This window comes from Brucella intermedia LMG 3301 (genome assembly GCF_000182645.1).
GTDB lineage: Bacteria > Pseudomonadota > Alphaproteobacteria > Rhizobiales > Rhizobiaceae > Brucella > Brucella intermedia.
Genome location: NZ_ACQA01000001.1, coordinates 1318810 through 1376480 on the forward strand (window position 1 = coordinate 1318810; position 57671 = coordinate 1376480).

The following is a 57671-nucleotide window of genomic DNA, read 5'->3' on the forward strand; positions in this document are numbered from 1 at the left end:
GCCCACGGCTCGGTTACCAGAATTGCAAGCCGTTCCCTCATCAGCTTGAGCACCAATGCAATAACATTGATATCAATATAACTTCATTGGGTCAAATACCTGATATCCAGATCAAATAGAGCCAAAACGAAAAAAGGCGGACCGAAGCCCGCCCTTTCTATGATTCGTTGCGAAAAATTAGAGGAATTTCAGGGCACTGCGACCAGCATAACGGGCCTGCTTGCCAAGCTCTTCCTCAATGCGAATGAGTTGGTTGTACTTTGCAGTACGGTCCGAACGAGCCAAAGAACCGGTCTTGATCTGTCCGCAGTTGGTGGCAACCGCGAGATCGGCAATGGTTGAGTCCTCGGTTTCACCTGAACGGTGCGACATGACAGCAGTGTAGCCGGCCTTATGAGCGGTTTCGACAGCATCAAGCGTTTCGGACAGCGAGCCGATCTGGTTGACCTTCACGAGAATCGAGTTGGCAACGCCCATGCGGATACCGTCGCGCAGGCGAGCCGAATTGGTGACGAACAGATCATCGCCAACGAGCTGGCACTTGTTGCCGATCAGATCGGTAAGATATTTCCAGCCTTCCCAGTCATCTTCAGCCATACCGTCTTCGATGGTGACGATAGGATAGTCACTGGCGAGCTTGGCGAGATACTTGGCTTGAGCCTTTGGATCACGCGTCTTCCGTTCGCCTTCATAGACGTAGTTGCCATCCTTGAAGAACTCGGTCGCCGCGCAATCGAGGCCAAGAGCGATATCTTCACCCGGCTTGAAGCCAGCCTTCTCAATCGATTCCATGATGAAATCGAGGGCAGCCTGGGCATTCTTCAGATTCGGAGCAAATCCACCTTCATCGCCGACATTGGTGTTGTGCCCGGCATCCTTGAGGCGCTTCTTGAGCGTGTGGAAAACTTCCGAACCGTAACGAACAGCTTCACGAACGGACGAAGCGCCGACCGGAAGAATCATGAATTCCTGGAAATCGATCGGATTGTCGGCATGTGCGCCGCCATTGATGATGTTCATCATGGGGACCGGCAGGACATGGGCGTTTGCGCCGCCGACGTAGCGGTAAAGCGGCAAACCGGCTGCCTGGGCTGCAGCCTTGGCAACGGCAAGCGAAACGCCCAGGATCGCATTGGCGCCGAGATTGCCCTTGTTGGCCGAGCCGTCGAGCTCGATCATTGCCTGGTCGATAAGCAGCTGGCTTTCTGCGTCCATGCCGGCAATCGCGTCGAAAATCTTGCCGTTAACCGCTTCAACGGCCTTTTCCACGCCCTTGCCGAGATAGCGGCCGCCACCGTCGCGCAATTCTACGGCTTCATGTGCGCCAGTCGATGCGCCGGACGGAACCGCCGCGCGTCCGAAAGAGCCATCTTCAAGCACAACGTCCACTTCGACGGTCGGGTTGCCGCGGCTGTCGAGAATTTCGCGACCGACGATGTCGATGATTGCAGTCATAGGAACCAGTCCTTCCCTATAGATTGCCCCGCCATATGCGCGAGGCGCTTAACAAATCCGATGCGGCCACTTCTTAGCGCAAAATCCCGAAACTTTGCAGACATTTCAGAAAAGATTATCCACCGGGCCGGTTTCTAAGCCTTAGCGAAACAAAAGGCGGAGGAAAAAGCCCCGCCTTTCTAAATTCTCCGAGAACTGTTTAAAGCCCCTTCGCGATACGATCGAAAGCCATTAGCTTTTCGAGCAATGTGGGCATCTTATCCACCGGCACCATGTTGGGGCCATCGGACGGCGCGTTATCGGGGTCCTGATGCGTTTCGATGAACAGTCCCGCGACGCCAACGGCAACGGCCGCGCGCGAAAGTGTTTCAACAAACTCGCGCTGTCCGCCCGACGAACCGCCCTGCCCGCCAGGCTGCTGGACCGAGTGAGTCGCATCAAACACAACCGGCGAACCAAGGGCAGCCATGATCGGCAAGGAACGCATATCGGAAACAAGCGTATTATAGCCGAAAGAAACGCCGCGTTCTGTCGCCAGTACATTCGGATTGCCGCTTTCCGTGATCTTGGAAAGAACATTCTTCATGTCCCACGGCGCCAGAAACTGGCCCTTCTTTACGTTCACGACGCGTCCAGTCTTTGCCGCAGCGATCAGCAGATCGGTCTGGCGGCAGAGGAATGCTGGGATTTGCAGGACATCAACCACGGGAGCAACTTCAGCACATTGCCCTTCCGTATGGATATCGGTCAGTACTGGAAAACCGAATTCTTTCTTGAGGTCGGCAAAGACTTCGAGCGCCTTTTCGAGACCAATACCGCGCTCTGCCTTCAAGGAGGTGCGATTAGCCTTGTCGAAGCTCGACTTGTAGACGAGACCGATGCCGAGTTTGTCGGTCATTTCCTTGAGACGTCCTGCCATCTCGAAAGCGTGTTCACGCGTTTCCATCTGGCATGGACCTGCGATCAGGGCAAATGGCGCACTGTTTGAAAAAGTAACGTTTCCGATTTTTACGGATGAATTGGCAGTGGCCATAACGTGAACCTCAATATTGGATGCTTTCCGGCATCTTATCTGGCGTAAAGGCAGGTTGAAAACAAGACCGCATCCTGAATGCCGAAACGAAAACGCGCCCCGAAAGGCGCGTTAGAGTTTTAGACCAGACGGCTCTGCTCGATTGCCGCTTCGATAAAGGAAGCGAAGAGCGGATGTGGTTCGAACGGCCGGGATTTCAGTTCGGGATGGTACTGAACACCGATAAACCAAGGATGGTCAGGATATTCAACTGTTTCAGGCAGAACACCATCCGGCGACATGCCTGCAAAGTTCAACCCGGCAGTTTCCAGACGTTCCTTGTAGTCAATATTGACTTCATAGCGATGACGATGGCGCTCGGAAATATCGGTCGAGCCATAGATTTCCGCGATCTTTGAGCCCGGCTTCAATGCTGCTTCATATGCGCCAAGGCGCATCGTACCGCCAAGGTCGCCCGCCGCTGCACGCTTTTCAAGCATATTGCCCCTCAGCCACTCGGTCATCAGGCCAACAACCGGCTCCTTGGTCGGACCAAACTCGGTCGAAGAGGCGTTTTCGATGCCAACGAGATTACGCGCAGCCTCAATGCAGGCCATCTGCATACCAAAGCAGATGCCGAAGTAAGGAACCTTGCGTTCGCGAGCAAACTTCGCCGCCAGTATCTTGCCTTCCGCACCACGCTCGCCGAAACCGCCAGGCACCAGAATGCCATGAACCTTTTCCAGATATGGAGCCGGGTCTTCACTTTCGAAGACTTCCGCCTCAATCCAGTCGAGGTTGACCTTCACCTTATTGGCGAGACCACCGTGATAAAGCGCTTCGATCAGCGACTTATACGCATCCTTGAGACCCGTATATTTGCCGACAATGGCAATGGTCACTTCGCCTTCCGGATTGTGAAGGCGGTTGGAAACTTCTTCCCAGCGATCCATGCGTGGCTTTGGAGCCGGATCGATACCGAATGCAGACAGGACTTCCGAATCAAGACCTTCCTTATGATAGGCAATCGGAACGTCATAGATCGTGGCCACGTCGAGCGCCTGAATGACCGCGCTTTCGCGGACATTACAGAACAATGAAAGCTTGCGCCGTTCCGATTCCGGAATCTCGCGATCAGCACGAACCAGAAGGATATCCGGAGCAATGCCGATAGAGCGCAGCTCCTTGACCGAATGCTGGGTCGGCTTGGTCTTCAGTTCGCCCGCAGCTGGAATATAAGGCATCAGGGTCAGGTGGATATAAACCGCTGTTCCGCGTGGCAGTTCATTGCCGAGCTGTCGGATTGCTTCGAGGAACGGCATGGCTTCGATGTCGCCAACCGTGCCGCCGATTTCGCAAAGCACGAAATCGTAATCTTCGTTGCCTTCAAGGACGAAGTTCTTGATCTCGTCGGTCACATGCGGAATGACCTGAACCGTCGCGCCAAGATAATCGCCGCGGCGTTCCTTTTCGATGATGTTGCGGTAGATACGGCCGGTCGTGATATTGTCCTGCTGGTTGGCAGGACGACCGGTGAACCGCTCGTAATGGCCCAGATCAAGGTCGGTTTCGGCACCATCGTCAGTGACGAACACCTCACCATGCTGGTAAGGCGACATCGTGCCGGGATCGACATTCAGATAAGGGTCGAGTTTACGGATACGCACGCGGTAACCACGTGCCTGAAGGAGTGCAGCCAGAGCTGCGGCAGCTATGCCTTTTCCAAGGGAAGAAACCACGCCGCCAGTGATGAATACATATCGCGCCATGGGCTTATCTCGTTAGACTTTCTTGATTGATTCCGCCACAAAAAAATGCACCCCGGTGGTGTTTTTTCACCGGAGCCAGGCGGTAATCGTCGTTGCACAAAGAAAAACCGGAGCCAGAAACCCCGGAGCGAATACGCTTGTACTCTCTAGCGCCCATCTTCACATAAAGCCATGTCGAAGCTCGAAATCCACAGCTTCCGAAATGATGAATGCGCAAAAGAAAAGGCCGAGCCCGAAGCCCGGCCACTTTCACATAGTCAATTGCAGATCAGAGAACAACCACTTCGGTGCCAAGTCCGACGCGCTCATATAGATCCATCACATCCTCGTTGATCATGCGGAAGCAGCCGTTCGAAGCCGAGCTTCCAATGGTCCAGGGCTGCACAGTGCCGTGAATGCGGATATAGGTATCCTTGTTTCCCTGGAACAGGTAGAGGGCGCGGGAACCAAGCGGGTTGCCCGGACCACCATCCATCCCGTTCTTGAAGCGACCATAGTGGGCGGGATCGCGCTCGATCATTTCCTTGGTCGGAATCCAGCGCGGCCACTCACGCTTCGCGTTGATTGTTCCGGTGCCCTTGAACTCCAGCCCCTGCTTGCCGACAGCAATGCCATAGCGGCGAGCCGTCGACGACGTTTCAACGAGATAAAGGAAACGCTGTTTCGGGTCGATCACGATCGTGCCGGGCTTATAGCCGGTGAATGCTACTTCCTGCGCCCGGAACTTGGGATCAATGTTGTACTTGTTGGCTTTAACCGCATTGCCGTTCTTGGAAGCCTTTTTCTTCTTCGGCTTTTCGGGATTGGCCTTGGTGTCGCTTGAAAGCGCTACCTGCTGAACGGATGCGGCAGCTTCGTTGAGCTGCGCTTCAGCGCTTACCGGCGAAGCTGCAAATGCCGGAGCAGTCGCCCCAATGCAGAGACTTGCAATACCTGCCATCAGAATACGGCGTGAAAACATGTTCGGTTCCCGAAAAATCAAGCACAAGGGAGAAACGCCTGCCGCATTAATTGCGACCAGACTTTCGCCCTGCTTACTGCAAAGCGATCCGGTTCTCAATTCGCTGCCACCGTTCTGCAATGCGATTCGGAGCAGCCTATTGCCTAGCTGCAACACTTTGCAGCTCGATGGTTAACAAAAAGAAAACCGGCCGCAAGGGCCGGTTTCCGCATTCAATTCACGCTGCACGTTTTATTGCGAGCTTGGAACTGGATTGGCCGGGGTCGCCGGAACAGCCGGAGCCTGTGGCTGCGCGGCATCAGGCTGCGTTGCCGGCGCACCGGCGCCGGGAGCCGCAGGTGCTGCCTGATTTGCGTCCGGGCGTGAAGACTCACCGCCCAGCTGGTTAAGAATACCGCCGCCGTTTCCACCAGCTGGGGTCGTCTGGCTGCCGGTTGCTGCCGGAATACGGTTGAGGATGTCGGTAGGCTTTTCCCCATAGCGAGCCATGATGCCGAGGATAAGCGACGTGGCGAAGAAACCAATCGCAAGAATGGCCGTAGTGCGGGTCAGCGCGTTCGCAGCACCGCGAGCCGTCATGAACCCCGAACCACCGCCAATGCCAAGGCCGCCGCCTTCCGAGCGCTGGATAAGCACAACGCCGACAAGCGCCAGCACGATCAACAAGTGAATGACAATGAGTACGGTCTGCATGGGTTACGGTCTTTACATCCCTAAAACTAGAGCGGCTCTTTACACGCTATTGTCCGATAATCCAAGCCCCGAGACCAAGATAGACAGACGTGAGACGCCGGTTACAAATTACGATAGGTTTCGCATATGGCGAGAAAATCATTCGCCTTCAAGCTCGCACCGCCGACAAGCGCGCCGTCCACATCCGCGACGCCAAGCAATTCCAATGCATTTGAAGGCTTGACCGAACCGCCATAGAGCAACCGAAGATGGGCACCTTTCGCGCCGAAACGTTCAATCAGTTGCTCGCGCATGAAAGCATGCGCAGCGCGCACGTCCTGCACCGTCGGTGTCAGGCCTGTGCCAATTGCCCAGACTGGCTCATAAGCGATGACGGTATTCTCCGCATTGACACCGTCGGGCAAGGAACCCGCAAGCTGCTCGCCGATTACATCCAGCGTGCGCTCTGCTTTGCGTTCATCGGCAGTCTCGCCGACGCACACGATGGCGATCAGTCCCGCGGCCCAGGCGGCTTCGGTCTTGGCGCGAACGACCTCATTGCTTTCGTAATGGTCGGTTCGGCGCTCGGAATGTCCGATAATGACATGTGTGGCGCCTGCTTCCCTGAGCATCTCGGCCGAGACATCGCCCGTATGCGCGCCGGACACCTTATGGTGGGCATCCTGACCACCGAGACCAACGGTTTCACCTTCGAGCGTTTCCGCCGCACGGGAAAGAAGCGTCGCAGGCACGCAGATGACTGCATCAAGCTTGCGACCAAGATCGGAACTCAGACCGGCAGCAATCGCACGCAGTTCGGTCAGGGATTCTCCCGTTCCATTCATCTTCCAGTTGCCAGCAACCAGCGGACGGATTCCCGGAGTCATTTCATTCTCCTCGCCTGTTCGAAACAGCAGACGCGACCACGCCTCGAAAACGGATCAGCGCCAAAATTTGCCACTGACTAAGGGTATTCGTGCCGCAATGCAAATGTTCTTAGGTTCCTACTTGCAATGAGACCTTGCATATAGGGCTGGCTTAAGGTTATCCCCTGACTGGCTCTATCCATAATAGCCGAGCTTCGTTTTGTTCTTGAAGGGTTTCCAATGCTCGACAGCTTGCGTTCCGCCGCTCAATCCTGGGTCGCCAAACTTCTGCTTGGCCTGCTTGTACTGAGCTTTGCGATCTGGGGCATCTCTGATGTCTTTCGCGGCGGCCTGTCAGGCAATGCCGCTTTGACGGCCGGGGGCTCTGAAGTCAGCGCCACTGATTATCGCTTTGCCTATGAGCAGCAGATGATGCGTCTGTCCCAGCAGTTCCGCCAGCGCCTGACGCGCGAACAGGCAAAAACGCTCGGCGTCGAAAACCAGGTGCTTGCCCAACTCGCAGCCGGCGTTGTCCTGGATGAAGGCGCGCGTAACATGCAGCTTGGCCTTTCCAAGGACGGAATTGCGCGGCTGACGGGCGAGGATCCGGCTTTCCATGATGCAAGCGGCAACTTCAATCGCGCTCAGTTCGACGCGGTTCTTCGTCAATCCGGCATTCGTGCGCAGGACTATCTCGACAACCGCGCCAAAGTCGCCCGCCGCCAGCAGATCGTGGAAGCGGCCACGGATGGCATTAAGCTACCGGACGCAGCGTTGAAGGCGTTGGCCCTATATCAGGGTGAAACTCGCAGCGTCGACTATGTTACCATTCAGGCGGAAAAGGCCGATGCCGTCCCCGCGCCATCCGACGATGCGCTCAAGACCTATTTCGAAGCGCGCAAAGACGAGTATAAGGCCCCGGAATACCGTAAGGTAACCTATGTGAAGCTGGAGCCGGCTGACATTGCCGATCCCTCCGCCGTCACGCAGGATGAAATCAGCGAGTATTATGAGAAGAACAAGGATCGCTTCGGTACAATCGAAAAGCGCGCCATTGAGCAGTTGAACTTTGCCGATGACGCAGCGGCTGAAGCTGCACAGCAGAAAATCGCCGCTGGAACGAGCTTCGTTGACATCGGTAAGGAACAGGGCAAAACCGAAGACGACCTGAAGCTCGGCACGTTCGAAAAATCCGCTATTCCCGACCAGGCCGTGGCCGATGCAGCATTTGCGCTCGCGGAGAATGGTGTTAGCCCAGTCGTAAAGGGAAGCTTCGGTCCCGTCATCCTGCGCGTAACGCAGATCGAACCGGCTCATGTGAAGCCGCTAGCCGAAGTTGAAGGCGAAATTCGCACCACCCTTGCGAACAATATCGCAGCAAGCAGCATCAGCGGAATTCATGACTCCTACGAGCAGGAACGCTCCGATGGCGCATCCATGGCAGATGTGGCTAAGAAACTGAGCCTGAAAACTGTCACCGTGGAAGCCGTCGACGCCGGAGGCAACGATCCTTCCGGCAATCCCGTCCAGCTGCCGAACTCGGAAGCACTCCTTGCAGCTGCCTTTCAGGCCGATCAGGGTTTTGACAACGACGCCCTGACCATGGGCAATGTCGGCTATCTCTGGTATCAGGTTGATGGTATCACCCCAGCCCGTGACCGTACGCTTGATGAAGTCAAGGATAAGGTTGTGGCTGCCTGGAAGGGCGAAGAGGCCGTCAAGCGCCTCAACCAACGTGTGGAAGAACTGAAGAAGCGTCTTGATGGCGGCGCGACACTCGACACGATCGCTTCCGAACTGGGTGTCGAAAAGCAAACCAAGCGCGGTGTTGTCCGCACCACCAATGATGCCGATATCGGAACCGCTGCCGCAGCGCAGATTTTCCGCGGAGCAAATGGTTTCACCGGCAGCGCTGCCGCACCTTCGGATGATGCCCAGATCCTGTTCAAGGTTACGGAAGTAACCGAACCTGCCGCAGCTGGCCCGGAAGCCATTCCGGAACAACAGCAGAAGTATCAGGCGACCTCACTCTCGGATGACATCCTTGAACAGCTCGTCGGTGAATTGCAGAAGCAGTACCCCGTTAAGATAAATCAGACCGTCATCAACAACGCTTTGGCGTTTTAGGGACGGTGGGCATCCAAAATGGCTGATCTAAAACCCTATATTGCGAAAGCTGCTGCTGGAGAGCCGCTTTCGCTGGAAGATTCCAGGGCCGCCTTCGACATCATGATGTCTGGCCAGGCAACGCCATCGCAGATAGGTGGATTGCTGATGGCGTTGCGTGTACGCGGTGAAACGGTACCGGAGATCGCCGGTGCCGTTGCCTCCATGCGCTCCCGCATGCTGGGAGTGTCCGCTCCCGACAATGCAATCGATATTGTCGGAACGGGTGGTGACCAGTCGGGCTCATACAATGTTTCGAGCTGCTCGGCGTTTGTTGTGGCTGGGGCGGGTGTCCCTGTCGCCAAGCATGGCAACCGGGCCCTTTCCTCTCGCTCAGGTGCCGCCGATGCGCTCGCCGCGCTTGGCATCAATATCGAAGCCGATGCAAACACGATCGGCCGCAGCATCACCGAAGCCGGTCTTGGCTTCATGTTCGCGCCGATGCACCATTCCGCCATGCGCCATGTCGGCCCTTCACGGGTCGAACTCGGCACGCGTACCATTTTCAATCTGCTTGGACCTCTTTCCAATCCGGCCAGCGTCAAGCGTCAGCTCGTCGGAGTATTCGCACCTCAATGGCTCGTACCTTTGGCCGAAGTGCTCAAGGAACTGGGTTCCGAAGCGGCATGGGTTGTCTACGGCGATGGTCTCGACGAAATGACCACCGCAGGCGCGACGCAGATTGCGGCTCTTGAGAAGGGCCAAATCCGTACTTTTGAAATCACGCCGGAAGAAGTCGGGCTTCGCCGTTGCGATCCTGCGGAACTGAAAGGCGGCGAGGCTGCCGTGAACGCGAAGGCTCTGCTGGGTGTACTTGAAGGCGATAAAAACGCCTATCGAGACATCGTGTTGCTCAATTCGGGCGCGGCGCTCGTCATTGCTGGCAAGGCGAAAGATTTGAAAGAAGGCATCGAACTGGCGGCGCAATCCATCGATAGCGGTGCCGCACTTGGTGTTTTGCAGAAGGTGATTGCCGTTTCAAACGACAACACCGCCTGACGGAAAGGATCAAGTTATGTCTACCGATATTCTGCGCAAGATTGAGGCTTACAAACGCGACGAAATCGCCGCCGCCAAGGCCGAGCGTAGCGTGGCAGATCTGAAAGCACGCGCTCAGGATCAGGAAACACCGCGCGGTTTTCTTAAGGCATTGGAAGCGAAACGCGCGGCTGGGGAATTCGCCCTGATAGCCGAAATCAAGAAGGCGAGCCCTTCGAAAGGCCTTATTCGTCCTGATTTCGACCCGCCCGTCCTTGCACAGGCCTACGAGGCTGGTGGCGCGGCGTGTCTTTCCGTGCTGACCGACGCGCCATCCTTTCAAGGAGCGCCAGAATTTCTGACGGCGTCCCGCAACGCATGTAGCCTGCCGGCACTTCGCAAAGACTTTTTGTTCGATACCTATCAGGTGCATGAAGCCCGCAGCTGGGGCGCTGACTGCATTCTGATTATCCTGGCCAGCGTCGATGACGATCTGGCGAAAGCGCTCGAAGAAACCGCTTTCGAGCTCGGAATGGATGCTCTCATCGAAGTACACGACGAGACCGAGATGGAACGCGCACTCAAACTGTCGTCGCGTCTGCTCGGGGTCAACAACCGCAATTTGCGAACGTTTGAGGTCGATCTCGCTGTTTCCGAATGCCTGTCGAAAATGGCTCCCTCCGACCGTTTGCTGGTTGGGGAAAGCGGCATCTTCACACACGAAGATTGTCTGCGGCTGGAAAAGGCGGGGATCGGGACGTTCCTCATCGGAGAAAGCCTGATGCGCAAGGCAGATGTTGCAGCGGCGACCCGCGAACTTCTGACCGGCAAGGCCTGACCGATGGTCTCCAAACTCACCCATATCGACCAGAGTGGCGCTGCCAACATGGTGGATGTTGGGAGCAAGGACGAGACGGAGCGTCAGGCTGTGGCCGAAGGATCGGTCAGAATGAAGCCGGAAACGCTGGCGCTCATTCTGGAAGGCAATGCGGCCAAGGGGGATGTCATCGGCACTGCGCGTCTGGCAGGCATCATGGCAGCGAAAAAGACCTCGGACCTTATTCCCCTCTGCCATCCATTGATGCTGACCAAAGTCGTGGTCGAAATCGAACCGGACCACACGTTGCCCGGCCTGCGCGTTCGTGCACTCGCCAAGCTGAAGGGACGCACCGGCGTGGAAATGGAAGCTCTCACCGCCGTTTCAGTTACCTGCCTCACGATCTATGATATGGCCAAGGCGGTCGACAAGCATATGGAGATCGGCGGCATCCGCGTTATCGAAAAGAGCGGTGGCAAATCAGGCGACTGGACGGCATAAGCCGTTCTTCCAGATATGCTGCTGACTTTGCTTTGGATCAATTCTGCCAATCGTTTTTTATGGTTTAGACGGGGCAGAAATTCAGTTCGAGAGGAAACGCCATGTCCCTTCTCCCGGTCGATGAAGCACTGGCCCGCATTCTGAAGTCGGCGGAGCCGCGCGGCACTGAGCAGATCGCTTTGTCAGATGCTGGTGGGCGTGTCGTTGCAACACCCGTGCTGGCACATTTTCTGCAGCCGCCTTTTGACGGTTCGGCGATGGACGGCTATGCCCTGATCGCGCCGGACAACATCTCCTATCCTGCCGAGTTCGATATCATCGGCGAGTCGGCGGCGGGCAATCGCTTCGAAGGCGAATTAAGAAGCGGGCAGGCAGTCCGCATTTTCACCGGCGCGCCGCTTCCCAACGGTACCGACACAATCGTCATTCAGGAGCATACCGAGCGCTCAGGCAACCGGCTGATCGTCCATAAAGGCATGGAACCGGGACGGCATATACGCCGCGCGGGCCTGGACTTTTCGCCGGGCGACATAGTCATTCCATCAGGCCGTGAACTGGATGCCGCTGCGCTGTCGCTGGCAGCGGCCAGCGGCAATGCGAAAATCGACGTATTCAAAAAGCCCACGGTAGCCATTATCGCCACCGGCGACGAGCTTGTTGCTCCGGGCGAGATACCCGGAAAAGACCAGATCGTTGCATCGAACAGTGTTGGAATTGCCGAGATCGTAAGGCGAGCCGGCGGGACTTCTCAAGATAAGGGGATCATTCCCGATGATCCCGCTAAAATAGAGCAGGCAATAAAAGATAGCCTGCAAAGCGGTGTCGACGTTCTGGTCACAATCGGCGGAGCTTCGGTCGGTGCCAGGGACTTTGTCCATGGCGCGCTGCAGAAACTGGGCGTCGACCTCGATTTCTGGAAGATCGCCATGCGGCCCGGCAAACCGCTGATGCATGGACGGATCGATGTGAATGGCAAGATTGTCCATATTATCGGCTTGCCCGGCAATCCTGTTTCCAGCCTGGTGTGCAGCCTTGTTTTTCTCCGGCCGCTTGTCGCGAAGCTCGCCGGCACCAGCCTTGACGCCGATATCCGTCCGGCGAAGCTGGGTGTTGCCCTGCCAGCTAACGATCCTCGCCGCGATTATATCCGGGCTACCATCGAATCACGACCGGATGGAACGCTGGTCGCGTCGCCTTTTCCGTTGCAGGATTCGTCCATGTTGTCCGCCCTCGTCCGCTCAAAAGCGCTTATCATCAGGGATGAGAACGCTCCCGCTGCCGCTAGTGGCGATGATTGCCGAGTTCTGATGCTATAGCGGCGATGCCTCCTCGGAACATGAGGAATTCGCCCTAAGCCCCGGTGGGATATATATTATTCAGAATGTCGTCCCACCCACTCCGGTGGCAGGAATGCAGCGCCGGAACATCCCATCTTTCCTTGTTTTGAGCATTAACGATTTTAAAACCATTGCAGAACAAGACTGGAACATATAGTGTTCGTTCTGGTTTTGTTTTTCTCGATTCTTGGCCGGGAGGGTGTCGCGCATGTTGACCCGTAAGCAGCACGAGCTTCTGCTGTTCATTCACGAACGTCTGAAGGAAACGGGCATTCCTCCCTCTTTCGACGAGATGAAGGAAGCGCTCGATCTGGCTTCAAAATCGGGTATCCATCGTCTGATCACTGCTCTGGAGGAGCGTGGCTTTATCCGCCGCCTGCCCAACAGGGCGCGTGCACTTGAGGTGTTGCGGTTGCCGGATTCAATCGCTCCTGGGCTCAATGCCCAAAAGAAGTTCGCTCCCAGCGTGATCGAAGGCAGTCTTGGCAAAGCGCCGCCCCCCCCTCCACCGGCTCGCCCTGCCCCTGTAGCTACCAATGACGACACGTCGGCAACGGTATCCGTACCGGTCATGGGACGAATAGCTGCGGGTGTGCCGATCTCCGCCATTCAGAACCAGACCCACTCCCTCAGCCTCCCGCCAGAAATGATCGGCGCGGGCGAGCATTACGCGCTTGAGGTCAAAGGGGATTCAATGATCGATGCCGGAATTTTCGACGGAGACACGGTGATCATCAAACGCGGAGATTCCGCAAATCCCGGTGAGATCGTGGTAGCTCTGGTCGATGATGAAGAAGCGACCTTGAAGCGCTTTCGCCGTAAGGGTGCCTCCATCGCTCTGGAAGCGGCTAATCCCGCTTATGAAACGAGGATATTCGGCCCTGACCGTGTTCGCGTACAGGGGAAGCTCGTCGGTCTTATCCGCCGTTACTAGAGCACGTCTTCCGAAAGCGGGAACCGGTTTCGGGTGATGCGCGTGACAAAACTAGATCGAGCGGTTTGGATTGAATAGAGCGAGAGACCGCTCGAAATCAATTGCAATGCGTTGTGGGGTTGTCCGCATCCGATGAACAGTCTGCTACGGTTCGAGTGGAACCGGATTTGGGCTTATATTCTCGTTCGGGCAAGCCGCGTGCCGCGCGCGAATGAATGCGATGCAAATGCCAGGGACGACTTGGAACATCAACAGCGTATGTAATTCGGTCGTCCGGACGCAAATCAGGCCTCGGCTGCTTCTCGTCAAGCCTCGCAGTTTCATGCGATTTTCCCGTTGCCGCTTTGGGAGAGCGGCTTTCATCGCGTTGTTGTCCGAGTCTGATTTCTACGGCTCCTTTCAGCGCCAGATCGCGTTTACTGATGCTGGTAATCGTTGAGCGACCACATGTAGCATCCTTGCCCGGAACAGCCAGGATGACCACATCCCCGATATTGCAGGCAATCTCCCGCATTGCCGGTTCTCCAGTATAGGCAAGCGTGCGACCATCACGCAGGGTAATTGTGCACACTCCCTCAACACACTCAAAACCATCGGACGCGGCCAGCTTTTCTTTTTTAACCGAAAGCGGGGGGATCATTTCCTTGACGAGATAGGCAGTTTTCCAATTGTCGATTGTGAACTGGGAAGGTCGATTTCGATTAACCGCAAGCCTTCCGTCCTCCAATCGGACGCCTACCAGCTTGGCATCTTCGGATACGACGATATCGGGAAATGGTTCCCTTAAAAAAACCATCAGGCCGAGGACGACAAATGGGAGCGCCAGTACCTTCAGTCTGGTGGAAAGCACAACCGCCAGAACCAGCGCAATGGTCCAGAAAACAAGAGTAAGCGCGGGCATGGTTCCTGGATTACCATCCGGCGACCAGGTCGCGACGAAGGCAGCAATGTGCCTTACCGCGAAAATGCCCCAGCCCATTATTTGCAAAGGCACCCAGTCAAGCTGCAAAGGCATCAGCACCAGGCCGAAAACAGCAAACGGCATCACAAGCAAGGCTATTGCGGGTTCAGCAAGCACATTTCCCACCAATCCCAATGGCGCTGTGTTGTTGAAATGATAGGCGGCGAAAATGCCGCTCGCCAACCCGGCAATGAGCGAGGTGCCTGCCGCTGCCGCGACTAGCTTTAATATCCGCCCAACAAAGCCGTCTCTGGACCTCCTAAGCTTCTCTGCGCCGACACGCCTGTTCGCATTGCGTTCGCTCCACCAGGCATAACCGGCGATCAACGCAGCGGTTGCAGAGAACGACATCTGGAAACTCGGCCCCAAAATCTCATGCGGCGAAAGAGCAATCATCGCGAGCGCCGCTATGGCCAGATTGCGCATGCTGATGGCAGCGCGATCGACCAGCAATGCTCCAAGCATAATCGCAATCATCACATAGCTTCGTTGCGCAGCAACGTCCGCACCGGACATGGCAAGATAGAAGGTACAGCTTAGCAGGGAGAGAAAAGCCGCGTATTTCTTAACCGGGCGCCGGACGCTGAAAGCGGGAAACAGCGCGAAGGCAGACCGTAGCGTCAACATGACGACGCCAGCGGCGAGCGCCATATGCAAACCCGAGATTGAAAGAATATGTGCAAGCCCTGCCTTGCGCAGATCGTCGTTGGTTTGCTCGCTGATCCCGGCGCGGGTGCCTGCCACGAGCGCCGAAGCGACACTGCCATCCTCCCCTCCAATCACTTCCTCAATCCGTTCGGAAACCCGGACCCGTAGCATAGCAATCCACTGGGATATTTCCGCTGTCAGTTCATCCGGCGGGGGAACAATCGCTACTTTGGGCGTCCCGAGAAAGAACCCGTTGGCGCCAATGCCATTGAAATATGCGTGAAAAGAGAAATCATAGTTTCCAGGGCGGACGGGGCCAGATGGGATGCGCAATCGCGCAAAACCAGACAATCCACTGCCGATCACTGTTGTCGCCGGTATATCTCTGGCATTAATGCGAACGCGCTTCGGCGGAAATCGAAGTTTGGGGCGCTCGGTTTGAAGCACCTCAAGTGTTATCCGCCAGCTGCCATTATCCTGATATTCAAGCGCAACGACCCGGCCCGTCACACGCGTCGCCACGTCTGAGCCCAACATCGCCGTGGCACGACGTTCCGTCTCCCATTTGCCGACCATAAGCCCGCCGATCAGAGCGATGGCCAAGGTCGTGCCCTGGGCAACCGCGAAATGCTTGCGCGTCGCAATTCGCAAGCTGAGGGCAATCGCGAGCATTGACAGAAGCGGAGTCCACGCAGGTTCGAATGAAAGCGTGAAATAGATTATCGCGCCGATACCGGCAAAAACCGGAAGCAGGAGGAAAAGTACGCCTCGTCCGGCTTCCGTTTCCATCGCAGCCTTGATCTGGCTGCCTGCGACCGAAGATATAGACAAAAGCCGTTCACGCAGGCTCAATACCGAAGGCTTGACAGGTGGTAAGTCTACTTCGAATTCACCTGGAGGCGAAGTCTCCGGAAATAAGGCGCGCAGCGAACCATCAGGCATGCTTCTGACAAGTGCCCGTTCGTTTACATCGCTCGCTTCCCTGATGCCTGTCATGCCCCCGCCTGACCGCAAAAGTTGGCCTAAGCCGCCAAAGTACCCCGAAAGAACAACGGCTCATCGGTGCGAAAGGGTTGCGAAGCCCTTGCGCACGTTGCTGCCTATGCTACATGAACCGCAGCCGAAATCGAGTGAGTTCGTACAAAGAACCGCGATTACCTGCCGAGTTGTCTCGCGCAGGCATTGGAATTCAAGTTCGCGCCTGTGTCTCCGGCATTCGCCGCTGCTCTGGAATGGCGCACGACATAGTGGAGCTATCATGCCGAAACCGGTCGTCACCCGTTTTGCCCCTTCGCCCACCGGGTATCTGCACATTGGCGGTGCACGCACTGCCCTGTTCAACTGGCTTTACGCCAAGCATAACGGCGGTAAGATGCTGCTACGTATCGAAGACACCGACCGGGAACGTTCCACCGATGCCGCGACTGCTGCCATTCTCGATGGACTGACCTGGCTGGGGCTGGATTGGGACGGCGAAGCCATCTCGCAATTCGAGCGTGCGCCTCGCCATCGCGAAGTGGCGGAAGAGCTGGTTGCTCTTGGCAAGGCATATTACTGCTATGCAACGCCAGAAGAACTGGAAGAAATGCGCGAGAAAGCCCGCGCCGAAGGTCGTCCACCGCGCTATGACGGTCGCTGGCGTGATCGCGATCCGTCAGAAGCACCCGCAGGCGTAAAGCCGGTCATTCGCATCAAGGCGCCGCAGGAAGGCGAAACTCTCGTGCAGGATGCCGTGCAGGGCGATGTCCGCTTCCCGAACAAGGATCTCGATGATTTCATCATCCTGCGTTCCGATGGCACGCCCACCTACATGCATGCAGTCGTTGTCGATGACCACGACATGGGTGTGACTCATATCATTCGCGGCGACGATCATCTGACCAATGCCGCGCGGCAGACCGTCATCTACAACGCAATGAGCTGGGACGTGCCGCAGATGTCACACATCCCGCTGATCCATGGTGCTGACGGTGCAAAACTCTCCAAGCGTCACGGCGCTCTGGGTGTCGATGCCTACCGTGCGATGGGCTATTTGCCCGCGGCCCTGCGCAACTATCTCGTGCGCCTTGGCTGGAGTCACGGCGATGACGAGATTATGTCGACCGAACAGATGATCGAATGGTTCGACGTCAAGGACATCAACAAGGGTGCGGCCCGCTTCGATTTTCAGAAGCTGGAGGCGATCAACGGCGTCTATATGCGCGCCAGCGACGACCGGGCGCTCTATGATGCGCTTATAGCCGTTCTTCCGGAGATTGAAGGCGGCAAGGAAATTTCCGATGCGCTGGACGATAAGCGCCGCGCACAATTGCTCGCCGCCATGCCCGGCCTGAAGGATCGTGCCAAAACTCTTGTGGAACTGGCTGACGGATCGAAATTCATCTTCGCTGCTCGTCCCCTTGACCTTGATGAGAAGGCAGCCTCCCTCCTGAATGAAGAAGGCCGCGCTGTACTCAAGTCTGTTCTGCCGGATCTGGAAGCTGCAACCGAATGGACTGTCGAATCTCTCGACGCCGTCGTGAGGACTCACGCGGAAAAAACCGGGCTGAAACTCGGCAAGATCGCACAGCCCCTACGCGCAGCATTGACCGGTCGAGCCACCTCTCCGGGCGTGTTCGACGTGCTTTCCGTCCTTGGCCGTGAGGAGTCGCTCGGGCGTATTCGCGATCAAATCGGTTAAGGTGGGAACATTCACGCTGACGTGACAAAACCGGCGTAAATAGTTCAAATTACGCATTGCATCGCGAACCGTTTGGGATAGTTTGACGGGCAAAATCGTTAGGATAATGCGTGAACGCTAATGGTCCCCACAGGGGCGGGACCATTCCAAGAGATAAAAGACAAATTATAACGACGATTACAATTCTGCCGTCGTGCGGGCGGCAAAGTGGACATGAAAGGAAACACGATGTCAGATAGGACAGCCAGCTTTACACTAGAAGGCAAAACATTCGACCTGCCTGTACGACAAGGCACTGTCGGACCAGACGTCGTTGATATTGGTCCACTCTACAAGAATTCCCAGATGTTCACCTACGATCCGGGCTTCACCTCCACGGCATCGTGCGAATCCAAAATCACCTACATCGACGGTGACGAAGGCACCCTGCTCTATCGCGGTTACCCAATCGATCAGCTTGCCGAACACGGCGATTTTCTGGAAACCTGCTACCTGCTTCTGTACGGCGAACTGCCAACGGCAACCCAGAAGGCTGACTTCGACTATCGTGTGACGCGCCACACGATGATTCACGAACAGATGACGAAGTTCTTTACGGGCTTCCGCCGTGATGCCCATCCTATGGCCGTAATGGTCGGCTGTGTCGGCGCGATGTCGGCTTTCTATCATGACTCGACCGACATCACCGACCCGCATCAGCGTATGGTCGCCTCGATCCGTCTGATCGCCAAGGTCCCGACGCTCGCTGCCATGGCCTATAAGTACCATATCGGCCAGCCGTTCATGTACCCGAAGAACGATCTCGATTTCGCGTCGAACTTCCTGCACATGTGCTTTGGCGTTCCGTGCGAGGATTACAAGGTCAATCCGGTTCTGGCGCGCGCGATGGACCGCATCTTCATTCTCCACGCGGATCACGAGCAGAACGCCTCGACCTCGACCGTGCGCCTTGCCGGCTCGTCGGGCGCCAATCCATTTGCATGTATCGCAGCCGGCGTTGCCTGCCTGTGGGGCCCTGCCCACGGCGGCGCTAACGAAGCCGCGCTCAACATGCTGGCTGAAATCGGTTCCGTCGACCGCATTCCTGAATTCATCGCCCGTGCAAAGGACAAGAACGATCCGTTCCGTCTGATGGGCTTCGGTCACCGCGTCTACAAGAATTACGATCCGCGCGCCAAGATCATGCAGAAGACCTGCCATGAAGTTCTGGGCGAACTCGGCATCAAGGACGATCCGTTGCTCGACGTTGCGATGGAACTGGAAAAGATTGCCCTGACGGATGAATACTTCATCGAAAAGAAGCTTTATCCGAACATCGACTTCTATTCGGGCATCACGTTGAAGGCCCTCGGCTTCCCGACCGAAATGTTCACGGTTCTCTTTGCACTCGCCCGTACCGTAGGCTGGGTCGCACAGTGGAAGGAAATGATCGAAGATCCGCAGCAGAAGATCGGTCGCCCGCGCCAGCTCTACACGGGCGCCGCCGAACGCGATTACGTGCCGCTCGCAAAGCGCAAATAAATATCAGATACGCACAAAAAACCCGGTTGCCAAACAACCGGGTTTTTTAACGCCTGCTCGCAGCAGGTAATCAGGTCCTGGACACAATCATTTCCAGCAAAAGCGCGATTGTTGTGTTGCGATAGAGTACTTCCGACGCTTCAGTTTAAACTGGAAATGCTCTTCCCTGCCAGCTCCAGAACGACCCGCGCACCGATCTCGCCAGACGGCTGCTCGGTCGCCATGATCGAAGCAACCTTATCGAATCCGTCGAGTTGTGCCTGCCGTGCCGATCCGGGCTTCATCAGCCGCTCGAGATTGCGAGCAAGCATTCCGGGGCGAACGAATTCATTGAAATACTCAGGCACTACCGGCTCATCGGCTATGATGTTCGGCAGAGCCGCGCTCCAGATGGTTATCTTGGGCATCAGAAACTTGCGTGCAAACCAGTCCGCCTTATAGGAAAGCACACTTGGGATACGTGAGAGAGCCAGTTCCAGTGAGACCGTCCCGGAAGCGGCAAGCGCCGCATCAGCCCTGGAAAAAGCTTTCCACTTTTCCTCATCGCCCAGGACAATAAGCGGTTTGACCGCCCAATTCTTCGAAAGATCCCGCACCATTTCCTCGATGCGCGGCAGTGTCGGCAAAACCACATCAAGTTTTTCGGTTCTGGCAGCAAGTTCACCAACAGCCTGCCCGAACGGTTCCATCAGCGTCTGGATTTCAGTACGGCGAGACCCCGGTAGAACAAGCAGCGTTTTGCGGGATTCATTAGACCGTTGCACTTCCAGTGCTTTTTGTTCTGCCCTTGCCCGCAATATCGGCTCATAGCCGGAAAGGCGGTGCCCGACATAGGTGGCACTCGGTCCACTCAACTTTTGCATGACCTCCACCTCAAATGGAAGAATGGTCAACACGTGGTCAAAATAGGCTTTCATCGCCCGGGCACGCTGCGGTCGCCAAGCCCACACACTCGGCGCTATATATTTTACAATGGGAATGGACGCATTCGCTGCCCTGATCCTTTGGGCAACACGGTGCGTGAACTCGGGACTATCGATCAGAAGAACGCAATCTGGCTTCTCCGCAATGATGCGTTGCGCGGTCTGCCTAATGCGCCGCATCAGCCCCGGTAAATTCTTGAGAATTGCGCCCAGCCCCATAAGGGCAATTTCGTGCGGATCAAAGAAAGACTTCATGCCCCGGGCCGCAAGGTGATCGCCACCGACGCCGACGATATCAACAAGCCGGTCTGTCTGGTTTCGTAGTGCATCAATCAGATCAGCACCAAGAAGATCACCGGATTCTTCACCGGCCACGATTGCTATTTTCAGAGGCCGGCTGTTGGTGCTCACGTCCGGGCATCCTTTCTCTCCCGACTGACTGTCTCTATGAAGAGACCCTCGTCGTTTGCTGCAGCGATGGTTTCACCGAAGCCTAGAATGAATGTCCTGCCTGCCTCAACTGCTATTCCCGATAATCCCGCTTTGGCGGCATTCTCGACTGTTGAAATCCCGATGGTTGGAAGGTCGGCTCTTTCATCCTGCTGCGGCTTTGCCATCTTGACGAGAACACCGCCCCGGCGAGGTATGCGGCGAGCCGCACGCAACTCCCGCACACGTTCGATCATTTGATCTGTGCCTTCCGCTCCTTCGAGGGCCACCACACGTCCGCCGACCGCAATTGCGCCCTGCCCGACATCGAGATCACCGAGGCGAAGCGCAGATTCCATCGCAAGTTCAAGATTATGGCGTTCTCTGGAGTCTGGCACGGCTCGAGTCAGAATTTGAGCCGGTGATGGGGAAAGCAGATCCGGGACAACTTCATGAGCCCCGACAACTTTGAAACCAAAAGATTCCAGCAGACCAATGAACGCACGCAAGAGCGCATCGTCCCCTTGTCCCAGTGCCCGCAGAACATAAGGCACCGCCCGCAGCGTAGGCCAGTCAAGCTTCAAATCGCTGACATGAGGGCGGCTCGTCACGCCACCGGCGAGGACAACCCGATCCACTCCCGCAGCTTTCATAGAGCGCACCAGCTTTGCAAACTCTACGATCGAGATTTCCTGATGTTCATACTTGTAAAGTATCGGGTCGGCTTCTCCGCGCAGCGGCACAAGGAAGGGAGAGTTTCCCGCTGTCGCCAGAGCCTCCGCCACATTGATCGGCAGCAGGCCGTTCCCGGCGATAATGGCAACGCGCCCCGCATGGTCTGCGAGACGCTGGATTTTCTCAATCTTCGCCGCTGTCATGTCCGGCCCCGCCATGCACCGCATCAAGCGGAGGTGTACAGTAGGCACGCTTGGTATCGACGTTGATGAAGTCGATCATATCGATGACAGCCGGGGAGCCCGGTATTGCAATTAGAACGTCTTTGGCGCGGTCCCGAATCGGCTTTGTACGGTCGAACAGCATCCTGACAGCATGACGAAGATTATGAATTTCCTTGCGCTCCATACCAGAGCGCTTCATGCCGACGATATTCAATCCGCCAAGATGAGCATGCACGCCTATCGCCATACCGTATGGGATAAGATCGCTCACAACAGCAGCCATGCCACCTACGAAAGCGTGGTGTCCAATACGCACGAATTGATGGATAGCCGCGCCACCGCCCAGAATGGCGTGGTGTCCGATCGTCGTATGGCCGCCAATCATCACATTGTTGGAAAATGTGACGTAATCGCCAATATCGCAATCATGCGCTACATGAGCATAAGCCAGAAACGAACAGTTGTCGCCAACCGAAGTATATCCCCGTGCGCTGTCCGACCCTTTGTGCATGGTCACGCCTTCACGGATCAGGCAGTTCTTTCCGATGTTCAGCTTGGTGGGACCACCCTTATGCTTGTTGTTCTGCGGATCGCACCCCAGAACAGCGTGCGGATAGACCCTGGCTCCCTCGCCAAGCGTCGTCGCGCCCGTTACAACCACATGGCTCATCAATTCCGAATTGTCGCCAATGACGGCGCCAGACTGAATATGACAGAAAGGGCCGACAGACACACCCTGCCCCAGTTCCACACCCTGCTCTACGAGAGCGGTGGGGTGAATGAATGTTTCTTTCATTGATATGCTCACTGGTTTTCTTCAGCTGTGCTGATCATGGCAGCGACTTCAGCTTCCGCAACCTTCACACCATCAACTTCCGCAATGCATTCATATTTGGAGATATTTGCGCGTTGCTTGATCTTCTTGACATGAAGCAGAAGCCTGTCACCCGGTATGACGGGCCGACGGAATTTCGCATTGTCGATGGTCATGAAATAGACCACGCCCGGACGCCCGGTCTTGCGCTGAAGCAGGGAAATAGCGCCTGCCGTTTGTGCCATGGCTTCGACAATCAATACGCCCGGCATGATCGGCTTTTCGGGAAAATGGCCTGTAAAATGCGGCTCGTTGATTGTCACATTCTTGATGCCGGTCGCAGAGACGTCACCGTCAATGTCGACGATACGATCAATCAGCAAAAACGGATAGCGATGCGGCAGCACTGCCAGAAGGTCCTGGATATCTGCTGCTTCCAGCTTGGTCTGATTTGCATCACTCATCAGAGGATTGCTCCTTTCTCGATTGCCCGATGCTGCGGATATTCGCAATATCGCGGAACCACTGCTTGATAGGCCGCGCGGGAATACCACCCCAGCGCTCACCATCGGGTATGTCATTCATAACGCCACTCGCCGCGGCAACCTGCACGCGCGAACCGATGATCAAATGGTCAGCAAGGCCCACACGTCCACCCAGCATCGTCTGGTCACCGATAACGCAGCTGCCGGAGATGCCGCAATGTGCGGCAATGATGCAAAAGCGGCCGATCCGCACATTGTGCGCGATCTGGACAAGATTATCGACCTTGGTGCCTTCACCGATAACGGTGTCATTCAACGAACCACGATCCACCGTCGTATTGGCGCCGATCTCGACATTGTCCTGAATAATGACCCTGCCGAGTTGGGGAACTTTTTCCAGACCAGCCGGGCCTGGGACGTAGCCGAAACCATCTTGCCCAATCCGAACGCCCGGATGAAGCGCAACCTGGTTGCCGATAAAAGCACATTGTACGGTAACGCCCGGCGCAATATAGCTGTTGCGACCGATCTGGCTACCTTCCCCAATGACCGCAGTCGATGCGACCAGGGTACCGCTACCAACGGTAACGCCCTTACCGATCACTGCTCCGGCTTCGATGGTCGCGCCATCCTCGATATGGGCGGTCGGGTGAATGATTGCCGCCGACGAAATACCTGTTTCACCAAACCAGCTTACCGGCCTGACCGACGCAGGAAAAAGCATCCGGCCCACGGAGGCAAAGTCGCGTTGGGGATTGCGGGTCACCAATGCAGCTATATGCGACGGTACTATGTCCGCTACGGCTTCCGTACACAAAACCCCGGCCGCACTGATCGATGAAAGTCCATCGGCGTTCTTTTTGCCCTCCACGAAGACAAGAGAACCTTCAGTAGCATCTTTAAGAGAAGAGAGACGCGCAACAGAACGCGGCGCAAGCTTCGCATCGCGAAGTCTTGCACCGGTAAAATCTGCTATATCGCCAATCGTGAGTTCACGCGAAGGCGCGAAAAAAACAGGATCTGCCATCAAAACACTTTCTTTCCCGGGGTTGTTATACCCCGGGAAAAGGCAAATCTATTAGAACTTGGTCGAAACACCGAAGTTGAAGTTCTGAACCTTGTCGGTATCAGCCTTCGCGATCGGGAACGCATAGTCAAAGCGCAGCGGACCGAACGGAGAAGCCCACATCAAGCTGACACCTGCCGAAGCACGAAGCTTTTTGTCGTCGCCGTAGATCGGAGAACCGCCCTGCGAGGAGTCGTTGCCATAAAGCGTTGCAGCGTCTGCGAACACGGCGCCACGGATACCCAGGCTCTCAGGAACCAATGGCATCGGGAACTGAACTTCAGCCGTACCATTGATGTAGGTCGTGCCGCCCATCCAGTAACGCTTGCCGTTCGCAGCATCCTGGTACGGACCGATACCATTGAACTTGAAGCCACGAATGATGTCCGAGTTGTTCTTGAACAAGTCGAAGATACGAACGCCATCATCACCAAATTCATGGATATAACCACCACCGATGCCCAGCATACCGACGATATCGGCTTCCTGAGAAAGCGTCTTGTAGTAGTTACCCTTGAACGTGGTCTTGATGTACTTGGCGTCACCACCCAGACCAGCAAACTCCTGCGTGAACTTTCCATAAAGACCGTCATGCGGGTTCTTCATGTCATCGATGGAGTTATAGGTCAGCGAATAGCTGATCGAAGAACGCAACCACGGGCTATGTTCGGCAGCTTCAAGCAAGGCTGGAGCATAGTAGTTATCGGCATCCGCCCGGAAGAGGTCGTACTTTTCCTGAACCAGGTTATACGCGATACCCGCCGAGAAGTTATCCGTGATTGGCAGACCGAAACGGATGGTACCACCGGTCTGCTCGACGTCGTAGTCGTCGTTTACGCGGTATGTACGACGGAAAACGTCAAAGCCAGCCGAGAGGCGGTAACCGAGGAAATATGGCTCGGTAAACGACAGGCCGTAATTGCGCATATCGTCCTGACCGGCACCCGCGCTGATACGGATATACTGGCCACGTCCGAGGAAGTTACGCTCGGTGATAGCAGCTTCAACCTGCGCACCTGGCGATTCACCACCGGTGGTATAGCCACCACCAATCGAGAATTCACCGGTCGACTTTTCAACGACATCGACAACCAGAATGACCTGATCCGGCTCAGAGCCAGGTGCGGTCGAAATGTTGACGGTCTGGAAGAAATCAAGCGCCTCGAGACGACGCTTTGCGCGCTGCACCATGACCTGATTGAAGGCATCACCTTCATTCACATCGAATTCGCGGCGAATCACGAAATCGCGGGTTTTATCGTTGCCGCGGATTTCAATGCGCTGAATGTAAGCGCGCGGACCTTCATCGACGCTGTAAACGACCGAGATCGTGCGGTTTTCGAAATCACGATCGCCACGCGGCTCGACTTTCGCAAAAGCGTAACCGCTTCCGGCGACATTTTCGGTAACCGCCAGAACAGAATCCTCGATTTCCTTCGCGCTGTAAGGCTTACCCGAGCGCGTCTTGACCAGATGATCCAGAGCCTGCCCGTCGACACCAGCCACATTGCTCTCGACGCTGACATTGCCGAACGTATAGCGCTGACCTTCATCGACCGTGATGGTGATCGTGTATTCGTTCGTCGAAGGATCGAGAACAGCATTGGACGAAATGACGCGGAAATCCGCATAGCCGCGATTGTAATAGAAACGGCGGAGCGTTTCTTCGTCAGCCTGAAGACGACCTTCGTCGTAGACGTCGTTACGCGTCAGCCACGAAAGCGGATTCGAACGCTTGGTCGAAATCACATCACGCAGACGACGGGCACTGAAAGCCTGATTGCCGACAAAATCGACGTTCGCAATCTTGGTGCGCGAGCCTTCGTTGATTTCATAAACAACGTTTACACGACCCTGACCGAGATCAACGGTACGCGCATTCACAGTCGCATCGCTGCGCCCGATATGTGCATATGCTCCCTTGATTGCCTCGACATCCGCTTCCATCGTTGCAGCATCGTAAGGCGAACGAGCCTTGAGCTGAACGGCGCGGGCAAGATCGGGATCCTTGATCTTCTTATTGCCCTGGAAGAGGACATTGTTGACAACCGAGCGCTCGGTAACGTTGACGACGAGCGTGCTGCCGGACTGGTTGATGCGAACGTCCGAGAACAGCCCCATCGCAAACAGACGCTTCACCGCAGCATCAATATCGGCGCTGGTGAAGGCCTTGCCCGGACGAATATCGATATTGTCACGGATGGACTGCGCGTCGACGCGTGTATTACCGCGTACCTCGATACGGCTAACGACAGCAGCCCCGGCAACATTGACCGAAGCCAGCGAGAGTGCAGCAGTACCCGAAGCCACAAGAGCCACTGACATGGCGAGCGCAGAAGCGGCGCCAAAGAATTTAGAACTTGCCGTCATAGGCTTTCCGAACCTTCGTTTCTTTCTGTCCCCGGGGCGATTAACCCAGAAAAGCACGTACAGATACAACCGTCATACCCGGTTTTTCCATACAAGCAAGCGTCACGGTTAAATTCTGTTTACTTAAGCAACCAGCGTGGCATCCGCGCCACGCGATTTAGGTGTTATGGTAAACAAATCGCTTAGCTTTTCCAGCAGTCACTCCCAACCTTCATTTCTGTTTAACACCTTCCCCAGTCCTCGCCGGAGAAGAAACGCATCATAGCGGTTTGCTCGCTGGAACCTCCAGCCTGCACCGATCCCCAAGATCACCACCTGAGCCAGCCGGAGAGTCATCTAGCAGGCAAACAGGTCGTTGAAAAGTACGAACCCCATGAATCCCATAACAAGTAAGAACCCGGCACGATAGAAAATATCCTGCGCCGGGGCAGACACCGGACTGCCCTTGATGGCCTCCACCGCATAGAAAACCAGATGACCGCCATCCAGCGGAGGCAGCGGAAACAGGTTCAAAAGCCCGATGCCGACAGATAACATCGCCATCAACTGGATGAGCCAATCAAATCCCTGGCTTGCTGCCTTGCCAGCCATATTGGCAATCTTGACCGGCCCACCAAGCTGGCATTTATCCTCACGACCGACCGCAAAGCGCTGAAAAAACTCTCCGGTGCGACCAATAATATAGCCCGTTTCCATGACAGCCTGTGCCACTGATTCGAGCGGGCCATATTCAATCCGGCGGAAATTGCCTACAGCTTCAGTGGTTTCCACACCGATAGCGCCAAGCTTGATTTTGTTTCCAAGCGGATCGGTGCGCTCGACAATTGCCGGAACGGCTTGAAGATCAACCATCTTGCCATCACGCTCGACAGTGAAATTCAGCTTGTCCCCGGCTCGCCCGGATACGATGCGCTGCACATCGGAAAAAGTGGTGATTTTTTCGCCGTCCACGCTGATGAAGCGATCTCCAGCCTCAAACCCGGCCTCAGCCGCTGGACTGCCCGGCTGAACACCCGCGATAAGCGGATCAGAAATCTGACGGCCGTAAAGCGCGAAGAACACACTGAAGATGACGACAGTCAAAATAATATTGAAAGCAGGTCCAGCAAAGACCGTCGCCGCGCGCTTCCAAACAGGTTGGGTGTGAAACGCCCTTCGCTGCTCATCCACGCTCAGGCTCGCATTATTGACGTCCACCGGAGAACTCGTGGCACTCTCATCGCCAATGAACTTGACGTAGCCGCCAAGCGGGATGGCGGAAATCTTCCATCGCGTTCCGTGCTTATCCGTGAAACCGATCAATTCGGGCCCAAAACCGATGGAAAAAGCCTGGGAGCCGATGCCGCACCAGCGCGCAACCAGATAGTGGCCCATTTCATGGACAAAGACCACAACGGTCAAGACAAACAGAAAAGGAATGATGGTCCCGACAAGCAGGCTTTCGCCACCCAGAAAAAAGGCCAACGCGTCCTGCAAATCACTGCTCCTTACAAAACACCAGCGGGTCGCCAAAAAACCGAATGAATTTAAACAATTCCTTGCGCCCTTAGAAACTGAAGAAAATCGCGGACGGCACGTCTGGCTCGGCGAAAATTGCACCAAACAGGTACAAAAGTGCGGCAGCAGCTACAAGTCCGTCAACACGGTCCAATACACCGCCATGTCCCGGCAACAGACGCCCTGAATCCTTTGCGCCGAACTGGCGCTTCACCCAGGATTCCGCGAGATCGCCGATCTGCGATACGATAGACAGCAGGAGCGCGAGCAGCGGTACAAGCCAACTGCCTGGAGCCGCCACCAGAGAGGCAACCAGGATGCCACCGGCCACCGCGGCAGCGGCGCCACCGATGGCGCCGGACCACGTCTTGTTCGGCGAGAAGCGCGGCGCCAACTTCGGCCCACCCAATGCCCGACCGTTGAAGTAGGCTGCGATATCTGTGGACCAGACCACAGCGAAAAGAAAAACAATGGCTGTAAAGCCGAAAGGTTCGTCGCCGCGCAGGAGCGAAAGCGAAACGGCGGAGAAACCCGCATAGAATAGTCCTGCCGCCGGCCAGCCGCGCCCTGCCCGCCATTGGATGAGCAAAAGTATGAGCGTGCCCGCTATCAGAACGCCGATGGTCAGCAACGCAGAGCGGTCCATAACGAGCAGAATACTTGTAAGAACCAGCCATCCCCAACCGAATACTCGCGAGAAAAGTGTCTGCTTGGGTGCGGACAAGCTGGTCCACTCATGGAACATGGCCAATCCGATCGCAATCGAAAACAGCGTAAAACCCAAACCGCCAATCCATGTCAGCCACAAGGCAGCTGCACCGAGAACAATAGCAGTAATGATACGGGTTTGCAGATTGGACATTGAGACCTTTCGACGGACCGGCTTGCGCCTTACTAGAGCATTTCAGTGGTTCCGATTCTCAGGAACCACTTTAGACTGCCGCCCCCTTGGTCGAAGGGCATGCGATTTCTTCTTCGAGTTCTTCAACTCCTGCCCGCACTTCAACACCGCCGAATCGACGCTCCCGCTGGCGAAAAGCATCATAGGCAGCGTCGAGGTCCGATGAACGAAAATCGGGCCAGTGAATGGGCAGGAATAGGAATTCCGAATATGCCGCTTGCCAGAGCAGGAAATTCGACAGCCGCATTTCTCCGCTCGTGCGGATGATTAGATCCGGATCGGGTATCCCCGCCGTATCAAGATTTGCGGAAATCAGTTCAGCGGAAATGGACGCCGGATCAAGCAGGCCGGCGGCAACGTCGCGCGCCAGGCTTCGCACGGCACGAACGATCTCGTCGCGGGAACCGTAGTTGAAAGCTATGATCAGATTGAGGCCGGTATTGCGATGCGTAAGCGTCTCCGCTTCTACCAATAGCGTCCTGATATCGGGGGCAAGCTCCTCGCGTTCGCCGATGATGCTGACGCGCACATTATTGCGGTGCAGCTCCGCGAGATCGCGACGGATGAAAATCTTCAGCAAGCCGAGGAGGTCATTCACCTCGCCACTCGGGCGCGACCAATTTTCAGAAGAAAATGCGAACAAAGTCAGGTAGCCGAGGCCACGATCCCCGGCTGCCCGCACTGTCTCGCGAAGAGCTTCGACACCTGCCCGATGTCCGGCACTGCGGGGCAAGTTGCGTGCCTTCGCCCAACGGCCATTGCCATCCATGATAATGGCGATGTGGCGCGGTTCGGACATGGCGAAGCTCTCCTTCAATGAAAATCATGCAAGTCCTAGACCTGCATGATCTCCCCTTCTTTCACGGCAACGATCTTATCCATCTCTGCAATGGTTTCGTCGGTCAGCTTCTGCACTTTTTCCGACAGAACACGGCTATCATCCTGACTGATGAGGCTGTCTTTCTCCAGCTTTTTCAGCGTATCCATGCCGTCGCGACGCACATGGCGGGCAGCGATGCGGCCCTGCTCGGCGTATTGATGTGCAATCTTGACCAGTTCCTTGCGGCGCTGTTCATTCAACTCCGGCAGCGGAATGCGAAGCGTCGTACCGTCGGTGATCGGATTGAGGCCGAGGCCAGAATCGCGAATTGCGCGTTCCACGGCGCCCACCATGCTCTTGTCCCAGACGGAGACCGAAAGCATGCGCGATTCTGGAACGGTAATATTTGCAACCTGGTTGATCGGCATTGTCGAGCCATAGGCTTCAATCACGATCGGCTCCAGCAAGCTTGCAGAAGCACGGCCCGTGCGCAGGCCACCAAGATCGTGCTTCAAAGAGTTGATAGCGCCTTCCATGCGGCGTTTCAGGTCGTTGATGTCGAAAGCATCACTCATGCATTTTCTCCTTCGATACGCAGCAAGGGCCGATCAATTATCGGAAACGATCGTGCAGCGCCCCTTGCCTTGCAGAATTTCGGCCAAGCCGCCGTTTTCATGGATGGAATAGACTATTATCGGAATGTTGTTCTCACGCGCAAGGGCAACAGCGGCTGTATCCATGACCGCAAGCCCGCGATCGAGAACTTCCTTGTGCGTCAGACGATCGAAACGCGTGGCGTTCGGATCTTTCTTGGGGTCGGCGGAATAAATTCCGTCGACCTGCGTGCCCTTCAAAAGCGCATCCGCCTCGATTTCGGCAGCGCGAAGAGCCGCCGCCGAATCCGTCGTGAAGAATGGATTTCCGGTACCGCCAGCAAAGATCACGACCTTGCCCTCATCCATGTAGGCCGTAGCCTGTCTCTGGGAGAAACTCTCACAGATTTCAGGCATGGCGATGGCCGAGAGCACGACAGAGTCGACACCGATCTTGTGCAGTGAGGTACGCAGCGCAAGAGAATTGATGACCGTGGCCAGCATTCCCATGTGGTCGCCCGTCACGCGGTCGCCACCTTTCGAGGCCACTGCCACGCCACGGAAAATATTGCCGCCGCCAATGACGACGCCAACTTCGACCCCAAGCGACCGTGCCTGCTTGATATCGCTTGCAATACGGTCTGCAACGGAAACATCGATGCCAAAGCCCTGGCTGCCCATCAATGCCTCACCTGAGGCTTTCAAAAGGACGCGTTTGTAGGCGGGTTGACCTGGCATTGGATGCTCTCCGCAGATGGTGATCAAGTGGATGTGTTCGGGTTCCGATACACGAAGGGCACCGCGTTGTCACGCGATGCCCTTCGTAATCAAAAGCCTTTTCAGGCAATCAACGCATTCCGAAAAGGGAAAACCTATTTTCGGGCGAGATGCGCTGAAAAACAGACCCGCTTAGCCCTTGGCAGCAGCAGCTACTTCAGCAGCAAAGTCGGTTTCTTCCTTTTCGATGCCTTCACCGAGAGCGATACGGGCAAAGCCCGTGATCTTGGCCGGCGCACCGATGGTCTTTTCAGCTTCCTTGAGGGCAGCTGCAACCGTCAGGTCAGGATTGATAACGAAAGCCTGCGAAAGAAGAACGACTTCTTCGTAGAACTTGCGCATGCGGCCTTCGATCATCTTTTCGATGATATTGTCCGGCTTGCCGGATTCGCGAGCCTGCTCGATGAAGATCGCCTTTTCGCGCTCGGCAGCAGCCGGGTCGACATCTTCGGCGGTCAGAGCCAGCGGGTTGATTGCAGCAACGTGCATGGCAACCTGGCGACCGAATGCGTTTGCAGCTTCTGCATCGCCAGCGGTTTCGATTGCAACGAGAACGCCCAGCTTGCCGAGGCCATCAGCAACACCGTTGTGAATGTAGGTCGCGACAACGCCCTGCGGGACGGTCAGCGCAGCCGAACGGCGGAAGCCAATGTTCTCACCGATGGTGGCAACAGCGTCCTTTGCCGTTTCGGTAACGGTCTTGCCATCGATCTTGGCGTCGGCCACAGCTTCGGTCGAGCCATCGGTCGACAGAGCAGCTTGGGCGATCTTGCGGACCAGATCCTGGAAAGCATCGTTGCGGGCAACGAAGTCGGTTTCGGAGTTTACTTCAACGACAACAGCCTTGTTGCCGGAAGCTGCAACGCCGACCAGACCTTCAGCAGCCGTACGGCCGGCCTTCTTGTCAGCCTTTGCAATACCCTTGGCGCGCAGCCAGTCAACGGCAGCGTCGATGTCGCCATTGGTTTCGGCAAGTGCTGCCTTGCAGTCCATCATGCCGGCGCCGGTGAGGTCGCGGAGTTCTTTGACGAGAGATGCGGAAATGCTCATGATGTCGCCTTTCATGAAAGCGAAGGCACACCGAAGGGGTGTGCCAACTTTTAACCGGCGCTTGGTTTCTGGATCGCGACCTGACCTGAGCGTTGCACTACAGGAATCACAATCTCGCACCGGGATGAAACGAGATTATCCACCCGCCCTATCACAGATATGACGGATGGATGAAATCATACGCTGATTAAGCGCCTTCAGCCGGAGCTTCGAGGGCTGGTTCTACCGGAGCCTCAGCCTGCGCACCGATGTCGATGCCCATCGCGCCCTGCTGACGCGCAATGCCGTCGAGAGCAGCGCGGGCAATCAGATCGCAATACAGGGCGATAGCGCGTGCGGCGTCATCGTTGCCCGGGATCGGGTAATCGATCTGGTCCGGATCGCAGTTCGAATCGATCACGGCAACGACCGGAATACCAAGACGCTTGGCTTCCTGAATGGCAATCGCTTCCTTGTTGGTGTCGATGATGAACATCAGGTCCGGGACCGAGCCCATGTCCTTGATACCGCCGAGGGCGCGGTCAAGCTTTTCACGCTCGCGCTCAAGGTTGAGGCGTTCCTTCTTGGTGAAGCCCTGAGCTTCGCCAGCCAGCAGTTCGTCGAGCTTGCGCAGACGCTGGATCGAGTTGGAGATCGTCTTCCAGTTCGTCATCATGCCGCCAAGCCAGCGTGCATTGACGTAATACTGAGCCGAACGATTGGCAGCATCGGCAATGATGTCCGAAGCCTGGCGCTTCGTGCCGACGAACAGAACGCGACCGCCGCGGGCAACCGTGTCCGAAACGATCTTCAGCGCGTTGTGCAGCAGAGGAACGGTCTGGGACAGATCGAGAATGTGGATATTGTTGCGGTCACCATAGATGTATGGTGCCATTTTCGGGTTCCAGCGGTGGGTCTGGTGGCCGAAGTGAACACCAGCTTCCAGAAGCTGGCGCATGCTGAAATCAGGCAATGCCATCTTTATTTTCCTTTTCCGGTTTAACCTCCACGGGCTGAGGCGATTTCTCGCCACCGGAGGTTTTTGCCGGATTTCTCCCGACAAAAGCCCAATCCCGTGTGTGGAATAAGCGCGCTGTTAACTGATCGCGCCGGAAAATGCAAGTCGTCTGCACAATATTGCACTGAACGGGCTAACAAACATGCCCACCAGCGCGCCTACTTGCAGGCTCCGGCCTGTTTTGCCGCATCGTATACATCAAGCTTCACGAGTTTTCCTCTCATGGAGAAATCTCCATAATCCATGGTAAGGTCGCGGGTAATTCCGTTACGATAAAGCTTGAAATTGATGCGATAGATGGGCAGGCCGTCCTGCTTTTCCTTGTCATCGAAATAGGCAATCGTTATCGGCCAGACCTGATCCTTGGAAAACTTGCCCATGATCTTGGTCTCGTCGTCCGGCAGCGCCTGTTCCTTGCCGACGACAACGGTGGTTGCAACCACCCGGTCGGCATCTTCGGAAGCATCAAACAGCGATGTCTGGTAGAATTTCTGCCCGGCCTCCGCCTTGCCGATCAGTTCTTCCATATGACCAGTGGGAAATTGCGTTCCCTTGAGGTTAAGCTTGTTTTCCTTCGGCTTGCTCAACTCGACGACGGTCTTGCCGCCCTCGAGCTTCGCGTCACCACGCACTTCCTTGACCAGTTCTTTGTCCACGAAGGTCTTGTTGACGAAGCGAAAGTTCTTTCCGTCCGCTCCTTCGAACGTCGTCGTCTGCTGGTCGGTCACGCGCTGCGGCTGCTCTTCCATATCGATCCGCGTCACGAAACGGAAATTGGTGGTGTAGCCTTCACATGCCGATCCGTTAAACTCATAGACCATGCGGCCGGTCAAACCACTGATCCCTGATTTTTCATCGGCTCGATCCAGAGTCAGATCATAGACTGCGCGATGTGGAACCAACGTTACCGTCGAGGCCGCATGAGCGGCAACCGCAAATCCGGCCCATATACAAGCAGCCGTTCCACTCGCCGCAACCGCACTCTTGAAAAAACGCATACATGAATCTCCCGATGAGTTGACGAGCATGATAAAAAAACTCGTGGCGGAAGCGAGGCAAAAAAAGCACCCTTCCCCAAAGCTTCACCGATTCTGCTTATAGGTAGATCGCGAAGTACCTTTGCAAGCAAGGATTAATATAATGACCGACACGATCGACAGCCGCCTTAAAAATCTGGGTATATCCATCCCTGAAGCCGCCGCACCCGCCGCAAACTATGTTCCTTTTGCCCAAAGCGGCTCTTTGCTGCTCACTTCTGGCCAGCTTCCCCTCGAAGGCGGCAAGCTGGTGCACACTGGCCAGATCGGAGACGAGCTGACAGTTGCGCACGGACAAGCGGCGGCACGCGCCTGTGCTGTCAACATTCTTGCCCAGGCAAAGGCGGCACTGGGCGACCTCGGCCGCATCAAGCGAATTGTAAAAATTACGGCTTTCGTAGCTTCAACGCCCGACTTTGTGGAGCAGCATTTGGTTGCCAATGGCGCATCCGATCTCCTCGTCGCAGTCCTCGGCGACGCTGGCAAACATGCCCGCTCCGCAGTCGGCGTTGCCAGCCTGCCGCTCAACGCACCTGTCGAAATAGAAGCAATCATCGAGGTTGCGTGACATGACGTCCATTGACTGGATCAAGAAGCGCCCCGTCGCTCATCGTGGATTGCACGATCTTAACAAGGAACGCTGGGAAAACACCCTCTCGGCGTTTGAGGCGGCAGCCAAAGCAGGATTCGCCATTGAATGCGATGTTCATCTCACCCGTGATGGCGGCGTGATCGTCTTTCATGATGACGAGCTGAAGCGTCTCGCCGGTCGCGAAGGCTACATCAGCGATTTGACGCTTGCCGAAGCGACCGCGCTCAAGGTCGGCGGCACCGCCGATCATGTGCCGACGCTTCGTCAGATGCTGGATCTGGTCGATGGCCGTGTTCCTCTTGTCATCGAATTGAAGGGCATAGAAGGTAAGGATGACGGTCTGGTGGCCGCCGTTGCCAAAGAACTGGCGTCTTATAAGGGCGAAGCGGCGATCATGTCTTTCGATCACCACCTGATCCGCCGCTTTGCAGCAGATGCGCCGGGAATCCCGGGAGGGCTTACCGCCGAAGGTACCCGCACGGAAGATTTTGAAAGACATTTCTCCATGCTGGCGCATGGCATTTCCTTCGTATCCTATAACGTGCATCATCTGCCCAACCCGTTCGTCACTTTCGTTCAGAAGAAGTTGCACATGCCGGTGATCAGTTGGACAGTTCGAGATCGCGAAATGCAGAAGCATAGCGATCTCAATGTCGATCAGATCACGTTCGAAGGTTTTGATCCACGCGCCCTGTTAGCTTGACGACAACACGCCGAGCGCCGCAACATGCGCGATAACGGCAAAGGAATAGCGGTGAACGACGAAGACCCGCGGAATGAGCAAAGCTTCGTTCTCCGTGTCGTTGAGAATATCAGCGAATTCACGAAGGACGAATGGAGCAGTCTTGTCGGGGCTTCCCGACAGGACGCGAACTACAATCCCTTCATTACCCGTAACTTCCTGTTGGCTCTGGAAGAGTCGGGCTCGGTTTCCCGAAAGGCGGGCTGGCTTCCGAAGCATTTGCGCCTTGAAGACGATCGGGGCAGTCTCATCGGAGTGGTGCCAAATTATCTCAAAGGACATAGCCAGGGCGAATATGTCTTCGACCACGGCTGGGCGGATGCTTTTGAGCGCGCCGGAGGCCGATATTACCCCAAATTTCAGGCAGCAGTGCCCTTCACTCCAGCTACCGGCCCGCGCCTTATCAATCACGTCGCTTATGAAAGCGAAACGGTTCGACTGGCGCTGGCTGGCGGATTGCGGGAACTGGCGGACCAGACCGGTGTTTCATCGGCGCATGTTACATTTGCACTGCCCGATGAGATCATCGCACTGGAGCGCGCAGGCTTTCTCCATCGCACTGATCAGCAGTTTCACTTTAAAAACAACAACTTTAAAAGCTATGATGACTTTCTGAGCGAACTTGTATCCCGGAAACGCAAAGCGTTAAAAAAAGAACGCCGCGAGGCTTTGTCGGACGGCATAGAAATCGACTGGCTGACCGGCAGCGACCTCACGGAAGCCGTCTGGGATGATTTCTTTGCGTTTTATATCGATACGGGCAGCCGCAAATGGGGTCGGCCCTATCTGAACAGACAGTTCTTTTCGCTGATCGGCGAAAGTATGGCCGAGGACATTCTGCTCATCATGGCAAAACGCAACGGGCATTATATCGCCGGTGCAATCAATTTCATCGGGGGTGACACGCTCTTCGGCCGGCACTGGGGCTGCATTGAAGATCATCCCTACCTGCATTTTGAGGTTTGCTATCATCAGGCAATCGATTTTGCCATCGATCGAAAACTGAGTGTCGTGGAGGCAGGCGCACAAGGCGAGCATAAAATCGCGCGCGGTTATGTGCCGGTCACGACCCATTCGGCGCATTATATTGTCCATGAAGGTTTTCGGAATGCAGTGCGTGATTATCTTGAGCATGAGCGCCGCGAAGTCGAGCAAATCCAGAGCGCTTTGCATGAACACTCCCCATTCAGGGACGCATGAACCGATCCACCTTGCCTAACAGGAATAGATGCGGTCTGATCCATTCAAACATTCCGCATTGGAGAGAATCGCATGCCCGCTACCTACGACGACAATAATATCTTCGCCAAGATTCTGCGCGGTGAAATTCCATCCACCCGTGTTTATGAAACCGACGATGTCGTTGCCTTCATGGATGTGATGCCGCAAGGCACGGGCCACACGCTGGTCGTGCCAAAGGCACCTTCCCGCAACCTGCTCGATGCCAAGCCGGAAACCCTCGCGAACGTTATTCAGGTTGTGCAAAAAATCGCACAGGCCGTAAAAACGGCTTTCAACGCCGATGGGGTAACGGTCATGCAATTCAACGAACCTGCATCCGGCCAGACCGTCTATCACCTGCACTTCCATGTGATCCCGCGTTTTGAAGGCGTCGCGCTCAAGCCCCATACGGGGCAGATGGAAGACGCCGCAGTTCTTTCAGCAAACGCTGAAAAAATCCGCGCAGCAATTTGATATGACTCAAACTTTCAAAGTGTAAGCAGACCGATCACCAGCAGGATTTCCGCGACCAGAACACCGACCAGCAATCGTTTGCCGGTCATGATGAAAGCGGCAAATCCTGCCACGGCGGAACCAGCGCGCAGCCACAGCGGCGAGTTGGCCAATTCTCCATTGGGATAGAGAATAAGCTGCGCAATAACGCCTGCAACCAGCGCGGTTGCGATGCATCGTACGAGAACAAGCGCCTCGGAATCCTCTCGTACCCGCCCGCCAACCAGCACTCCCATCACGCGGAACAAATAGGTTGGCAGCGCTCCTGCCAGCAGGATAAACACGAACGGCCACCACCAGGTTGAAAAACTGTCCCAGTTCATTCACCCGCTCCTGCTGGGATTTGACGCATCCTATGAAAGCCGAACGCTATCAGCCCGCCGAGAATACCCGTGATCAGCAGATCGTATCCCGGGGCCAGATGATGGAATATGGGAAACAGAGCGATCCCGCAAACCATCGCAACCTGCCCTGCTCGCTCCCTGGCTGAACGCCAGAGCGATGTCAGAAAATACATCGGCGTCAGCATGAAAAGTGCCGCAAAAACGATTGGTGGAAAAGACGTCGATAACGAATAGACGATTGCGACGATGATCGCATTGGTTCCCACCAGCACCATTCCGATTCCCGCAAAATAACTGGTTCGCATATCACGCGGTATCTTGCGCAACTCTTCCATGGCCATGACCCACGCGGTGACAGCCACGAAATGACACAAGGCCGCGAGCGTCAGTTTCCGGGTCTTCGGACCCTGCAGTTCGGGAAGCAATGCAACTACCATCGGCATCAAACGCACCGACGACAGCCCAACGGCGAGAGCTGCGGCAGGCAAAGCCACGCCGGCGCTGATCGCGCCGATCAGAACGACCTTGGCCGGAAGAGCCCAGATGGTCAGGGTCATGAAAACCGCCTGGACAACTGTAATTCCGCTTTCGATGGCCAGCCCGGCAAAACCGATGAATGAACTCATCAGCAATAGAGCCGGAATGCTGCAAATGCGCATACAACCGCGCAGAAACCATCGTATGTGGCGTTGATCTTCTGGATTATGTTCAGGAGGACTGAGATGAATCGGTGGCATGGAGCCACGTTAGAGCAAGGACCAAGCAAGTTGCACCCGGTTTCTTCCGCCCGAATAGGAAAACCTCAGTTTTCGTCCATGCTCGTCACGGATTCAAGAAAAACGGCCCCCGGAGGGGCCGTTTCTATCCCGACTATTTCTTGCGCGGCACCTTCGGCACCGAGGACTTGGTCGCCGAAGACTTCGAGGACGTTTTGGGTGCCGGGTCGTCCTTGCCCGCCAGCACTTTTTCCTTTTCAGCCTTCTTCGGAGCAGCCTTCTTGCGTTGCAACTGCTTCTTTTCAGCCGGAATGTCCTTTTTCGGACTGACCGGCTTGTCGGCGACACTTTCCAACGACAGATCGGTTTTTCCGTCAGGCTTGGTCACCACGTCCACGCGAACCGTGCCGCCGTGCTTGAGTTTTCCGAACAGCACTTCATCGGCCAATGGCTTCTTGATGTGCTCCTGGATAACCCGGCCCAGCGGACGTGCACCCATGCGCTCGTCGTATCCCTTGTCGGCCAGCCAGGCGATTGCACCTTCGGTCAGTTCGAAAGTCACACCGCGTTCAGCAAGCTGTGCTTCAAGCTGAAGCACAAACTTCTGCACTACCTGATGGATGACCGGAACCGGCAGCGGGCCGAACGGAATGATCGCATCCAGTCGGTTACGGAATTCCGGCGTAAACAGACGGTTGATCGCTTCCATGTCATCGCCTTCGCGACGTGTGGAACCAAAACCGATTGCTGCCTTGGCCATATCCGACGCACCAGCATTGGTGGTCATGATCAGGATCACATTGCGGAAGTCGATCTTCTTGCCGTTATGATCGGTCAGCGAGCCATGATCCATTACCTGCAACAGGATGTTGAACAGGTCGGGATGCGCCTTCTCGATTTCATCGAGCAGCAGCACGCAATGCGGATGCTGATCGACCCCATCTGTCAGAAGACCGCCCTGATCGAATCCGACATAGCCGGGAGGGGCACCAATAAGCCGCGAGACGGTATGGCGCTCCATATATTCCGACATATCGAAACGCAGCAGTTCGACACCGAGCGAACTTGCCAGTTGCTTGGCGACTTCCGTCTTGCCGACGCCAGTAGGGCCGGAGAACAGATAAGAGCCGATTGGCTTGTCCGGTTCACGCAGTCCTGCACGGGCGAGCTTGATTGAGGCCGACAGAGCTTCGATTGCCAGATCCTGACCGTAGACGACGCGCTTCAGCTCGGCATCCAGATGTGACAGAACTTGTTCGTCATCCTTCGACACCGATTTCGGCGGGATACGGGCCATCGTTGCGATTGTCGCTTCGATTTCCTTTACGCCGATGGTCTTTTTGCGCTTGTTCTCAGGCAAGAGCATCTGGCTGGCGCCCGTTTCGTCAATCACGTCGATTGCCTTGTCAGGCAGCTTGCGATCCGAAATATAACGCGCAGACAATTCCACTGCCGTCTTGATGGCATCGACGGTGTATTTGACCTTGTGGAAATCCTCGAAGTAAGGCTTCAGCCCCTTCATGATTTCAATCGCATCCGGGATCGAAGGCTCGTTGACATCGATCTTTTGGAAACGACGCACTAAGGCGCGATCTTTCTCGAAGAACTGACGATATTCCTTATAGGTGGTGGATCCGATGCAGCGGATAGCGCCCGACGAAAGCGCAGGCTTCAACAGGTTCGACGCGTCCATTGCGCCCCCTGAGGTAGCGCCAGCGCCGATGACCGTGTGAATTTCATCGATGAACAGGACCGCACCCGGATACTCCTCGAGTTCCTTGACGACCTGCTTCAGGCGTTCTTCAAAGTCACCACGATAACGGGTGCCAGCCAGAAGCGTACCCATGTCGAGCGAGAATATCGTCGCGTCGGCCAGCGCCTCGGGCACCTGTCCTTCAACAATCCGCTTGGCGAGACCTTCGGCGATGGCGGTTTTGCCGACACCCGGATCGCCCACATAAAGCGGATTATTCTTCGAACGGCGGCAAAGCACCTGAATGGTCCGGCTGATTTCGCTGTCACGTCCGATCAGTGGATCGATGCGTCCAGCCTTGGCTTTCTCATTGAGATTGACGCAGTAAGCCGACAGCGCGTCCTGCTTTTTCTTCGCACTTTCTTCCTGCTCGGTGCTTGTCCGTTCTTCGCTCGGGCTCTCCGCGCCGCGAGGCGGACGGGTTTCGCTGCTCTGCGGACGTTTGGAAATGCCGTGCGAAATATAATTCACGGCGTCGTAACGGGTCATCTGCTGTTCCTGGAGAAAATAGGCAGCATGGCTTTCCCGTTCCGCAAAGATGGCAACCAGCACGTTCGCGCCAGTCACTTCCTCACGGTTCGAGGACTGCACATGGATGACCGCACGCTGGATGACCCTCTGAAACGCGGCAGTGGGTTTGGAATCTTCATCATACCCCGTGACCAGGTTATCAAGTTCGCGATCAATATAATCGGTAACGATACGCTTGAGATGCTCAAGGTCGACGCTGCAGGCACGCATCACTGCGCCCGCATCCTGATCGTCGATCAAGGCAAGCAAAAGGTGTTCGAGCGTCGCATATTCGTGATGCCGCTCGTTTGCTATTGTGAGGGCTTGATGCAGGGCCCTTTCAAGGCTTGGGGAGAACGATGGCATATGACCTCACTTTTTCTCCATCACGCATTGCAGCGGATGCTGGTTTTGGCGGGCGAAATCCATGACCTGGCTGACTTTGGTTTCGGCGACTTCGTATGTAAATACGCCGCACTCGCCGACCCCGTGATTGTGAACATGCAGCATGATGCGCGTGGCATCATCCCGGTTCTTCTGGAAAAACCGCTGCAGGACATGAACGACGAACTCCATGGGTGTGTAGTCGTCGTTGAGGAGCAGGACACGATAGAGGCTGGGTTTCTTGGTCTTCGGCTGCGTGCGCGTGACCACAACGGTGCCGTTTTCCGGACCATTCCCGCCGTCGGTCTTGCTTTGCATGACTATATCGAGATGCCTCATGAAACCTATTACCCGGATGCCCATCTGCCTGACCCAACTTGCCCTATTATGTAGGTCGTCATGTGGTGATTTTAAGCCCTTCACTGGCACTTGCAACCGGGACTTATTGCAATAACGCGGCTTGACACAGTTATGTGGTATCTCGAATTGAAGGGCGTTCTTTATAAAATAGCGGTCTAAATGCCTGAGTTCTCAAATACAGACCAGGCTAACTGTCCCCCAAAAAACTCCACCCTATAGAAAGCGGAATACAAATTGTCATTTCGACCTATGGAAAAAAATACTATTTTGCACATATAATGAGAACGATAATAGGTGCATTTTATATAATATTAGAAAGCAACTTTTTAACGCATACTTATTTCAAGTCGCTGCCCCTCCCCCTCCTATACGATAAGGCAGCAGTAAAAATTAAACTCGCGAAAGCGGTTTTTTTTGTTGTTATCGCCCCCTTCGCCACGAAAGGGGGATTCCCGTTCAATGACACATCTGCGTGAACGCCAAAAAGGGCCCTATCGATACCCGCTACCGGTCCCGTTGCCCGCTCCCAAATTTTTCCGAAATTTATGAACAATGCGGTTACCATAAACGGATTGGTAACGCTGATGGCAGTAGGATCACCGAATTAGACGCTGTGTGCCTTTTGTGCCGCAGTTTAAAAAATCCGGGATACAGGTAGGTCATCATCGTGCGTACCGCATTTAGTAAAGTCGCATATGCCTTGAAAAGAGCGGCACAAGCCACCCTTCTTCTTGCAGTTGTAACGGGGTGTTCGACAGCTTCGACAACAATACCGGCGATAGCGGCGGGTGACCGATACGCAGCCATCGTAATTGATGCGAACACCGGCAAGACGCTGTTCGCCTCGAATGCGGATGCACAGCGCTATCCTGCCTCCCTCACCAAGATGATGACCCTCTACATGCTGTTCGAGGCCATGCAGGCAGGTCGCATGAGCAAGGATACCCGTATCCCCGTTTCCGCTTATGCGGCTGCGCGTCCGCCCACGAAAATCGGTTTCCGTCCGGGACAGAGTATCCGTGCTGAAGATGCAGCCCTGGCCATGATCACGAAGTCGGCCAATGACGTAGCGACAGCGGTTGGAGAATATCTCGGGGGGTCGGAAGAACGCTTTGCCCAGATGATGACCGCAAAGGCGCGTCGTCTCGGCATGCGCAACACGACTTTCCGTAACGCGTCGGGCTTGCCGAACATGGCGCAGCATACAACTGCACGTGACATGGCAATCCTCAGCATTGCGCTTCGCCAGCATTTCCCGAATGAATTCTCCTATTTCTCGCGCCGCAGCTTCGTTTTCCGCGGCCAGACCATCAATGGTCACAACCGTTTGCTCGGTCGCGTTGAAGGCGTCGACGGCATCAAGACCGGCTATACCAATGCATCCGGCTATAATCTGGCCTCATCGGTCAGTCTCGACGGCCGTAGGCTCGTGGCAGTCGTGATGGGCGGCAATACCGGCGCAAGCCGTGACGCCCATATGGCGCAGCTCATTCGCAAATATCTTCCTATGGCGACACGTAGCCGTAACGCTGCTCCGCTCGTAGCTATGCGCAACGATGCTCCGCAGGTCGTCGCCTCGGTCGATCTTCCCAAGGCGAAGCACGCGCCCGTTCCGGTGACACGCGAGGCCGCGGCTGTGGAAGATTTCATCAACAATGAAAGCGGCGAAGGCGACAGCGATCAGCCACAGGTTCTGGCGCTCGCAGCTCCAACGGCTCGCCCTGCGGCGCTCGCCGCACAGGCTGCGATCCGTCCAACGCCAAAGGCAGCTGTTCCATCAGCGCAGGCTCAGGACGTCGATCCGGTTACAACCGCATCTGCGCCCGCTGCTGGTGGCTGGGCCATCCAGATCGGCTCCCTGCCGAGCGAAGGCCAGGCACGTGACATGCTGGCCAAGGCGTCTGCCACGGCAGGGGGCACCCTGCGCGCAGCGTCTCCCTATACCGAGACGTTCAGTAAGGGCAGCGCAACTTTCTACCGCGCCCGCTTTGTCGGCTTCTCTTCCAAGCAGGCTGCATGGGACGCATGCGCCTCGCTCAAGAAGAAAAATTTCGGCTGCTATGCGGTCGCGAACTAATCGATAGCGAGGAGGAGGCTCGCCTCCTCGTTGCCAGCTTCAAACCCGAATTTGTAGTGCGTAGAGGGTTTCGAGATGTCAAATATGAGAGAAACTTTCGGTCAGTCTCCGTTCAAAACTGTCGACTGGACACCGGATGAAGGTAAGGCATCAGCGCTCGGCGCGCTGTTCTCGGTGCAAGGCCTCAAGCAGGCCGCATTGCGAATCGCGGATGTAAGGCGCGGTACTGGCTTTCAGACCCGCGATCTGGTCGGACTGCTCGTCTGCCATGCGGCGCGCAACAAGCGCCTGGTTCAACCGCGTGCGTCCATGCGCATGACCTTGCCGGTGAATTTCGATAGGGTTTCAGTCCGCCTGACGATAGAAAACTGAAACTTCACAGATAGAACGAAAAGGCCCTGCCGTTTAAAAGCAGGGCCTTTTTCATGGATAGGTCACCTCTACAGCAATCCGAGCGCCGCCAGTTCCTGCCGCAATTCTGCAGGTAAGGCAGCCCTGCCTGCCTTACCGGCGGACTCGTCACGCGGGACTTCATTGTCATTCAGATAGCGCCAACCCTGGAACGCACGGCGCGGCTGCCACTCGGTCGGAATGACCTTAGGCTCCAAAACCAGATGACAGCGATTGATACCCTGCTCATCCGTGAACGGGCGCACATCCAGCAATCGCTGACGGCATTGGACATTACCCTTGATAACCCAGTAGAGCGAGCCGCCCTCCAGCAGCTCGTCGATCCGCTTGGGCACCATCCTCGTTGTATGGAACTGTTCCGGCACGAGGCCGGCAGCGCGCTGTTCCGCCAGGCGAAAATCGATCCAAGCCGCAAGATCTTCAATACTGTCGCAGCCGACGCAAAGTTTAACGAGATTGAGAGCCATACAGGTGATTTAGCCAAGACGAATGCGAGCTTCAAGCCGGGGCACCGCATTCTGCCAAGAATTGCTGATCAACAGGCGACCACGTTCACCGCGAGACCGCCTTGACTGGTCTCCTTGTAACGCTCGCTCATATCGTGGCCGGTCTGACGCATCGTCTCGATACAGGCATCCAGCGGAACAAAATGCTTGCCGTCGCCCTTTACGGCGAGCGAAGCGGCAGTGACAGCCTTTACAGCGCCGAGCGCGTTACGCTCGATGCATGGCACCTGAACAAGCCCGGCAACCGGATCGCAGGTCATGCCCAAGTGGTGTTCAAGCGCTATTTCGGCAGCATTTTCAATCTGTTCGGGCGACCCGCCGAGCACGGCTGCGAGACCGGCTGCGGCCATGGCCGATGCGGAACCCACCTCGCCCTGACAGCCGACTTCCGCGCCTGAAATCGACGCGTTGTGCTTGATGACCCCGCCAATCGCGGCAGAAGTCAGGAGAAAATCCCTTATGCCTTTCTGATCGGCATCATCATGAAAATGCAGGTAATAACGCAGAACTGCCGGCACAACACCAGCGGCACCGTTGGTGGGAGCAGTGACTACCCTGCCGCCCGACGCATTTTCCTCGTTGACGGCCATCGCATAAACGGAAAGCCAGTCATTGGCCAGCAGTGGGTTGCTGCGGTTATTGCGCCAATCGTCCTGTAGCTTGTCGTGAAGCTGGCGCGCACGACGGCGAACATTCAAGCCACCGGGCATCACACCATCGCGGCTCAATCCCCGCTCGATGCAGCCGCGCATGGCACCCCAGATGCGATCAAGTCCGTCATCCAGATCGCCGCGGGCCATATGCTTTTCTTCATTGGCTCGCTTCATTTCAGCAATCGACAGCCCACTATCATGGGCCATCTCAAGCATTTCGGCAGCACTTCGGAATGGGAACGGCACGTCGGCCTTGTCGTCCTGCTTCGCTCCACTACGCTGAACGCGGCTCAGTTCTTCTTCCGTCACGACAAAGCCGCCGCCGATGGAAAAATATGCGCGACGCAGCAAGAGATTATCGTCGGCGTCAAATGCGGAAAAGGCCATGCCATTGGCATGTCCCGGCAAAGGTGTCTTCCGATCCAACACCAGATCGACTTTCGGATCGAAGTGGTAGACTGGATGCCCTTGCGGGTCCACCTTCTTCTCAGCAAAGACCTTTTCGACTTCAACATCCATGATGTCGGGGTCAATCGTATCCGGCAGATGACCGCACAGCCCCAGGATAACGGCGCGGTCCGTTGCATGCCCTACACCTGTATAAGCAAGAGAGCCGTGCAGGCTCGCTTTCAGACGGTGAATCTTGGAATGTGCCGGCCTTGGCCAGTTCCCGCCGATCACCTCGTTGAGAAACATGCGTGCAGCCGTCATCGGGCCCATCGTATGAGAACTGGAAGGCCCAATGCCAATCTTGTAAAGATCGAAAACCGACAGAAACATTCCACACCTTCTGCAGCCGTCATAAGGCTGATTGATTCCTGGTCGCAGCGCCGCTCGCGATTTGCCCGATCATCCATATTAGACAAAAATGGGCAAAAAGTCGCTAACGCGGAATCCGCGCATTTCTATCAGATAGTTGTAGGAAAGGATCAACGCAAACGGAATGCCGAAATGCGGCATCAAATTTCCGGAATACGCAATGCCGCCTGACTTCTAGACGGAGAACAGATAGGCCATGAGAATGACAGCAGCGAGACCAATGACTGCCCAGAGCGTAACACCCCAGCAGGATTTTTGAACGGTTTCGTCCATGGAAATTTTGGCAACCTTGTTGTGCAACTCTTCTACACAGCGCCCTTCACAACGCTGTTACCGATCATATAGCTTCGTGATCACCGGAACGCAACGATGAAAAACGGCTGAAATGCGGCATCGAATTCCACGCGCCGGGCACACAATCCGACTATACATTTATTATCAAACGGTTACCGAACGATAACGTTAATGAAAGCTTTAAAGTGACGGCGAAAATGCGGCATCAGGGTTGAGGCAAAAGCATATCTGTCTTGCCAGCCAGCCAATAAGCGGCCAGTCCTCCCCACTCACGCATGGCTACGCTGAACCGCGAAAGCGCTTCGTTCGGAGATTCGAGATAAAGGGCAAAGTGCTCGCTGGCGCGCGTCTTGAAGTCCACCGGCCAGGCCACAACGTCGAACCCTGCCTTGCGAAAACATCCGATGGATCGCGGCATATGATATGCCGAAGTGACCAGAAGCCACGTTTCACCGGGCTTCGGTTGAGCCAATTCCTTCGAGAAAACCGCGTTCTCGACGGTATTTCGAGATTTGTTTTCAAAAATATAGCGCTCGCCGGAAAAGCCAAGATCGGCAAGCATCTGCCGGGTGCTATCCGCTTCTTTGGCGGATTTTTCAAAGAATGCGCCCTCGCCGCCAGATACAATGACTTTGGCGTCGGGGTATAGTCGTGCCAGCCGCATTGCTTCAAAAATGCGATCAGCCGCGCTGTTCAACTCAAAGCCTTTGCGACCCGCATTGATTTCGCCATTCATATAGCCGCCCAGCACGACGATCCCGTCCACACGTTGCGGCATCGCATCCGGCTTTGCGAAACGATCTTCCAAAGGAGCAAGCAGAACGGCACCCAACGTCGTAAAGGCGGCAAGAAACAGCGTGGCCAGTGACAGCGCCAGCAGCCCCATGCTGAAACCGCGCATACCTCGCCAGATGGCAAGAAAAGCAATCAGCACGAGAACAGATATTATCGTAACGGGTTGAAAAAACAGCCAAAAAATTTTCGACAGACTATAAAACAACCAAGCTCTCCAATATCTGCCATTTACCTGCGCCAGCGCCAGCACGAATCCGTGTGCTTCCGCATACTATAGAGTTGCAAATGGCTGTGTTAGAGATTTGCCGGGAATCGAAAAACGCCGGACATTGCTATCCAGCCGAAAGGAACCATGTCTAACATCACCCACCAGGATACCGCATCCTCGTCCCGGGTTCGCCTTGGGCGCATCGACATTGCGCGCGGAATTGCGCTGATCGCGATGGCGATCTACCACTTTGGCTGGGATCTCGAGTTCTTCGGCTATATGGCGCCAGCAACGACTGCTCACGGCGGATGGAAACTTTTCGCGCGCTGCATCGCGTCGAGCTTCCTGTTTCTGGTGGGCTTTAGCCTTGTCCTGGCGCATGGCAACGGAATCCGCTGGAAGCCGATGGCGAAACGGCTGGCTCAGATCGTTGTAGCGGCGGCGGCGATTTCAGCCGTCACATGGTATATTTCTCCGGACAGTTTCATTTTCTTTGGCATCTTGCACCAGATCGCTCTGGCAAGTGTACTCGGCCTTCTGTTTCTGCGCCTGCCCGCCATTGCAACCTTGATCGTCGCAGTATTCGTCATCAGCGCTCCGCTTTTTGCGCGGGCCGACATTTTCAATCATCCAGCATTGAGTTGGGTGGGGCTTTCGACCGTAACGCTGCGCTCCAACGATTACGTACCGCTGTTTCCATGGTTCGGCGCAGTCCTTGTCGGAATAGCTGCCGCACGGGTTTTCCAGCGCTTCGGCTGGCTGCAGCTTTTGGCTGGCGGGATCAAACCACGCTTTCTTGAAAAGCCGCTGACCTTCATAGGCAGGCACAGCCTGGCCTTCTATCTCATTCATCAGCCTGTGCTGATCGCAATGGTTTACTTGTTCTCGCAGTTGATGCCCCCGGCTCAGCCGACGCCGCGAGAAGCCTTCACGCAGTCCTGCGTGGCTGCATGCCTGCAAAACGGAAGCGAACAGCTATGTCAGCAGTTCTGCGGCTGTGTGGTGACGGAACTGGACAAGGCGAAACTGTTCGACGATGTCTTCAGCGGCAAAATCGATCAGGACAACAACAGCACGGTTCAAGCCATCGCACAAATGTGCTCTCCAGTGCCCGACACCCAGTAACCCAACTCAGGTATTGACGCCCAGTTCGGCGAGGCGCTCGATGCAGGACTCTTCGATCTGATCGAGTTCGCCCAGTGTCTCTTCAATGTCACGCCGCTTCTGCCGAAGATCAGCGCGTTTTTCCTCAACGCGCTTCATGAGCAGTTTCAGCTGCCCCGTTTCCCCGGGCGGCTCGCGATACATCTGAATGATCTCGTGAATTTCCGCGATGGAAAACCCAAGTCGCTTGCCGCGCAGAATCTGCTTCACCAGATGGCGATCGGCCGGACGGAACAATCGCGTACGGCCACGTCTCACAGGAGCGATCAAGCCCTCATCTTCATAAAAGCGCAAAGTACGGGTTGAAATACCGAACTCGCGCGTCAGCTCCGTGATCGTATAATATTCGCGCACCAAAACATTTCTGCCTTATATCAAGCGGACCATGCTCCAAACCAAATTGGATTCAGAGCTTAAGTTCTGCTCCCGCATTTACGTAAAAGTCAATATGCAACCGATGTAAACTACAATTCGGTTAGCTAGAATTTGGGCGAAGGCGGGACGGTCAACTCGATTTGTCAATCTCGGCGACAAGTGCGGTTCATAACAGCATTGTTCTAAAAAATCCCGCAATTGCGTTGGTTTCACCGCTTTCCGGCTTGCCATCATATTGCCGCTCATGCGTTATGAACTTGCGGAAACCAGCTACGAACGGCGATTCATGCGGCGCTCTATAAAATTTACTTTGATCGGACTTGTCGTCATCACCGTGATAGGCGCGAGCCCCTTTGCCGTGGAAGCAATCGTGGTCAAGATTGGGGAAGGTTCGATTCGTCAGCTCGCAAGGGATGGCAATTTCTGCAAGACCGACCAATGCGACGAAGGCATGAACTACGCGCTGGGTTTTCTCGAAACCAATTATGGCCTGTCGCCTCATGACGTCAAATGGTGTATGGGCGTCGATGTCATTTCACATTATGAGTTGCCATTCGGTAACGCACTGAAAACTTCAATAACGGACCGAATGTACCAACGGTGTGGCGACCCGAAACAGGACGAGCCACCTGGCGATTACTCGGATGAATAGAGACGCTCTTCATGAAGCGAATTGTGCGCATCGGTGCCTGGGTGATACTTCTGGCCATTCTGGCGGTTACGATCAGCCCGATCAATTTCCGCCCCGTCACCGGCGAACCAGCCGATCTCGAAAGGTTTGGGGCTTTCTTTCTGGTCGGCGCTTTGTTTGCGCTAGCCTACCCACGCCGTTGGATGGGCGTTCTTTTGCTGACGGTCGGCTGTGCAGCGCTTTTTGAACTGATGCAGCGTCTTGCTCCCGGACGGCATGGGGAGTTCATAGATTTCGTTTTCAAGGCTGCCGGAGCAGTGTTCGGCATCGCCGTCGGCTATGGCCTCAGCCTCATCCGCCCTTTTCGGCAGAACACCTGATCAGGCGGGAATAGCCTGCAGCCTGTCCCGCACGGATTCACGCATGAATTCCAGATGAATAGAGCGCAGAAGTGCAGCCAGATCGTCATTGGCCGCAGCATATCGGCTGGCACGTGTGGCCTCGCACATAAGGGCTGATATTTCTGCCGTTCCCAACCGCTTCCGCCCGGCCGCCACGGCTCGCCATGCCTCGATGGCAACAATCAAGGGCGCATGCGTAGCATCGCTCAATCCGGCAGAGCGCAACAGCGCAGCAAGAGCCGCAGGACGACCTCTGGAAATAATCGCACAAATCCGCGCGTCATCGAGGTCGGAAAGCGCAGCCAGCAGGCTGGCAAAAAAATCTATACGTCCGCCTGCAACGGCGCGAATGACAAAGCTGGTTGTAATCTCCCCGCGTAGACGCAGATGCTCGACCAGCGCCGGGAGTTCTTCCTGCGAACAGGTTTCCGCCAGATGCATCGATGCGCGAACTGTAGCATCTCCGACGATTTTATCGGCGCGACGTTCGCCCAATAGCATCTTCACCAGCGGGAGGGCCTGCAGGACCTCCCCCACTTTCACAGCCAGCAGATGACGGCATTCTGCCGGAAGATGTGGATGAGACAGCAGAGCCTCACGCACCACAGCATCATGTCCACAGCGTTCGCTCATGCGCCGGAACGAAATGGAAGCGATCCGGGCGCAACTGTTAAAGAGCATTTCAGCAACCGCGTCGTTACTTCCGAGTTCTGCAATTGCTGCTGAAACTGCGAATGAAACATGAGGTCGCGCGGCGATCAAAACCTGCATTGTTGGCGCACCATAGGCCACACGGTCGATCAGGTCGGCGTCGTTGAGAAGCGTTGAGCGCGCGAGGATATAGCCCGCAACCTCCGGCTGGTCAGCGACAAGCGCCGTTACAATATGCAGAGGCGAATGCACGCTGGTGGAGAGCACGTCCGCCATCGCCATACGTACTTTCGGAGAAGGATCATCAAGTAAAAGCGTCAACGCCGCTTCTGCCTGCGCGCGCACCTGATCCGGCTGGTGCTGGTCGACACATTGTCTGGCCAAATGTGCAGCCCGGACAACACGCGCAGATACCGGCTCGCAACGGCCAACAAGCGCATCTTTTTCGATATACATTCTGGCCCCGCTCCAGATCGTTCTTGTATTCGAAAAGCTTAAATTAAAATGGTTTACGAGCGGTTTACCATGTTTGTTAACCGCATTGTCGCAGCATGGAACCGAACGCACCCTTCCTCGTTGTACCGTTATAAAACGTAACGGAGACTCCAAATGGCTGATGAAAAGATCACCAACGACATCCAGCAGGCGCTCGAAAAGCAGATCGCTGACATGCGCAGTGAACTGAAACGTCTTTCCAAATCGCTGGCGTCCCAATCCGGTGACCTGAGGGAACGTGCGGAAGATGCGCTGGACGATGCATCCGGTCGTTTCCGTAACGCGGCGCAAGCGGTGCGTGAACGCGGCCAGGTGGTAGCCGAAACGGTGCGCGAGAATCCCGGTACGGCTACAACGCTCTTCGGAACTGCCGGTATTATCGGGATCCTTATCGGCGTCGCGATTGGTTGCGCCATTTCCGACCGACGTTAACCGCAAAATTCACAATACTGTGCCCGCGCTTTTGTCCAAGGCGCGGGCCTTTGCATGCGCTCTTTACGGAATGATCATGGTCTGCTAGCTCCACCTTATTGGCAATTCGCCACCGGTCGCAGCCTACCCGGTCAAAACAAGGACAAGCGCAATCATGCGCTGCAAGACTGCGACGTGGCTTGAAACAAAGGCACGTAAATGTCTGAAAAGACCATCTATTCCGACTTAAAACAGCTCGGCTCCCATGCTTCTGTGCCGCAGAAGCCGGAAGATGCCGTCCTCGAACGGGTTGCAAATCCGCAAGCGGGAACACCTTATTGCGTCCGTTTCACCGCGCCCGAATTCACCTCGCTTTGCCCGATGACGGGTCAGCCTGATTTCGCGCATCTCGTGATCGACTACGTCCCCGGGCAGTGGCTCGTGGAGAGCAAATCCCTGAAACTCTTCCTGTTCTCATTTCGTAATCACGGCGCATTTCACGAAGATTGCACCGTGACCATCGGCAAGCGGCTCGTGGACCTGCTGGAGCCCGAATGGCTCAGGATCGGCGGTTACTGGTATCCGCGCGGCGGCATTCCAATCGACGTCTTCTTCCAGACCGGAGCGGCGCCCCAGAATGTCTGGATACCGGAACAGGGCGTCCCGAACTATCGCGGCAGAGGGTGATCGGCCTATATCGGTTGTCGCCGAACGTTGCGATCCCTATTATAAAGGCTGGCGACATGGCCACATGAAAGCCTCTTGAAAGGACCTCCATGAAAAACTTAGCTATTCTGATTTCTCTGGTGGTTCTTGCCGGATGTGGGGGAGCCGGCAAGGCCGCGATGGACACGGGCAAGAGCTTCGATCGATTCGCCTGTATGTCGCGCAATTTCAAGGGAGAGCCGCCCTGTCCGCCGCAGGAAGGCACAAGCCAGCCAGCCCAATAAAACCAGAGAGGAGGCCTGTCATGGCTATCGAACCCAAGGATGTTCTGGATTTCTGGTTTTCGCCCCGGATGCGGGAAAACTGGTTCAGCAAAAGTGACGAGATCGACGCTGAAATTCGCGAGAAATTTCTGACAGCTTACGAAGATGCGCGTGCCGACAAACTGGAGCAGTGGAAACAGCAACCGGAAAGCGCTCTGGCGCTCACCATTCTTTTTGATCAGTTTCCGCGCAATATGTTTCGCGGCTCTCCCCGCTCATTCGAAAGCGATGGGCTGGCCCGTGATGTGGCCGCACAGGCGCTCGACCATGATTTCGACCGGCAGCTATCGCCTGACCAGCGCCAGTTCTTCTATCTGCCCTTCATGCATAGCGAACATCTGAACGACCAGAAGCGCTGCGTCGATCTTTATGAAAAGCTTGGCGATGAGTTCTCGCTCGGCTTCGCCCGTCAGCATCACGACATCATTGAGCGCTTTGGCCGCTTCCCGCATCGCAACAAGGTGCTCGGGCGCGACACGACCCATGAGGAAGCTGAATTCCTCAAGGAGCATGCTGGCTTCTGATCTTCAGAGCAGCCGATACGGTAAAATCCCGCGGCGGTCGTGATCGACCGCCAATCGGCTTTTCAGCGGGGGAACCGCCCGCTGCACACATTCAGCACGCTCACAGATGCGGCATGAAACACCGATCGGATCGAAGGCAGAACGCACTGCTATGTCGAGCCCATCGGCATAGACAAAATCCTGCGCATAGGCCACCTCGCAGCCCAGGGCGATGGCATAGCGGCGCTGGGGAGCGTTGAAGCCCCCTTCGCTCTTTGTCAGTTCTGTCGCAATGCAAAGGTAACGCGCGCCATCCGGCGTTTCAGCCAGTTGGCGAATGATCCGGCCCGGCGTCTCGAATGCCTGATGCACATTCCACAAGGGACACGCAGCACCGTAACGGGCAAATTGTAGCTTGGCTGCGCTATGCCGCTTGGTGATGTTTCCTGCCCTGTCTATGCGGGCAAAAAACACAGGCACACCCCGCTGACCGGAGCGCTGCAAGGTACTCAGACGATGCGCGACCTGCTCAAGACTGGCCCCGAAGCGTGACGCCAGAAGTTCCAGATCGTGGCGCAGTTCTTTTGCTGCTGAAAGAAAGGTTTGATAGGGCAGCATGAGGGCCCCGGCAAAATAGTTGCGCAAGCCGATCTTGCAAATCTCGACTGCCTCGGCAGAGCGAAAATCCGCCCGCCTGGCAATCGCACTCACAAGCTCTTCCATCTCCAGTTCGGCAATCTGAAACGCGATCTGGAAATTACGGGTTGAAGCGGGCGAATAGGGATTGAGATAAAGCACCCGCGCCTGCGCATCGAACCGGCGCAGAACCGCTTCTTCCGGCGCAGCCCGCGCAATATGCACACGGTGACGCTCCCCCATATACTGCGGCAGGGCCACACCGATGTCGCGTCCCGGAATGCTCAACTCGCTCGCCAGCTTTTCTGCGGCAATATCGATCTCATGTACGTAATTGTCGATAAAATGGAAAAAGTCGCGCACTTCCTCATAAGGCGCAGGCTCGGCTGCCGACGGAGCGCGACCCAATTGATTATCCAAACTTGCAAGCTGTTCACTGTTGCGGCGATAGGCTTGGTGGCAGGCGATCAGCGCATGGGCCAGCCCCGGCGCATTTTGCGTAATAAGCTTCAGCTCCTGCAGGTTCGGCTTGTAATTGTCGAAGACCGGATCGGCCAGCGCTTCGGAAACCGCAGATAGCAAACGATCGTCGTCCCCCAGGGAAATAGCACCGATGTCGATCTGGTAGTTTTCGGCCAGTGCCAGCAGGACCGCCGCCGAGACAGGCCGCTGATTATTCTCGATCTGATTGAGATAACTCGTTGAAATTCCAAGCCGTTCGGCAAAGCCCGACTGGGTTGCTCGATGCTGCTCCCGGATTTCACGTATCTTTCTGCCGATATAAAGTTTTCTTGGCGCCATTTTGCAAATTCGCATTTCGCTATTTGCAAATTTATAACTTACACAATCGCACCTTTTCAAGCTTTTCCGGAGCGCCTTCGGATTTTAAGCAGGAAGGAGAAAAAGACTATCTTTTCAGTTTCATAACACGCCTTCCGAAGGCCGCCCAAAAGTGGGGACTTTATGCAGGAACTTCTCGAACAGCTTGAATCCCGTCGGGCGGAAGCCCGCCTCGGCGGCGGTCAGCGCCGCATCGACGCGCAACACGCAAAAGGCAAGCTCACTGCTCGCGAAAGGATCGAAGTGCTCCTCGATGATGGATCGTTCGAGGAGTTCGACATGTATGTCACCCATCGCTGCGTCGATTTCGGCATGGAAAAGCAGAAAGTCGCTGGCGACGGCGTGGTGACCGGCTGGGGCACGATCAATGGCCGTCAGGTCTATGTGTTCAGCCAGGATTTCACAGTTCTGGGCGGTTCCTTGTCCGAAACGCACGCGCAAAAGATCTGCAAGATCATGGATATGGCCATGAAGAATGGTGCGCCGGTCATCGGGCTCAACGATTCCGGCGGCGCGCGTATTCAAGAAGGCGTTGCATCGCTCGCAGGCTATGCCGACGTGTTCAAGCGCAACGTGGATGCTTCCGGCGTAGTTCCGCAGATTTCGGTCATCATGGGACCTTGCGCTGGTGGCGCGGTCTACTCGCCCGCCATGACCGACTTCATCTTCATGGTGCGGGATAGCTCCTATATGTTCGTGACGGGGCCCGACGTGGTCAAGACCGTCACAAATGAAATTGTCACAGCGGAAGAACTTGGCGGCGCCTCCACCCACACCCGAAAATCATCGGTGGCAGACGGCGCTTATGAAAACGATATCGAAGCGCTCGAACAGGTCCGCATTCTTTTCGATTTCCTGCCGCTCAACAATCGCGAAAAGCCGCCCGTGCGTCCGGTCTTCGATGACCCTGCGCGGCTCGAAATGCGGCTCGACACGCTGATCCCGGATAGCGCGACCAAGCCTTACGACATGAAAGAGCTTATCCACGCGCTGGCCGACGAAAGCGACTTCTTTGAAATTCAGGAAGCTTTTGCGAAGAACATCATCACCGGCTTCATCCGCATGGATGGGCAGACCATCGGTGTGGTTGCGAACCAGCCCATGGTTCTTGCCGGCTGCCTCGACATTGATTCATCGCGAAAGGCTGCTCGCTTCGTACGCTTTTGCGATGCCTTCAATATCCCGATCCTGACCCTTGTCGATGTACCAGGCTTCTTGCCGGGCACAGCCCAGGAATATGGCGGGGTCATCAAGCACGGCGCAAAGCTGCTTTTTGCCTACGCCCAGGCGACCGTTCCCATGGTTACGCTTATTACCCGCAAGGCCTATGGCGGTGCCTATGATGTGATGGCCTCGAAACATATCGGCGCCGACATCAATTATGCCTGGCCCACGGCAGAAATCGCTGTAATGGGCGCCAAAGGCGCGACGGAAATCCTCTATCGTTCAGAACTGGGCGACATTGAGAAAATCGCCGCGCGCACGAAGGAATATGAAGAGCGTTTCGCCAATCCGTTCGTGGCTGCTGAACGCGGCTTCATCGACGAAGTCATCATGCCGCATTCATCGCGTCGCCGCATTGCGCGGGCTTTTGCAAGCCTGCGCAACAAGAGCCAAAGCACGCCGTGGAAAAAGCACGACACCATTCCTCTTTGAGTAGATGCCCATGATCAAGAAAATTCTCATTGCCAATCGCGGCGAAATCGCATGCCGGGTCATCAAGACGGCAAAGAAGATGGGTATCGCAACGGTTGCCGTTTATTCCGACGCCGACCGCAATGCGCTCCATGTCAAAATGGCCGATGAAGCGGTCCATATCGGACCAGCGCCGTCCAATCAGTCCTATATCGTCATTGATAAAATTCTGGCCGCCATCAAGGAAACCGGGGCCGATGCCGTGCATCCGGGCTACGGTTTCCTGTCGGAAAACCCGCGTTTTGCCGAAGCACTGAAAGCCGCCAATGTCACCTTTATCGGCCCGCCGGTAAACGCGATTGATGCCATGGGCGACAAGATCACCTCGAAGAAACTTGCGGCCGAAGCCGGTGTTTCCACCGTGCCCGGGCATATGGGCTTGATCGAGGACGCAGACGAAGCCGTCAAAATCGCTGGCAGCATCGGCTATCCGGTGATGATCAAGGCTTCTGCTGGCGGTGGTGGCAAGGGCATGCGCATCGCATGGAACGATGATGAGGCTCGCGAAGGCTTCCAGCTTTCGCGCAATGAGGCGAAATCCTCCTTCGGCGACGACCGCATATTCATTGAAAAATTCGTCACCCAGCCACGCCATATCGAAATTCAGGTTCTGGGCGATCAGCACGGCAACGTCGTCTATCTGGGCGAACGTGAATGTTCGATTCAGCGCCGCAACCAGAAGGTCATCGAAGAAGCGCCCTCGCCATTCCTGGATGAAGCTACCCGTAAAGCCATGGGCGAGCAGGCTGTCGCTTTGGCAAAAGCCGTTGGATATTTTTCGGCAGGAACGGTGGAATTCATCGTCGATGGTAACCGGAACTTCTATTTCCTTGAAATGAATACGCGTTTGCAGGTCGAGCACCCGGTGACGGAGCTCATCACCGGCATTGATCTCGTGGAGGAAATGATCCGCGTAGCATCCGGTGAAAAGCTCCGCTTCAGCCAGAGCGACGTGAAGCTGAACGGCTGGGCGATGGAAAGCCGCCTCTATGCCGAAGATCCTTATCGCAACTTCCTGCCTTCAATCGGCAGGCTGACCCGTTATCGACCGCCGGTCGAAGGCCGCAACCCGGATGGCACAATCGTCCGTAACGATACCGGCGTATTCGAGGGCGGCGAAATCTCGATGTATTATGACCCGATGATCGCAAAGCTCTGCACGTGGGGGCCGGACCGCGCGAGCGCTGTCGACGCGATGGGAGATGCGCTGGACGCATTCGAGGTTGAAGGCATCGGCCATAATCTGCCCTTCCTGTCGGCTGTGATGGATCATCCACGCTTCCGCGAAGGTGCGCTCACCACCGCATTCATTGCCGAAGAATACCCGGACGGCTTTACTGGTGTGCCCGTTTCGGAAGACGACGCACGCATACTTGCTGCGGTAGCCGCACAGATCAATCTGGCGATAGAACAACGCAACGCGCAAATCTCCGGGCGGCTTTCCAGCGACCAGCAATCGGTGGCCACCGACTGGGTAGCGACGCTCGGCGGCTTCGCCTTGCCGGTGCGTATCGCAGAAGGCGAAGGCGGAACAACAATCAATTTCGTGGATGGCGGCAGCCTGCCTGTTGCCAGTGACTGGCATCCCGGCAGTCATCTGGGCTCATTCACCGTCGGCGGCAAGCCGATTGCCATCAAGGTTTCACGCTCCGGAACTGGCTGGCGGCTTCGCTGGCGCGGCATGGATGTTGTTGCCCACGTTCGCAAGCCGCGCATAGCCGAACTTGCAAAGCTCATGCCGGTGAAACTGCCCCCGGACACGTCAAAGATGCTGCTCTGCCCGATGCCGGGCGTCATCACATCCATCCTCATCGGGCAAGGCGATACGGTCGAAGCGGGGCAACCGCTCGCCACGGTAGAGGCCATGAAGATGGAAAACGTGCTGCGTGCCGAACGCCGTGCTACCGTAAAGCGCATTACAGCGGAAGCAGGTGCAAGCCTCGCTGTCGATGAGCTGATCATGGAATTCGAGTGAGGTTCGATATGAGCGAGCGCCCCATCACCCGCGCAGACTGGGAAACCTTGGCTGAAAAGGAATTGAAGCGG

At 55.8% G+C, this 57671-nt stretch carries 54 protein-coding genes (1 of these 54 running past the window's edge); 23 read left to right on the forward strand and 31 right to left on the reverse strand.

The window, feature by feature from the left end; translation table 11 throughout:
- Positions 1-177: 177 nt before the first annotated feature.
- The 6 genes from eno to tpiA form a co-directional block, all read right to left on the reverse strand.
- The gene (gene eno / locus OINT_RS06255; RefSeq protein WP_006466924.1) at positions 178-1455 is read right to left on the reverse strand and encodes a phosphopyruvate hydratase; all 1278 of its coding nucleotides are present in this window, start codon (positions 1453-1455) and stop codon (positions 178-180) included.
- A gap of 199 nt (positions 1456-1654) precedes the next feature.
- Positions 1655-2488: a 3-deoxy-8-phosphooctulonate synthase gene (gene kdsA, locus OINT_RS06260; RefSeq protein WP_006466925.1), complete on the reverse strand. Its 834-nt coding sequence runs from the start codon at positions 2486-2488 to the stop codon at positions 1655-1657.
- Positions 2489-2607: 119 nt separating this feature from the next.
- The gene (locus OINT_RS06265) at positions 2608-4236 is read right to left on the reverse strand and encodes a CTP synthase (protein ID WP_006466926.1); all 1629 of its coding nucleotides are present in this window, start codon (positions 4234-4236) and stop codon (positions 2608-2610) included.
- 268 nt (positions 4237-4504) lie between these two features.
- A complete protein-coding gene (locus tag OINT_RS06270) occupies positions 4505-5197 on the reverse strand; it encodes a L,D-transpeptidase (protein WP_006470535.1) in 693 nt (230 codons plus the stop codon).
- A gap of 231 nt (positions 5198-5428) precedes the next feature.
- Positions 5429-5890, reverse strand: a complete 462-nt coding sequence (gene secG, locus OINT_RS06275) for a preprotein translocase subunit SecG (RefSeq protein WP_006466928.1) — start codon at positions 5888-5890, stop codon at positions 5429-5431.
- 101 nt (positions 5891-5991) lie between these two features.
- The gene (tpiA, locus tag OINT_RS06280; protein WP_006466929.1) at positions 5992-6756 is read right to left on the reverse strand and encodes a triose-phosphate isomerase; all 765 of its coding nucleotides are present in this window, start codon (positions 6754-6756) and stop codon (positions 5992-5994) included.
- A 219-nt stretch (positions 6757-6975) separates the two neighbouring features.
- Between tpiA and OINT_RS06285 the strand changes: the two genes are divergently transcribed.
- The 6 genes from OINT_RS06285 to lexA all read left to right on the forward strand — a co-directional run bounded on the left by OINT_RS06285 (position 6976) and on the right by lexA (position 13468).
- Positions 6976-8862, forward strand: coding sequence for a peptidyl-prolyl cis-trans isomerase (locus OINT_RS06285; RefSeq protein ID WP_006466930.1), 1887 nt, complete (start codon positions 6976-6978; stop codon positions 8860-8862).
- Positions 8863-8880: 18 nt separating this feature from the next.
- On the forward strand, positions 8881-9900 hold the full coding sequence (gene trpD, locus OINT_RS06290) for an anthranilate phosphoribosyltransferase (RefSeq protein WP_006466931.1): 1020 nt from the start codon (positions 8881-8883) through the stop codon (positions 9898-9900).
- 16 nt (positions 9901-9916) lie between these two features.
- Positions 9917-10717, forward strand: coding sequence for an indole-3-glycerol phosphate synthase TrpC (gene trpC, locus OINT_RS06295; RefSeq protein WP_006470536.1), 801 nt, complete (start codon positions 9917-9919; stop codon positions 10715-10717).
- A gap of 3 nt (positions 10718-10720) precedes the next feature.
- Positions 10721-11197 (forward strand): cyclic pyranopterin monophosphate synthase MoaC, encoded by a 477-nt coding sequence (moaC, locus tag OINT_RS06300; protein ID WP_006466933.1) that lies wholly within the window; start codon positions 10721-10723, stop codon positions 11195-11197.
- Positions 11198-11298: 101 nt separating this feature from the next.
- Positions 11299-12513: a molybdopterin molybdotransferase MoeA gene (locus OINT_RS06305; RefSeq protein ID WP_006466934.1), complete on the forward strand. Its 1215-nt coding sequence runs from the start codon at positions 11299-11301 to the stop codon at positions 12511-12513.
- 229 nt (positions 12514-12742) lie between these two features.
- Entirely contained in the window at positions 12743-13468 is a 726-nt protein-coding gene (gene lexA, locus OINT_RS06310) for a transcriptional repressor LexA (protein ID WP_006470537.1), read from the forward strand.
- 97 nt (positions 13469-13565) lie between these two features.
- On the opposite strand, the gene OINT_RS06315 is transcribed toward lexA, so the two are convergent.
- Positions 13566-16073 carry a ComEC/Rec2 family competence protein gene (locus OINT_RS06315; protein ID WP_039852616.1) on the reverse strand — a complete coding sequence of 836 codons (2508 nt, stop codon included), beginning with the start codon at positions 16071-16073 and terminating at the stop codon, positions 13566-13568.
- 262 nt (positions 16074-16335) lie between these two features.
- Here OINT_RS06315 and gltX point away from each other — a divergent pair, with 262 nt between their 5' ends.
- Complete coding sequence (gene gltX, locus OINT_RS06320) at positions 16336-17757, forward strand: glutamate--tRNA ligase (RefSeq protein ID WP_039852617.1); 1422 nt, start codon at positions 16336-16338, stop codon at positions 17755-17757.
- 228 nt (positions 17758-17985) lie between these two features.
- The gene (gltA, locus tag OINT_RS06325) at positions 17986-19278 is read left to right on the forward strand and encodes a citrate synthase (RefSeq protein ID WP_022570157.1); all 1293 of its coding nucleotides are present in this window, start codon (positions 17986-17988) and stop codon (positions 19276-19278) included.
- 140 nt (positions 19279-19418) lie between these two features.
- On the opposite strand, the gene lpxB is transcribed toward gltA, so the two are convergent.
- The 14 genes from lpxB to eipB form a co-directional block, all read right to left on the reverse strand.
- On the reverse strand, positions 19419-20612 hold the full coding sequence (lpxB, locus tag OINT_RS06330; RefSeq protein ID WP_006466939.1) for a lipid-A-disaccharide synthase: 1194 nt from the start codon (positions 20610-20612) through the stop codon (positions 19419-19421).
- Positions 20609-21508 (reverse strand): LpxI family protein, encoded by a 900-nt coding sequence (locus OINT_RS06335; RefSeq protein WP_006471607.1) that lies wholly within the window; start codon positions 21506-21508, stop codon positions 20609-20611. Before OINT_RS06335 ends, lpxB begins: the two co-directional genes overlap by 4 nt.
- Positions 21489-22325, reverse strand: a complete 837-nt coding sequence (lpxA, locus tag OINT_RS06340; protein ID WP_006471608.1) for an acyl-ACP--UDP-N-acetylglucosamine O-acyltransferase — start codon at positions 22323-22325, stop codon at positions 21489-21491. Before lpxA ends, OINT_RS06335 begins: the two co-directional genes overlap by 20 nt.
- Before the next feature lie 8 nt (positions 22326-22333).
- On the reverse strand, positions 22334-22807 hold the full coding sequence (fabZ, locus tag OINT_RS06345) for a 3-hydroxyacyl-ACP dehydratase FabZ (protein WP_006466942.1): 474 nt from the start codon (positions 22805-22807) through the stop codon (positions 22334-22336).
- Positions 22800-23855, reverse strand: a complete 1056-nt coding sequence (lpxD, locus tag OINT_RS06350; protein WP_006471609.1) for a UDP-3-O-(3-hydroxymyristoyl)glucosamine N-acyltransferase — start codon at positions 23853-23855, stop codon at positions 22800-22802. Before lpxD ends, fabZ begins: the two co-directional genes overlap by 8 nt.
- Before the next feature lie 51 nt (positions 23856-23906).
- Positions 23907-26264, reverse strand: a complete 2358-nt coding sequence (gene bamA, locus OINT_RS06355) for an outer membrane protein assembly factor BamA (protein WP_039852621.1) — start codon at positions 26262-26264, stop codon at positions 23907-23909.
- 336 nt (positions 26265-26600) lie between these two features.
- Positions 26601-27740: an RIP metalloprotease RseP gene (gene rseP / locus OINT_RS06360; RefSeq protein ID WP_006471611.1), complete on the reverse strand. Its 1140-nt coding sequence runs from the start codon at positions 27738-27740 to the stop codon at positions 26601-26603.
- A gap of 70 nt (positions 27741-27810) precedes the next feature.
- On the reverse strand, positions 27811-28623 hold the full coding sequence (locus OINT_RS06365) for a phosphatidate cytidylyltransferase (protein ID WP_006466947.1): 813 nt from the start codon (positions 28621-28623) through the stop codon (positions 27811-27813).
- A gap of 70 nt (positions 28624-28693) precedes the next feature.
- Positions 28694-29461: an isoprenyl transferase gene (locus OINT_RS06370; protein WP_006471612.1), complete on the reverse strand. Its 768-nt coding sequence runs from the start codon at positions 29459-29461 to the stop codon at positions 28694-28696.
- Positions 29462-29496: 35 nt separating this feature from the next.
- Positions 29497-30057, reverse strand: a complete 561-nt coding sequence (gene frr, locus OINT_RS06375) for a ribosome recycling factor (protein ID WP_006466949.1) — start codon at positions 30055-30057, stop codon at positions 29497-29499.
- A gap of 33 nt (positions 30058-30090) precedes the next feature.
- A complete protein-coding gene (gene pyrH, locus OINT_RS06380; protein WP_006471613.1) occupies positions 30091-30813 on the reverse strand; it encodes a UMP kinase in 723 nt (240 codons plus the stop codon).
- 171 nt (positions 30814-30984) lie between these two features.
- Positions 30985-31902, reverse strand: coding sequence for a translation elongation factor Ts (tsf, locus tag OINT_RS06385; RefSeq protein WP_006471614.1), 918 nt, complete (start codon positions 31900-31902; stop codon positions 30985-30987).
- A gap of 187 nt (positions 31903-32089) precedes the next feature.
- Positions 32090-32860 (reverse strand): 30S ribosomal protein S2, encoded by a 771-nt coding sequence (gene rpsB, locus OINT_RS06390; protein ID WP_006466952.1) that lies wholly within the window; start codon positions 32858-32860, stop codon positions 32090-32092.
- 197 nt (positions 32861-33057) lie between these two features.
- Positions 33058-33897 (reverse strand): cell envelope integrity protein EipB, encoded by an 840-nt coding sequence (eipB, locus tag OINT_RS06395; RefSeq protein WP_006471615.1) that lies wholly within the window; start codon positions 33895-33897, stop codon positions 33058-33060.
- Between the two features lie 142 nt (positions 33898-34039).
- On the opposite strand from eipB, the gene OINT_RS06400 reads away from it, so the two are divergent.
- The 4 genes from OINT_RS06400 to OINT_RS06415 all read left to right on the forward strand — a co-directional run bounded on the left by OINT_RS06400 (position 34040) and on the right by OINT_RS06415 (position 36965).
- Entirely contained in the window at positions 34040-34504 is a 465-nt protein-coding gene (locus tag OINT_RS06400; RefSeq protein ID WP_006471616.1) for a RidA family protein, read from the forward strand.
- A gap of 1 nt (position 34505) precedes the next feature.
- Positions 34506-35231 (forward strand): glycerophosphodiester phosphodiesterase, encoded by a 726-nt coding sequence (locus OINT_RS06405; protein ID WP_036565143.1) that lies wholly within the window; start codon positions 34506-34508, stop codon positions 35229-35231.
- A gap of 51 nt (positions 35232-35282) precedes the next feature.
- On the forward strand, positions 35283-36470 hold the full coding sequence (locus tag OINT_RS06410) for a GNAT family N-acetyltransferase (protein ID WP_006471617.1): 1188 nt from the start codon (positions 35283-35285) through the stop codon (positions 36468-36470).
- 72 nt (positions 36471-36542) lie between these two features.
- Positions 36543-36965, forward strand: a complete 423-nt coding sequence (locus OINT_RS06415) for an HIT family protein (RefSeq protein ID WP_006466958.1) — start codon at positions 36543-36545, stop codon at positions 36963-36965.
- Between the two features lie 14 nt (positions 36966-36979).
- Here OINT_RS06415 and OINT_RS06420 read toward each other — a convergent pair whose 3' ends face one another.
- From OINT_RS06420 to clpS, 4 genes are all read right to left on the reverse strand, one after another.
- On the reverse strand, positions 36980-37327 hold the full coding sequence (locus OINT_RS06420) for an AzlD domain-containing protein (RefSeq protein ID WP_006466959.1): 348 nt from the start codon (positions 37325-37327) through the stop codon (positions 36980-36982).
- Positions 37324-37974, reverse strand: coding sequence for an AzlC family ABC transporter permease (locus tag OINT_RS06425; RefSeq protein ID WP_006471618.1), 651 nt, complete (start codon positions 37972-37974; stop codon positions 37324-37326). Before OINT_RS06425 ends, OINT_RS06420 begins: the two co-directional genes overlap by 4 nt.
- Positions 37975-38218: 244 nt before the next feature.
- On the reverse strand, positions 38219-40693 hold the full coding sequence (gene clpA / locus OINT_RS06430; RefSeq protein ID WP_006466961.1) for an ATP-dependent Clp protease ATP-binding subunit ClpA: 2475 nt from the start codon (positions 40691-40693) through the stop codon (positions 38219-38221).
- A 6-nt stretch (positions 40694-40699) separates the two neighbouring features.
- A complete protein-coding gene (gene clpS, locus OINT_RS06435) occupies positions 40700-41029 on the reverse strand; it encodes an ATP-dependent Clp protease adapter ClpS (protein ID WP_036565154.1) in 330 nt (109 codons plus the stop codon).
- A gap of 709 nt (positions 41030-41738) precedes the next feature.
- Here clpS and OINT_RS06445 point away from each other — a divergent pair.
- Together OINT_RS06445 and OINT_RS06450 are read left to right on the forward strand one after the other, a co-directional pair.
- Entirely contained in the window at positions 41739-43148 is a 1410-nt protein-coding gene (locus tag OINT_RS06445; protein ID WP_006466963.1) for a D-alanyl-D-alanine carboxypeptidase family protein, read from the forward strand.
- A 75-nt stretch (positions 43149-43223) separates the two neighbouring features.
- Positions 43224-43520: a hypothetical protein gene (locus OINT_RS06450; RefSeq protein ID WP_006466964.1), complete on the forward strand. Its 297-nt coding sequence runs from the start codon at positions 43224-43226 to the stop codon at positions 43518-43520.
- A 68-nt stretch (positions 43521-43588) separates the two neighbouring features.
- Here the strand turns inward: OINT_RS06450 and OINT_RS06455 are convergent, their stop codons facing one another.
- The 3 genes from OINT_RS06455 to OINT_RS06465 all read right to left on the reverse strand — a co-directional run bounded on the left by OINT_RS06455 (position 43589) and on the right by OINT_RS06465 (position 46831).
- The gene (locus OINT_RS06455) at positions 43589-44026 is read right to left on the reverse strand and encodes a DUF1489 family protein (RefSeq protein WP_006466965.1); all 438 of its coding nucleotides are present in this window, start codon (positions 44024-44026) and stop codon (positions 43589-43591) included.
- A gap of 68 nt (positions 44027-44094) precedes the next feature.
- Positions 44095-45498, reverse strand: a complete 1404-nt coding sequence (locus OINT_RS06460; RefSeq protein WP_006466966.1) for an L-serine ammonia-lyase — start codon at positions 45496-45498, stop codon at positions 44095-44097.
- Between the two features lie 538 nt (positions 45499-46036).
- Positions 46037-46831 carry a YdcF family protein gene (locus tag OINT_RS06465; protein ID WP_006471623.1) on the reverse strand — a complete coding sequence of 265 codons (795 nt, stop codon included), beginning with the start codon at positions 46829-46831 and terminating at the stop codon, positions 46037-46039.
- A 147-nt stretch (positions 46832-46978) separates the two neighbouring features.
- Between OINT_RS06465 and OINT_RS06470 the strand changes: the two genes are divergently transcribed.
- The gene (locus OINT_RS06470; protein WP_006466970.1) at positions 46979-47959 is read left to right on the forward strand and encodes a heparan-alpha-glucosaminide N-acetyltransferase; all 981 of its coding nucleotides are present in this window, start codon (positions 46979-46981) and stop codon (positions 47957-47959) included.
- Between the two features lie 6 nt (positions 47960-47965).
- On the opposite strand, the gene OINT_RS06475 is transcribed toward OINT_RS06470, so the two are convergent.
- Positions 47966-48352: a MerR family transcriptional regulator gene (locus OINT_RS06475; protein WP_006471625.1), complete on the reverse strand. Its 387-nt coding sequence runs from the start codon at positions 48350-48352 to the stop codon at positions 47966-47968.
- Between the two features lie 307 nt (positions 48353-48659).
- On the opposite strand from OINT_RS06475, the gene OINT_RS06480 reads away from it, so the two are divergent.
- Together OINT_RS06480 and OINT_RS06485 are read left to right on the forward strand one after the other, a co-directional pair.
- Positions 48660-49025, forward strand: a complete 366-nt coding sequence (locus OINT_RS06480; RefSeq protein WP_006471627.1) for a hypothetical protein — start codon at positions 48660-48662, stop codon at positions 49023-49025.
- 11 nt (positions 49026-49036) lie between these two features.
- Positions 49037-49384, forward strand: a complete 348-nt coding sequence (locus OINT_RS06485; RefSeq protein ID WP_006466973.1) for a VanZ family protein — start codon at positions 49037-49039, stop codon at positions 49382-49384.
- On the opposite strand, the gene OINT_RS06490 is transcribed toward OINT_RS06485, so the two are convergent.
- Positions 49385-50512, reverse strand: a complete 1128-nt coding sequence (locus OINT_RS06490; RefSeq protein WP_039852629.1) for a DUF2336 domain-containing protein — start codon at positions 50510-50512, stop codon at positions 49385-49387.
- A 153-nt stretch (positions 50513-50665) separates the two neighbouring features.
- Between OINT_RS06490 and OINT_RS06495 the strand changes: the two genes are divergently transcribed.
- The 3 genes from OINT_RS06495 (at position 50666) to OINT_RS06505 (ending at position 52475) form a co-directional block, all read left to right on the forward strand.
- The gene (locus tag OINT_RS06495) at positions 50666-50983 is read left to right on the forward strand and encodes an ElaB/YgaM/YqjD family protein (protein ID WP_006466974.1); all 318 of its coding nucleotides are present in this window, start codon (positions 50666-50668) and stop codon (positions 50981-50983) included.
- A 198-nt stretch (positions 50984-51181) separates the two neighbouring features.
- Positions 51182-51649 carry a preQ(1) synthase gene (gene queF / locus OINT_RS06500; RefSeq protein WP_006466975.1) on the forward strand — a complete coding sequence of 156 codons (468 nt, stop codon included), beginning with the start codon at positions 51182-51184 and terminating at the stop codon, positions 51647-51649.
- A gap of 283 nt (positions 51650-51932) precedes the next feature.
- Complete coding sequence (locus tag OINT_RS06505) at positions 51933-52475, forward strand: DUF924 family protein (RefSeq protein WP_006466977.1); 543 nt, start codon at positions 51933-51935, stop codon at positions 52473-52475.
- Positions 52476-52478: 3 nt separating this feature from the next.
- Here the strand turns inward: OINT_RS06505 and OINT_RS06510 are convergent, their stop codons facing one another.
- On the reverse strand, positions 52479-53891 hold the full coding sequence (locus OINT_RS06510; protein ID WP_006471630.1) for a helix-turn-helix domain-containing protein: 1413 nt from the start codon (positions 53889-53891) through the stop codon (positions 52479-52481).
- A gap of 162 nt (positions 53892-54053) precedes the next feature.
- Here OINT_RS06510 and OINT_RS06515 point away from each other — a divergent pair, with 162 nt between their 5' ends.
- The 3 genes in view from OINT_RS06515 to scpA are tightly spaced (at most 10 nt apart) and all read left to right on the forward strand, a layout consistent with a single transcriptional unit that may run on beyond the window.
- Positions 54054-55586: an acyl-CoA carboxylase subunit beta gene (locus tag OINT_RS06515; RefSeq protein ID WP_006466979.1), complete on the forward strand. Its 1533-nt coding sequence runs from the start codon at positions 54054-54056 to the stop codon at positions 55584-55586.
- 10 nt (positions 55587-55596) lie between these two features.
- Positions 55597-57600, forward strand: coding sequence for an acetyl-CoA carboxylase biotin carboxylase subunit (locus OINT_RS06520; protein WP_006471631.1), 2004 nt, complete (start codon positions 55597-55599; stop codon positions 57598-57600).
- An 8-nt stretch (positions 57601-57608) separates the two neighbouring features.
- A protein-coding gene (gene scpA / locus OINT_RS06525) for a methylmalonyl-CoA mutase (RefSeq protein ID WP_006471632.1) crosses the window boundary here: on the forward strand, positions 57609-57671 show its beginning. 2082 nt of this gene lie beyond the right edge of the window; only the first 63 of its 2145 coding nucleotides appear in the window; its start codon is at positions 57609-57611; its stop codon lies off the right edge, out of view.

Excerpts from the sequence above, each read along its gene's own strand:
- trpC (WP_006470536.1), top strand. The coding sequence starts at position 9,917 with ATGTCTACCGATATTCTGCGCAAGATTGAGGCTTACAAACGCGACGAA.
- gltX (WP_039852617.1), top strand. The coding sequence starts at position 16,336 with ATGCCGAAACCGGTCGTCACCCGTTTTGCCCCTTCGCCCACCGGGTAT.
- lexA (WP_006470537.1), top strand. The coding sequence starts at position 12,743 with ATGTTGACCCGTAAGCAGCACGAGCTTCTGCTGTTCATTCACGAACGT.
- OINT_RS06370 (WP_006471612.1), bottom strand. The coding sequence starts at position 29,461 with ATGTCCGAACCGCGCCACATCGCCATTATCATGGATGGCAATGGCCGT.
- OINT_RS06485 (WP_006466973.1), top strand. The coding sequence starts at position 49,037 with ATGAAGCGAATTGTGCGCATCGGTGCCTGGGTGATACTTCTGGCCATT.
- fabZ (WP_006466942.1), bottom strand. The coding sequence starts at position 22,807 with ATGAGTGATGCAAATCAGACCAAGCTGGAAGCAGCAGATATCCAGGAC.
- rpsB (WP_006466952.1), bottom strand. The coding sequence starts at position 32,860 with ATGGCATTGCCTGATTTCAGCATGCGCCAGCTTCTGGAAGCTGGTGTT.
- lpxA (WP_006471608.1), bottom strand. The coding sequence starts at position 22,325 with ATGAAAGAAACATTCATTCACCCCACCGCTCTCGTAGAGCAGGGTGTG.
- OINT_RS06460 (WP_006466966.1), bottom strand. The coding sequence starts at position 45,498 with ATGTTTCTGTCGGTTTTCGATCTTTACAAGATTGGCATTGGGCCTTCC.
- secG (WP_006466928.1), bottom strand. The coding sequence starts at position 5,890 with ATGCAGACCGTACTCATTGTCATTCACTTGTTGATCGTGCTGGCGCTT.
- clpA (WP_006466961.1), bottom strand. The coding sequence starts at position 40,693 with ATGCCATCGTTCTCCCCAAGCCTTGAAAGGGCCCTGCATCAAGCCCTC.
- queF (WP_006466975.1), top strand. The coding sequence starts at position 51,182 with ATGTCTGAAAAGACCATCTATTCCGACTTAAAACAGCTCGGCTCCCAT.
- OINT_RS06420 (WP_006466959.1), bottom strand. The coding sequence starts at position 37,327 with ATGAACTGGGACAGTTTTTCAACCTGGTGGTGGCCGTTCGTGTTTATC.
- trpD (WP_006466931.1), top strand. The coding sequence starts at position 8,881 with ATGGCTGATCTAAAACCCTATATTGCGAAAGCTGCTGCTGGAGAGCCG.
- tsf (WP_006471614.1), bottom strand. The coding sequence starts at position 31,902 with ATGAGCATTTCCGCATCTCTCGTCAAAGAACTCCGCGACCTCACCGGC.
- OINT_RS06450 (WP_006466964.1), top strand. The coding sequence starts at position 43,224 with ATGTCAAATATGAGAGAAACTTTCGGTCAGTCTCCGTTCAAAACTGTC.
- OINT_RS06315 (WP_039852616.1), bottom strand. The coding sequence starts at position 16,073 with ATGACAGGCATCAGGGAAGCGAGCGATGTAAACGAACGGGCACTTGTC.
- OINT_RS06335 (WP_006471607.1), bottom strand. The coding sequence starts at position 21,508 with ATGACAGCGGCGAAGATTGAGAAAATCCAGCGTCTCGCAGACCATGCG.
- eipB (WP_006471615.1), bottom strand. The coding sequence starts at position 33,897 with ATGCGTTTTTTCAAGAGTGCGGTTGCGGCGAGTGGAACGGCTGCTTGT.
- tpiA (WP_006466929.1), bottom strand. The coding sequence starts at position 6,756 with ATGACTCCGGGAATCCGTCCGCTGGTTGCTGGCAACTGGAAGATGAAT.
- frr (WP_006466949.1), bottom strand. The coding sequence starts at position 30,057 with ATGAGTGATGCTTTCGACATCAACGACCTGAAACGCCGCATGGAAGGC.
- OINT_RS06455 (WP_006466965.1), bottom strand. The coding sequence starts at position 44,026 with ATGGCTCTCAATCTCGTTAAACTTTGCGTCGGCTGCGACAGTATTGAA.
- OINT_RS06520 (WP_006471631.1), top strand. The coding sequence starts at position 55,597 with ATGATCAAGAAAATTCTCATTGCCAATCGCGGCGAAATCGCATGCCGG.
- kdsA (WP_006466925.1), bottom strand. The coding sequence starts at position 2,488 with ATGGCCACTGCCAATTCATCCGTAAAAATCGGAAACGTTACTTTTTCA.
- OINT_RS06510 (WP_006471630.1), bottom strand. The coding sequence starts at position 53,891 with ATGGCGCCAAGAAAACTTTATATCGGCAGAAAGATACGTGAAATCCGG.
- pyrH (WP_006471613.1), bottom strand. The coding sequence starts at position 30,813 with ATGCCAGGTCAACCCGCCTACAAACGCGTCCTTTTGAAAGCCTCAGGT.
- OINT_RS06425 (WP_006471618.1), bottom strand. The coding sequence starts at position 37,974 with ATGAGTTCATTCATCGGTTTTGCCGGGCTGGCCATCGAAAGCGGAATT.
- OINT_RS06495 (WP_006466974.1), top strand. The coding sequence starts at position 50,666 with ATGGCTGATGAAAAGATCACCAACGACATCCAGCAGGCGCTCGAAAAG.
- OINT_RS06285 (WP_006466930.1), top strand. The coding sequence starts at position 6,976 with ATGCTCGACAGCTTGCGTTCCGCCGCTCAATCCTGGGTCGCCAAACTT.
- clpS (WP_036565154.1), bottom strand. The coding sequence starts at position 41,029 with ATGCAAAGCAAGACCGACGGCGGGAATGGTCCGGAAAACGGCACCGTT.
- OINT_RS06480 (WP_006471627.1), top strand. The coding sequence starts at position 48,660 with ATGCGGCGCTCTATAAAATTTACTTTGATCGGACTTGTCGTCATCACC.
- lpxD (WP_006471609.1), bottom strand. The coding sequence starts at position 23,855 with ATGGCAGATCCTGTTTTTTTCGCGCCTTCGCGTGAACTCACGATTGGC.
- OINT_RS06265 (WP_006466926.1), bottom strand. The coding sequence starts at position 4,236 with ATGGCGCGATATGTATTCATCACTGGCGGCGTGGTTTCTTCCCTTGGA.
- OINT_RS06305 (WP_006466934.1), top strand. The coding sequence starts at position 11,299 with ATGTCCCTTCTCCCGGTCGATGAAGCACTGGCCCGCATTCTGAAGTCG.
- gltA (WP_022570157.1), top strand. The coding sequence starts at position 17,986 with ATGTCAGATAGGACAGCCAGCTTTACACTAGAAGGCAAAACATTCGAC.
- eno (WP_006466924.1), bottom strand. The coding sequence starts at position 1,455 with ATGACTGCAATCATCGACATCGTCGGTCGCGAAATTCTCGACAGCCGC.
- OINT_RS06415 (WP_006466958.1), top strand. The coding sequence starts at position 36,543 with ATGCCCGCTACCTACGACGACAATAATATCTTCGCCAAGATTCTGCGC.
- OINT_RS06490 (WP_039852629.1), bottom strand. The coding sequence starts at position 50,512 with ATGTATATCGAAAAAGATGCGCTTGTTGGCCGTTGCGAGCCGGTATCT.
- OINT_RS06405 (WP_036565143.1), top strand. The coding sequence starts at position 34,506 with ATGACGTCCATTGACTGGATCAAGAAGCGCCCCGTCGCTCATCGTGGA.
- bamA (WP_039852621.1), bottom strand. The coding sequence starts at position 26,264 with ATGACGGCAAGTTCTAAATTCTTTGGCGCCGCTTCTGCGCTCGCCATG.
- moaC (WP_006466933.1), top strand. The coding sequence starts at position 10,721 with ATGGTCTCCAAACTCACCCATATCGACCAGAGTGGCGCTGCCAACATG.
- OINT_RS06470 (WP_006466970.1), top strand. The coding sequence starts at position 46,979 with ATGTCTAACATCACCCACCAGGATACCGCATCCTCGTCCCGGGTTCGC.
- OINT_RS06365 (WP_006466947.1), bottom strand. The coding sequence starts at position 28,623 with ATGTCCAATCTGCAAACCCGTATCATTACTGCTATTGTTCTCGGTGCA.
- OINT_RS06505 (WP_006466977.1), top strand. The coding sequence starts at position 51,933 with ATGGCTATCGAACCCAAGGATGTTCTGGATTTCTGGTTTTCGCCCCGG.
- OINT_RS06270 (WP_006470535.1), bottom strand. The coding sequence starts at position 5,197 with ATGTTTTCACGCCGTATTCTGATGGCAGGTATTGCAAGTCTCTGCATT.
- OINT_RS06400 (WP_006471616.1), top strand. The coding sequence starts at position 34,040 with ATGACCGACACGATCGACAGCCGCCTTAAAAATCTGGGTATATCCATC.
- OINT_RS06515 (WP_006466979.1), top strand. The coding sequence starts at position 54,054 with ATGCAGGAACTTCTCGAACAGCTTGAATCCCGTCGGGCGGAAGCCCGC.